The sequence below is a fragment of the Nonomuraea deserti genome, from assembly GCF_004348685.1.
Classification (GTDB): domain Bacteria; phylum Actinomycetota; class Actinomycetes; order Streptosporangiales; family Streptosporangiaceae; genus Nonomuraea; species Nonomuraea deserti.
Map to the genome: position 1 here is coordinate 1 of NZ_SMKO01000035.1, position 56,302 is coordinate 56,302.

The 56,302-nt window shown below is 71.1% G+C and carries 50 protein-coding genes and 1 pseudogene; 22 read left to right on the forward strand and 29 right to left on the reverse strand.

Going from position 1 to position 56,302, the window contains the following annotated elements; translation table 11 throughout:
- Positions 1–132: 132 nt before the first annotated feature.
- The 3 genes from E1292_RS15920 to E1292_RS15930 all read left to right on the forward strand — a co-directional run bounded on the left by E1292_RS15920 (position 133) and on the right by E1292_RS15930 (position 2,396).
- Entirely contained in the window at positions 133–471 is a 339-nt protein-coding gene (locus tag E1292_RS15920; protein WP_132595959.1) for a hypothetical protein, read from the forward strand.
- 90 nt (positions 472–561) lie between these two features.
- On the forward strand, positions 562–1,563 hold the full coding sequence (locus E1292_RS15925) for an ATP-binding cassette domain-containing protein (protein ID WP_132595961.1): 1,002 nt from the start codon (positions 562–564) through the stop codon (positions 1,561–1,563).
- Positions 1,560–2,396, forward strand: coding sequence for an ABC transporter permease (locus E1292_RS15930; RefSeq protein ID WP_132595963.1), 837 nt, complete (start codon positions 1,560–1,562; stop codon positions 2,394–2,396). The genes E1292_RS15925 and E1292_RS15930 overlap by 4 nt, the downstream gene beginning before the upstream one ends.
- Here the strand turns inward: E1292_RS15930 and E1292_RS15935 are convergent.
- Entirely contained in the window at positions 2,378–5,539 is a 3,162-nt protein-coding gene (locus tag E1292_RS15935) for an ATP-binding protein (RefSeq protein ID WP_132595965.1), read from the reverse strand. The two genes, E1292_RS15930 and E1292_RS15935, sit on opposite strands and share 19 nt — an antisense overlap.
- 99 nt (positions 5,540–5,638) lie before the next feature.
- Here E1292_RS15935 and asnB point away from each other — a divergent pair, with 99 nt between their 5' ends.
- Entirely contained in the window at positions 5,639–7,171 is a 1,533-nt protein-coding gene (asnB, locus tag E1292_RS15940; protein ID WP_132595967.1) for an asparagine synthase (glutamine-hydrolyzing), read from the forward strand.
- 22 nt (positions 7,172–7,193) lie between these two features.
- Here the strand turns inward: asnB and E1292_RS15945 are convergent, their stop codons facing one another.
- From E1292_RS15945 to E1292_RS15955, 3 genes are read right to left on the reverse strand one after another with little or no spacing between them, the layout of a single operon-like run.
- The gene (locus tag E1292_RS15945; protein ID WP_132595969.1) at positions 7,194–7,544 is read right to left on the reverse strand and encodes a RidA family protein; all 351 of its coding nucleotides are present in this window, start codon (positions 7,542–7,544) and stop codon (positions 7,194–7,196) included.
- A complete protein-coding gene (locus tag E1292_RS15950) occupies positions 7,534–8,514 on the reverse strand; it encodes a threonine ammonia-lyase (RefSeq protein ID WP_132595971.1) in 981 nt (326 codons plus the stop codon). The genes E1292_RS15945 and E1292_RS15950 overlap by 11 nt, the downstream gene beginning before the upstream one ends.
- Complete coding sequence (locus tag E1292_RS15955; RefSeq protein WP_132595973.1) at positions 8,511–9,983, reverse strand: amidohydrolase family protein; 1,473 nt, start codon at positions 9,981–9,983, stop codon at positions 8,511–8,513. Before E1292_RS15955 ends, E1292_RS15950 begins: the two co-directional genes overlap by 4 nt.
- A 73-nt stretch (positions 9,984–10,056) precedes the next feature.
- On the opposite strand from E1292_RS15955, the gene E1292_RS15960 reads away from it, so the two are divergent.
- Entirely contained in the window at positions 10,057–11,106 is a 1,050-nt protein-coding gene (locus tag E1292_RS15960; RefSeq protein WP_132595975.1) for an Lrp/AsnC family transcriptional regulator, read from the forward strand.
- Between the two features lie 130 nt (positions 11,107–11,236).
- A complete protein-coding gene (locus E1292_RS15965; protein WP_132595977.1) occupies positions 11,237–12,766 on the forward strand; it encodes an AbgT family transporter in 1,530 nt (509 codons plus the stop codon).
- A 2-nt stretch (positions 12,767–12,768) separates the two neighbouring features.
- Here E1292_RS15965 and E1292_RS51115 read toward each other — a convergent pair whose 3' ends face one another.
- The 3 genes from E1292_RS51115 to E1292_RS15975 all read right to left on the reverse strand — a co-directional run bounded on the left by E1292_RS51115 (position 12,769) and on the right by E1292_RS15975 (position 14,949).
- A complete protein-coding gene (locus E1292_RS51115; RefSeq protein ID WP_165974567.1) occupies positions 12,769–12,912 on the reverse strand; it encodes a hypothetical protein in 144 nt (47 codons plus the stop codon).
- Entirely contained in the window at positions 12,909–13,649 is a 741-nt protein-coding gene (locus tag E1292_RS15970; RefSeq protein ID WP_132595979.1) for a phosphotransferase family protein, read from the reverse strand. Before E1292_RS15970 ends, E1292_RS51115 begins: the two co-directional genes overlap by 4 nt.
- A gap of 157 nt (positions 13,650–13,806) precedes the next feature.
- Positions 13,807–14,949: an NADAR family protein gene (locus E1292_RS15975; RefSeq protein ID WP_132595981.1), complete on the reverse strand. Its 1,143-nt coding sequence runs from the start codon at positions 14,947–14,949 to the stop codon at positions 13,807–13,809.
- Positions 14,950–15,247: 298 nt separating this feature from the next.
- On the opposite strand from E1292_RS15975, the gene E1292_RS54935 reads away from it, so the two are divergent.
- Positions 15,248–15,382: a hypothetical protein gene (locus E1292_RS54935; protein WP_281284040.1), complete on the forward strand. Its 135-nt coding sequence runs from the start codon at positions 15,248–15,250 to the stop codon at positions 15,380–15,382.
- A gap of 28 nt (positions 15,383–15,410) precedes the next feature.
- Here E1292_RS54935 and E1292_RS53760 read toward each other — a convergent pair whose 3' ends face one another.
- Positions 15,411–15,575, reverse strand: coding sequence for a hypothetical protein (locus tag E1292_RS53760; protein ID WP_246090146.1), 165 nt, complete (start codon positions 15,573–15,575; stop codon positions 15,411–15,413).
- On the opposite strand from E1292_RS53760, the pseudogene E1292_RS15980 reads away from it, so the two are divergent.
- Positions 15,525–15,671: pseudogene (locus tag E1292_RS15980) on the forward strand (transposase); the annotation flags it as partial. The gene E1292_RS53760 and the pseudogene E1292_RS15980 sit on opposite strands and share 51 nt — an antisense overlap.
- Before the next feature lie 380 nt (positions 15,672–16,051).
- Here E1292_RS15980 and E1292_RS15985 read toward each other — a convergent pair.
- The 5 genes from E1292_RS15985 to E1292_RS16005 all read right to left on the reverse strand — a co-directional run bounded on the left by E1292_RS15985 (position 16,052) and on the right by E1292_RS16005 (position 22,350).
- Entirely contained in the window at positions 16,052–16,270 is a 219-nt protein-coding gene (locus E1292_RS15985; protein WP_132595983.1) for a hypothetical protein, read from the reverse strand.
- On the reverse strand, positions 16,267–16,557 hold the full coding sequence (locus E1292_RS15990; RefSeq protein WP_132595985.1) for a hypothetical protein: 291 nt from the start codon (positions 16,555–16,557) through the stop codon (positions 16,267–16,269). Before E1292_RS15990 ends, E1292_RS15985 begins: the two co-directional genes overlap by 4 nt.
- Positions 16,554–18,962 (reverse strand): RHS repeat-associated core domain-containing protein, encoded by a 2,409-nt coding sequence (locus tag E1292_RS15995; RefSeq protein WP_132595987.1) that lies wholly within the window; start codon positions 18,960–18,962, stop codon positions 16,554–16,556. The genes E1292_RS15990 and E1292_RS15995 overlap by 4 nt, the downstream gene beginning before the upstream one ends.
- Positions 18,963–19,074: 112 nt before the next feature.
- Positions 19,075–21,936 carry a DNRLRE domain-containing protein gene (locus E1292_RS16000; protein ID WP_132595989.1) on the reverse strand — a complete coding sequence of 954 codons (2,862 nt, stop codon included), beginning with the start codon at positions 21,934–21,936 and terminating at the stop codon, positions 19,075–19,077.
- Positions 21,937–21,942: 6 nt separating this feature from the next.
- Entirely contained in the window at positions 21,943–22,350 is a 408-nt protein-coding gene (locus E1292_RS16005; protein ID WP_132595991.1) for a hypothetical protein, read from the reverse strand.
- 526 nt (positions 22,351–22,876) lie between these two features.
- On the opposite strand from E1292_RS16005, the gene E1292_RS16010 reads away from it, so the two are divergent.
- A complete protein-coding gene (locus E1292_RS16010) occupies positions 22,877–23,932 on the forward strand; it encodes a tyrosine-type recombinase/integrase (protein ID WP_165974568.1) in 1,056 nt (351 codons plus the stop codon).
- 167 nt (positions 23,933–24,099) lie between these two features.
- On the opposite strand, the gene E1292_RS16015 is transcribed toward E1292_RS16010, so the two are convergent.
- Both E1292_RS16015 and E1292_RS16020 read right to left on the reverse strand, forming a co-directional pair.
- Complete coding sequence (locus tag E1292_RS16015; RefSeq protein WP_132595995.1) at positions 24,100–25,239, reverse strand: acyl-CoA dehydrogenase family protein; 1,140 nt, start codon at positions 25,237–25,239, stop codon at positions 24,100–24,102.
- A gap of 2 nt (positions 25,240–25,241) precedes the next feature.
- Positions 25,242–28,697: an indolepyruvate ferredoxin oxidoreductase family protein gene (locus E1292_RS16020; protein WP_132595997.1), complete on the reverse strand. Its 3,456-nt coding sequence runs from the start codon at positions 28,695–28,697 to the stop codon at positions 25,242–25,244.
- Positions 28,698–28,850: 153 nt separating this feature from the next.
- Here E1292_RS16020 and E1292_RS16025 point away from each other — a divergent pair, with 153 nt between their 5' ends.
- Positions 28,851–29,351 carry an Lrp/AsnC family transcriptional regulator gene (locus tag E1292_RS16025; RefSeq protein ID WP_132508840.1) on the forward strand — a complete coding sequence of 167 codons (501 nt, stop codon included), beginning with the start codon at positions 28,851–28,853 and terminating at the stop codon, positions 29,349–29,351.
- Here the strand turns inward: E1292_RS16025 and E1292_RS16030 are convergent.
- Positions 29,312–30,571, reverse strand: coding sequence for a COG1361 family protein (locus E1292_RS16030; protein ID WP_132595998.1), 1,260 nt, complete (start codon positions 30,569–30,571; stop codon positions 29,312–29,314). The two genes, E1292_RS16025 and E1292_RS16030, sit on opposite strands and share 40 nt — an antisense overlap.
- A 194-nt stretch (positions 30,572–30,765) precedes the next feature.
- Between E1292_RS16030 and E1292_RS16035 the strand changes: the two genes are divergently transcribed.
- On the forward strand, positions 30,766–31,491 hold the full coding sequence (locus tag E1292_RS16035) for a class I SAM-dependent methyltransferase (RefSeq protein WP_132596000.1): 726 nt from the start codon (positions 30,766–30,768) through the stop codon (positions 31,489–31,491).
- A gap of 83 nt (positions 31,492–31,574) precedes the next feature.
- Here E1292_RS16035 and E1292_RS52675 read toward each other — a convergent pair whose 3' ends face one another.
- Complete coding sequence (locus E1292_RS52675) at positions 31,575–31,862, reverse strand: hypothetical protein (RefSeq protein ID WP_220446865.1); 288 nt, start codon at positions 31,860–31,862, stop codon at positions 31,575–31,577.
- Positions 31,863–31,880: 18 nt separating this feature from the next.
- Between E1292_RS52675 and E1292_RS51120 the strand changes: the two genes are divergently transcribed.
- Positions 31,881–32,129, forward strand: a complete 249-nt coding sequence (locus E1292_RS51120) for a hypothetical protein (RefSeq protein ID WP_165974566.1) — start codon at positions 31,881–31,883, stop codon at positions 32,127–32,129.
- A gap of 177 nt (positions 32,130–32,306) precedes the next feature.
- Entirely contained in the window at positions 32,307–33,218 is a 912-nt protein-coding gene (locus tag E1292_RS16045; RefSeq protein WP_246090144.1) for a CPBP family intramembrane glutamic endopeptidase, read from the forward strand.
- Between the two features lie 400 nt (positions 33,219–33,618).
- On the opposite strand, the gene E1292_RS54940 is transcribed toward E1292_RS16045, so the two are convergent.
- The 9 genes from E1292_RS54940 to E1292_RS16085 form a co-directional block, all read right to left on the reverse strand.
- Entirely contained in the window at positions 33,619–33,750 is a 132-nt protein-coding gene (locus tag E1292_RS54940; protein ID WP_281284039.1) for a hypothetical protein, read from the reverse strand.
- Positions 33,751–33,760: 10 nt separating this feature from the next.
- On the reverse strand, positions 33,761–34,651 hold the full coding sequence (locus tag E1292_RS16050) for an alpha/beta hydrolase family protein (protein ID WP_439331892.1): 891 nt from the start codon (positions 34,649–34,651) through the stop codon (positions 33,761–33,763).
- A 98-nt stretch (positions 34,652–34,749) separates the two neighbouring features.
- Positions 34,750–37,524 (reverse strand): helix-turn-helix transcriptional regulator, encoded by a 2,775-nt coding sequence (locus tag E1292_RS16055; RefSeq protein ID WP_132596002.1) that lies wholly within the window; start codon positions 37,522–37,524, stop codon positions 34,750–34,752.
- Between the two features lie 39 nt (positions 37,525–37,563).
- Complete coding sequence (locus E1292_RS16060) at positions 37,564–38,004, reverse strand: VOC family protein (RefSeq protein WP_132596004.1); 441 nt, start codon at positions 38,002–38,004, stop codon at positions 37,564–37,566.
- Positions 38,005–38,068: 64 nt separating this feature from the next.
- Positions 38,069–39,046 (reverse strand): branched-chain amino acid ABC transporter permease, encoded by a 978-nt coding sequence (locus E1292_RS16065; protein WP_132596006.1) that lies wholly within the window; start codon positions 39,044–39,046, stop codon positions 38,069–38,071.
- The gene (locus tag E1292_RS16070; RefSeq protein WP_132596008.1) at positions 39,043–39,903 is read right to left on the reverse strand and encodes a branched-chain amino acid ABC transporter permease; all 861 of its coding nucleotides are present in this window, start codon (positions 39,901–39,903) and stop codon (positions 39,043–39,045) included. The genes E1292_RS16065 and E1292_RS16070 overlap by 4 nt, the downstream gene beginning before the upstream one ends.
- 25 nt (positions 39,904–39,928) lie before the next feature.
- Positions 39,929–40,588: an ABC transporter ATP-binding protein gene (locus E1292_RS16075; RefSeq protein WP_132596010.1), complete on the reverse strand. Its 660-nt coding sequence runs from the start codon at positions 40,586–40,588 to the stop codon at positions 39,929–39,931.
- Positions 40,585–41,340: an ABC transporter ATP-binding protein gene (locus E1292_RS16080; protein ID WP_132596012.1), complete on the reverse strand. Its 756-nt coding sequence runs from the start codon at positions 41,338–41,340 to the stop codon at positions 40,585–40,587. Before E1292_RS16080 ends, E1292_RS16075 begins: the two co-directional genes overlap by 4 nt.
- Before the next feature lie 3 nt (positions 41,341–41,343).
- On the reverse strand, positions 41,344–42,540 hold the full coding sequence (locus E1292_RS16085; protein WP_132596014.1) for an ABC transporter substrate-binding protein: 1,197 nt from the start codon (positions 42,538–42,540) through the stop codon (positions 41,344–41,346).
- A 122-nt stretch (positions 42,541–42,662) separates the two neighbouring features.
- Between E1292_RS16085 and E1292_RS16090 the strand changes: the two genes are divergently transcribed.
- From E1292_RS16090 to E1292_RS16100, 3 genes are read left to right on the forward strand one after another with little or no spacing between them, the layout of a single operon-like run.
- Positions 42,663–43,469, forward strand: coding sequence for a PaaX family transcriptional regulator (locus E1292_RS16090; RefSeq protein ID WP_132596016.1), 807 nt, complete (start codon positions 42,663–42,665; stop codon positions 43,467–43,469).
- Between the two features lie 51 nt (positions 43,470–43,520).
- Entirely contained in the window at positions 43,521–45,026 is a 1,506-nt protein-coding gene (locus E1292_RS16095; protein ID WP_132596018.1) for an acyl-CoA synthetase, read from the forward strand.
- Positions 45,027–45,032: 6 nt separating this feature from the next.
- Entirely contained in the window at positions 45,033–46,145 is a 1,113-nt protein-coding gene (locus E1292_RS16100) for a 5-methyltetrahydropteroyltriglutamate--homocysteine S-methyltransferase (protein WP_132596020.1), read from the forward strand.
- 3 nt (positions 46,146–46,148) lie between these two features.
- Here the strand turns inward: E1292_RS16100 and E1292_RS16105 are convergent, their stop codons facing one another.
- Positions 46,149–47,405: a Gfo/Idh/MocA family protein gene (locus E1292_RS16105; protein WP_132596022.1), complete on the reverse strand. Its 1,257-nt coding sequence runs from the start codon at positions 47,403–47,405 to the stop codon at positions 46,149–46,151.
- 73 nt (positions 47,406–47,478) lie between these two features.
- Between E1292_RS16105 and E1292_RS16110 the strand changes: the two genes are divergently transcribed.
- The 4 genes from E1292_RS16110 (at position 47,479) to E1292_RS16125 (ending at position 51,688) form a co-directional block, all read left to right on the forward strand.
- A complete protein-coding gene (locus E1292_RS16110; RefSeq protein ID WP_132596023.1) occupies positions 47,479–48,606 on the forward strand; it encodes an ROK family transcriptional regulator in 1,128 nt (375 codons plus the stop codon).
- 68 nt (positions 48,607–48,674) lie between these two features.
- Entirely contained in the window at positions 48,675–49,928 is a 1,254-nt protein-coding gene (locus E1292_RS16115) for an ABC transporter substrate-binding protein (RefSeq protein ID WP_220446866.1), read from the forward strand.
- A 1-nt stretch (position 49,929) separates the two neighbouring features.
- Positions 49,930–50,880: a carbohydrate ABC transporter permease gene (locus E1292_RS16120; RefSeq protein WP_165974569.1), complete on the forward strand. Its 951-nt coding sequence runs from the start codon at positions 49,930–49,932 to the stop codon at positions 50,878–50,880.
- Positions 50,873–51,688, forward strand: coding sequence for a carbohydrate ABC transporter permease (locus tag E1292_RS16125; RefSeq protein ID WP_132596024.1), 816 nt, complete (start codon positions 50,873–50,875; stop codon positions 51,686–51,688). The genes E1292_RS16120 and E1292_RS16125 overlap by 8 nt, the downstream gene beginning before the upstream one ends.
- A 27-nt stretch (positions 51,689–51,715) precedes the next feature.
- Here E1292_RS16125 and E1292_RS16130 read toward each other — a convergent pair whose 3' ends face one another.
- Complete coding sequence (locus tag E1292_RS16130; RefSeq protein WP_132596025.1) at positions 51,716–53,047, reverse strand: glycoside hydrolase family 30 protein; 1,332 nt, start codon at positions 53,045–53,047, stop codon at positions 51,716–51,718.
- A gap of 137 nt (positions 53,048–53,184) precedes the next feature.
- The gene (locus E1292_RS16135; RefSeq protein ID WP_132596026.1) at positions 53,185–53,850 is read right to left on the reverse strand and encodes a hypothetical protein; all 666 of its coding nucleotides are present in this window, start codon (positions 53,848–53,850) and stop codon (positions 53,185–53,187) included.
- Between the two features lie 316 nt (positions 53,851–54,166).
- On the opposite strand from E1292_RS16135, the gene E1292_RS16140 reads away from it, so the two are divergent.
- Complete coding sequence (locus E1292_RS16140) at positions 54,167–55,924, forward strand: AbeC-like domain-containing protein (RefSeq protein WP_132596027.1); 1,758 nt, start codon at positions 54,167–54,169, stop codon at positions 55,922–55,924.
- 17 nt (positions 55,925–55,941) lie between these two features.
- Positions 55,942–56,286 carry a hypothetical protein gene (locus E1292_RS16145; protein ID WP_132596028.1) on the forward strand — a complete coding sequence of 115 codons (345 nt, stop codon included), beginning with the start codon at positions 55,942–55,944 and terminating at the stop codon, positions 56,284–56,286.
- The last annotated feature ends 16 nt before the right edge of the window (positions 56,287–56,302 follow it).

The window sequence follows — 56,302 nt, forward strand, 5'->3', positions numbered from 1 at the left end:
CCACACCCCGTCCCGCCCCGGTGAGACCGCGTAACCGAACCTCCCGGCGCGCGCCATATCTGTGACAAGTGCGGTCGTGGTTCCTGGAGGGCCCGCCGGCCCGTGACGAAACTGAGCGCCATGAGATCGACGATGAGAGCACTACTCGCAGGGACGGCGCTGACCTGCTTGACGGGCACGGTCGCGATGAGCCCGGCGCACGCGGCCACCGGGCGTGTGGAGTCCGACGGAGGTGGCGAGACCTTCAGGTACGCCTACGCCGCGTGCCAGCCCGAGAGGGAGTACGAGCCGTCGCGGAGGATCGCCACGTTCGACAACCAGCCACTCGACGGCTGCCAGGTGGTCCTGACCAACCAGGCGGGCGAGAGCACGGTGTTGTGCGAGGGCCGGGGAAGGGTGCCGGCCGGATTCCGTAGATCGCCGCAGGTGAGCGTCCAGCCCGGCACTGCCCCGGAGTGTGTTGGGTCGTAGCTTTCGGCCAGGCCTTCCCGGCTGAGCTTCCTGCAACCGGTGAAACCCGGTCGAGGGTGCCGTGAAACCGCCGCCGCCGAGAGTGAGGTCATGAGCATCACAGAACTCGGACGCACCGACGGCGGCCCGGCCCCCGGCGTGGGCACCGATCCGGCCGTACGCACGGAAGGGCTGGTCAAGACGTTCGGCGAGCACCGTGCCGTCGACGGGATCGACCTGAACGTACGCGCCGGTGAGATCTTCGGCGTCCTCGGCCCGAACGGCGCGGGCAAGACCACCACGCTACGGATGCTGGCCACCCTGTTGAAGATCGACGCGGGCCGAGCCGAGATCTTCGGCGTCGACGTGGCTGGCAACCCGCACGTGATCCGCCAGCTGGTCGGCGTCACCGGACAGTACGCGTCGGTCGACGAGAACCTGACGGCCCGCGAGAACCTCTGGCTCTTCAGCCGCCTGCAGGGCATCGCGGCGCCGCGCGCCCGGCGCATCGCCGCCGAGCTGCTGGGCCGATTCGGCCTGGAGGAGGCCGCCGACAAGGCCATCGCGCAGTTCTCCGGCGGCATGCGCCGGCGCCTCGACCTGGCGGCCAGCCTGATCACCAGGCCACCGCTGATCTTCCTCGACGAGCCGACCACAGGTCTCGATCCGCGTACGCGCGGCCAGATGTGGGACACCATCCGGGGCCTGGTCGCCCAAGGGTGCACGGTGCTGCTGACCACGCAATATCTGGACGAGGCCGACCAGCTGGCCGATCGCGTCGCCGTCATCGACCACGGCCGCAAGGTCGCCGAGGGCACTCCCGACGAGCTGAAGACCGCGGTGGGCAACTCCGCCCTCCAGCTGCTGCTCGCCGATCCGGACGAGGTGCCCGCCGCCGTGGAGGTCGTGCGGCGCGTCCTCGGCTCCGAGCCGGTGCTCAGCCCGGAGCGGGGCCGCCTCAACGTCGCCCTCGACCAGGCCGACCTGGCCGGCGAGGTACTGATCGCGCTGCGTACCGCCGGGGTGTCGATCTCCTCGGTGAGCGTGGCCAAGCCCAGCCTGGACGAGGTGTTCCTCGCCCTCACCGGCCATGGAACGGAGGAGGGCCGATGACCACCACGATGGCACCCGCCCGCGAGGTGGTCAGGGCCGCCGACCGCGTGGCGGCCGCCCGGCGGCGCGTCACCGTGGGGGAGACGCTCGGCCAGACCATGACGATGGCGTGGCGGGCGCTCAAGAAGATGCTCCGCAACCCTGAGCAGTTCTTCGACGTGGCGCTGCAGCCGATCCTGTTCACCGCGATGTTCGCCTTCATCTTCGGCGGCGCCATCTCCGGCGACGTGGAGAGCTACCTTCCCCTCATGGTCCCCGGCATCCTCGCCCAGACCGTGCTGACGACGTGCATGGCCACCGGCACGCAACTCCGCGAGGACATGGAGAAGGGCGTCTTCGACCGGTTCAAGTCGCTGCCGATCGCCAGGATCGCGCCGCTCGCCGGGCCGATGGTGGCCGACCTCCTGCGCTACACGATCGCGGCCACGCTGACGTTCGGCATGGGCCTGGTGATGGGCTACCGGCCGGGCGGCGGAGCGGGCGGCGTGCTCGCCGCGATCCTGCTGGCGATCTTCACGGGCTGGTCGCTGGCGTGGGTCTTCACCTGGGTCGGCACGATCGCCAGGAGCGCCCAGGCCGTGCAGGGCATCTCCATGATGATCTTGTTCCCGCTGACCTTCCTGTCGAACGCGTTCGTCCCCGTCGAGACCCTGCCCGGCTGGCTGGCCGCGTTCGTCCGGGTCAACCCGGTCTCACACCTGGTCACGGCCGCCCGCGACCTCGCCAACGGCGCCCTCGTCAGCGGAGAGGTGGCCTGGACGCTCCTGGCGTGCCTGATCGTCATCGCGATCTTCGCGCCGCTGTCGGTGCGCAGCTACAAGCGGCACATGTGACCGCCGCCGTCACGGCCGCAGACCTGTCCGACCTGCCTGCGGGCCTCGTCGAGCAGGTCGGAGCCGCGCCGGCCGCCGTACTCGGCCCGCACGGCGGCGAGCATGCCGGGCGCGGCCCGCTCCGCGTGCGGTTCGATCCGCTCGAAGGCCATGCTCGGCATGCTGCTGTTGTACGCGAACCGCTCGGCCAGCACCAGCAACCCGATCGCCTCGCGGGGGGCCGTCGCCTCCCGCAGCAGCCCCCAGGCGCCGAGCGAGAACAGCATCGAGCCGCACAGCGGGAAGTCGAGCACGGGGGTGGACACGGCCAGCATGTCGTGGCCCCGCACGGCGGTAAACAGCTCGTCGCCGTAGCGGACGTCCTCCGGCTGGGCATGGTACGCGTACGCCGTCAGGGTGACCGATTCCGCCATGATCGTCCATGGCGTGATGTCCGCGCGCGTCACCCCGGGCAGCCGCAGGTCGCGCGCCCGCTGGACGGCCCGGCGGTATTCCGCGAGCGCGGCGGCCGTCTCGCCGCGGGCGAGGGCGAGCTCGGCCGCGCACAACGAGACGAGCGCCGCCCCGCCGAGCACCGCCTCGTTGTCGTTGATCCGGACGATTCTGGCGAGCTCGGCCTCCGCGGTGCCGAAATCGCCGTCGGCGAGCGCGGAGGTCAGCAGCACCGCGCGGAGCTGGGTCTCGTCGTCGGTGGCGCCGACCCGGCTCAGCGCCGGGATGGCGGTGCGCGCGTGCCCGACCGCCCGCCGGTGGTCGCCGAGGTGCATGGCCAGGTGAGCCAGCACGGCATGCGTGGTCGCGGCGATCCATGGTCCTTCGTCGTCGTGGAGCATCGACAGGGTCTGCTCGGCGGCCTCGGTCGCCCCGGTCAGGTCTCCCGCGTTCTCCAGGACGTGGACGCTCGCCTGCGCCGCCGCCACGGCCACGTCACGATCGGCGCTCCTGCGCAACTCCTCCAACCGGCGGTGTACGTCGCCGTCGGCGCACGCCAGCACCACCGTGGCCGTCGCCGCCACGCGGGGATCCGTCGTGTCGCTGGTGGGCAGCGTACGCAGGAGGCCGCGCAGCGGGTCGCTGCGGCGGTCGGTGATGACCATGGTGTTCATGAGCGTGATCAGAATGGCGACCCTGGTGGCCTCGACGAGGTCCGGCGGCGGCGTCCAGCCGCTGACCACTTCGGTGATCGCGTCCAGGTGCACGAGGATCCTGACGTGGTCGCCGCGGATCGACCACAGCGCGCCGACACCGACCAGCAACTGGACCGCCGTGCCGGGAGCCGGCTCGCCGAGGGCCTGCCTGAGCAGATCGGCGAGGTTGCTCTCCTCGGCCCGCAACGCGTCCGCCGCCGCGAACTGCGCCGGGCCGAACAGGGCGGAGGCGTGTTCCTCGGCGTACGCCGTCGCCCAGGACAGCTGCGCCGCCCGGGCGGGCGCCTCCTCGCCGGTTTCCTCCAGCCGCATCCGCCCGAACTCCCTGACGGTCTCCAGCATCCGGTAGCGCAGGCCGTACGCCGTCTCGCGGACGCTCAGCATCGACTGCTGGGTCAGCGCGTCCACGGCGCCCAGGGCGTCCTGGCCGAGGACGTGCTCGGCCGCGGCCAGCGTGAAACCGTCGCCGAACAGCGACAGCCATCGCAACGCCCGCCGTTCCGGCTCGCCCAGCAGGTTCCACGACCAGTCGATGACCGCGAGCAACGTCTGGTGCCGGTCGGGGGCCGTACGGTTCCCGCCACGCAGCAGGGCGAACCGGTCGGCCAGGCGGCGCGCGATCTCCTCCACCGACATCACCCGTACCTTGGCCGCGGCCAGCTCGATCGCGAGCGGCAGCCCGTCGAGGCGGGCGACGACCTTCTCGACCACGCCCTCCTCGATCCGCACACCCGGGCGGGCGGCCGTGGCGCGCTGGCGGAACAGCTCGACCGCGTCGCCCGTGGGCAGCTCGCCGAGGAGGTAGACGCGTTCCGCGGGGATCGACAAGGGGGCGCGCGAGGTGATGAGCACCCGCAGGTCGCGGGTCGTCACGGTCAGGAACGCCACCAGGTCGGCGACGGCCTCGATCACGTGCTCGCAGTTGTCCAGGATCAGCAGCGCGGGAGCCTGGTCGAGGTGCTGGGCGATCCGGGCGCGGACGTCGGAGCGCTGCTCGGCGGTCAGGGCACGACGACCGCTGACCGAGTCGCGGACCCCGAGCGCCGAGCCCACCTCGCCCACCACGCCCTCCGGCGAGGAGACGCCGACGAGCTCGACGAAGTGCGCGACGGGCTGCGCGGCGTTCCTGCCCGCGACGTGAGCCAGCCGCGTCTTGCCCAGCCCGCCGGGGCCGACGATGGAGACCACCCGATGGGCCTGCAACAGGGCGTGCACCGCGCTGATGTCGTCGTCACGGCCGAGCAGCGAGGAACCGTCGAACTGGATGCCCGTGCGCACCGGCCGGTCCGCGGCGAGGAGTTCGGCGTGCACGCGGGCGAGCTCGGGCCCTGGCCCGGTACCGAGCCGGGCGGCCAGGCCCGCGCGATACCGTTCGTAGCGTTCCAGAGCGGCGGCGGCACCGCGTACGGCGGCCTCGCTGCGCAGCAGGCAGGCGAGCAGCTCCTCGTCGTGCGGCCGGTCGGCCGCGGCCTCCTCCAGCAGCGGCAGCGCGCGCTCGTGAGCGCCGCTCCTGCCCCGCGCGATCGCCGCCACCCGACGCGCCTCGGCCACCTGCGTCGCCGCGACGTCCTTCAGCTCGGCGAGCGCGCCCACGGCGCCGTCCACGCCGCCCGCCACGAGACCCATGGCCTCCTCCGCGCGGCGGACCGCGAGCGCCATGTCGTCCTGACCCAGCGCGGCCCGCGCCTGCTCCACCAGCGCGCCGAGCAGCAGCGCGTCCACCTGATCGGCGGCCAGCCCGAGCCGGTAACCGCGCTGGACCCGCACCACGACGTCGGCGCGGGTCGCCGCCCTGGTGCGCGAGACGACCACCTGCAGCGCCTTCGTCGGGTTGGCCGGCGCCTCGTCGGGCCACAACTCCTCGACCAGGCGCTCGTCACTGGCTCCTGCCCGCCCGTGCAGGGCGAGCACGGCCAGCAGGGTGTGCGCGCGATCACCGACCACGCGCGCACCCCGCCAGCGGACGCCGTCGAGCAGGATCAGTACGGGGGACACCCCCTCAGCTTACGGAAGGCGGGGCCGCGGGGAGCTCGTCGCCTTTCCGCCGCGGGATGGTTTGGCGATGCCCGCCGGCCGGGACTACGTTCGAATGCCATGTGCGGCATTGCGGCTCTCTACAGCGAACCGACCGGAACCGACCCCCTCCATACCCGCGCCGCGGGCGAGTGGATGCTCTCACGCATCACGCACTGCGGCCCGGACGACAGCGACCACCGGCTCGTCGGCGAGCGCGCGTGGCTCGGGCACACCCGGCTGTCCATCGTCGACCTCGCAGGAGGAAGGCAGCCGATGGCCGCGCCCGACGGCTGGTCGCTGGTCTGCAACGGGGAGATCTACAACCACACCGACATCCGCAAGAGCCTCGGGCAGGAGTGGTTCGCCACCGCCTCCGACAGCGAGTCGGCGCTCGTGCTGCTGCGGAGGTGCGGGCCGGACGCGCTGCACCGGCTCCAGGGGATGTGGGCGCTGTGCGCCGCCGCGCCCGACGGCCGGTTCGTCGCCGCCCGTGACCCGCTCGGCATCAAGCCGCTGTACTGGGCGCGCACCGCGGACGGCGTGCACTTCGCCTCCGAGCTGCGGGCCTTCCCGCCCGAGGCGCAGGCCGCCGCCGAGGCGTTCCCGCCCGGGTGCTACTGGACGCCCGAGACCGGGCTGGTGCGTTTCGCCGAGGCCGTACCACCGGGCCGCACGCGGCGGTGGGACGGCGTCCCGGCCGCCGACGCCGAGTCGGCCACCCGCGAGGTGCTGGCCGACTCGGTCGTCCGGCACCTGATGGCGGACGTGGACGTCGGCGTGTTCCTCTCCGGCGGCCTCGACTCCAGCATCGTCGCGGCCGTCGCCGCCGCCGAGTACGGCTCGAGGGGCGAACGGCTGAAGACGTTCGCCGTCGGCAGCCCCGGCTCGCCCGACCTGCTGGCGGCCCGCGAGGTGGCGGAGTTCCTCGGCACCGAGCACCACGAGACCCTTCTCGACGCCGACCGGGCCATCTCGGTGGTGGACCGGGTGGTGGCCTCGGTGGAGTCGTTCGACGCCAGCCTGATCCGCAGCGCCGTACCCAACTGGTTCCTGTCCGAGCTGGCTTCCCAGCACGTCAAGGCGGTGCTGACCGGGGAAGGGGCCGACGAGCTGTTCGCCGGCTACGGCTACTACCACCGCGGCCACGCGGCACCCGGCCGGCTGGAGCTCGAGCTGAAGCGCACCCTCGGCCGGCTGCACGGGCTGAACCTCCAGCGCTGCGACCGCGTCACGATGGCACACGGGCTGGAGGCCCGCGTCCCCTTCCTCGACGCGGACGTCATCGCGCACGCCATGTCCCTGCCGCCCGAGCTCAAGTCGCTGGAGCCCGACGGCATCGAGAAGGGACACCTGCGCCGCGCTTTCACCGGCTGGCTGCCCGAGCGGCTGCTGTGGCGGCGAAAGGTGCAGTTCGGCACCGGCAGCGGCGCCCAGGACCTGCTGACGCCGCACTTCGAGGCACGTGTGGGCGACGGCGAACTGGCCGCGGCGGTCCAGGAGTCCGGCACCGAGCTGCGTACCAAGGAGGAACTCGCCTACTACCGGATCTTCCGGCAGGCGCTGCCCTCCGTCCGTCCCGAGGCGGTGCTCACCCGCTTCGCCACCGCCTGAACCGCCACGGCGTGGGCGCGGGTCAGGGCGCCTTCACCACCGCGTCGATCTCCACCGGGCTGCCATAGGGCAGCTCGGACACCCCGACGACGGTGCGGGCGGGCCTCGGCTCCGGCCAGAGGTCGAGGAACTGCTGGTTGGCCACCTCGCGCAGGGTGATGTCGGTGACGAAGTAGGTCAGCTTCACGACGTCCTCCAGCCGCGCTCCCACCGTGGACATCCGCCGCCGCATGGTGTCCACCGCCGCGTCCAGCGCCGCCCGGCCGCCGGCCACCACGGTGCCGTCCTCCCGCAGTGGCAGCGAGCCGGAGACGAAGACCAGCCCGCAGGCGACCGTGGCCGGGCTGTACGGGTGGTGCGGATCAGCGGTCATGCGGAGCCTCCTGGAGGTCGGGCCGGGTCAGTACGCGCGCGAGCAGTTCGGGATTCACCGAACCGCCACTGAGGATGGCCACGTGCTTGCCGGTCGTCTCCCCGGCGAGGTAGGCGGCGAAGGTCACCGCGCCGCTCGGTTCGGCGACGAGCCGGGCGTCCAGGGCCAGGCGCCGGACGGCGTCCAGGATCTGCTCCTCGCCGACGGTCACGATCTCGTCCAGATGGCGGCGGATCTGCTCCCACGGCACCACGCCGAGGCCGGTGGTGCGCAGGCCGTCGGCCACGGTCCGGTACGTCCGCTCGGGTTCCCACGCGACGCGCCGGCCCTCGCGCAGGCTCTGCGCCGCATCCGAGGCCAGGTCCGGCTCCACCCCGATGACCAGGGTCGTCGGCCGCAGCGCCTTGACGGCGGTCGCCACCCCGGCAGCCAGCCCGCCCCCGCTGACCGGCACCAGCACCACGTCCGCGTCGGGAAGGTCTTCCATGATCTCCAGGCCCACCGTGCCCTGGCCGGCCACGACCGCAGGATCGTCGAACGGCGGCACCGGCAGGTAGCCGTACTTCTCGGCGAGCACGAACCCATGGGTGTCCCGCTCGCTCGGCGGCACCAGCACGACCTCGGCGCCCAGCGCCCGTACCGCGTCCACCTTGTTCGCGGGCGCGGTGTCCGGCATCACGATCACCGCGCGGAGCCGGAGCCGCTGCGCCAGCCAGGCCACCGAGCGCGCGTGGTTGCCGCTGGAATGCGCCACCACGCCGCGCTCGCGGGCCTCGGGCAGCAACTGCTTGATCTTGTTGTAGGCGCCGCGCAGTTTGAAGGCCGCCGTCGGCTGCAGGGACTCTGGCTTGATCCACAGTGGTCGTCCGGGATCCGCCGGGGCGAACGGCACCAGCGGGGTGCGCACTGCCGTGTCGGAAATCCGTTCGGCGGCGGCGCGGATGTCCGCCAGCGTCACCGGCCCCGTCATGCCAGCCTTCCCTTCACGGCCTTGCCGGGCATCGCGTCCAGCAGCAGTTCGCCGTCGCGTACGACGAACTCGCCGCTGACAAGCAGGTGGTCGACCCCGGTCGATGGGCGCCCCGGCTCGGCGTAGGTCGACTGGTCGGACACCCCGTCCAGGTCGAACACCACGAGGTCGGCGTCCGCGCCCGCCTGCACCCGGCCCTTGTGCCGGAACTGCGGCGCCACCGAGGTCAGCACCTCGGCCGGCTGCAGGGTGCAGCGCCGTACCGCCTCGATCAGGGACAGGTGGCCGGTGCCCCGGACCATCGTCGCGAGGAACCGGGAGAACGTCCCGCTCGTGCGCGGGTGCCCGGTCGCTCCGGCGGGCAACGGCCACGTGTCGATGATCAGCCGGCCGTCGGGGGCGGCGAACGGGATCGCGTCGGAGGCGATCGCGGTGTCGGGCAGCAGCAGCGCGCGCTCCAGCACCGACCAGTCCGCCGGGTCGTCCTCGTTCAGGTAGTGGATGACGGCCATCGCGCCCGGGTCGGTGCGCTGGATCTCGCGCAGGCGCTCGGCGTCCCTCGGCCGCTCGCCGGTGGCGGCGACGACGAGATCGCTCGGCGTGATGCCGAGCCTGGGCAGATTCTCCGGGTACAGGAACGGCACGCCGATGGTGGTCATCCCCGCGCCGTAGGGGTACGCCTCGGTGGACACCTTCAGCCCGTGCCGGCGCGCCCCGGAGACCACCGCACCGATCTCGTCGATGGCGCGCAGCGAGGTGCTGTTGATGTGGCACAGATGCATGTGCGCGCCCGTACCGGCCGCCGCGGCGACCACCTCGGCGATTCCCTCCAGCGCGGTTCCCGGGTCGTCCGGGTTCTTGAACCGGGCGTGGGTGAACGTCGGCACGCCGTAGCGCTCGGCCAGGCGCGCGACGTGGACGTATTCCATCCGTCCGGTCTGAGGGGCGTAGCCCAGCAGCACCCCGATGCCCAGCGCGCCTTCGTGCAACTGCCCTTCCAGCTCGGCCAGCGTCAGGTCGATCTGGGCGGTGGTGGCCCGGTCGCGCCAGTGCGGGCCCGCGCACAGGGCGGCGAAGCTTTCCCACCCGCCGTCCGGCTCGGCGCCGTCGAACACCTTCATCCTCGCCATGGCCCAGGAGGCGGAGTAGCCGAAGTTGATGGGGCGGCCCTCGTCGCTCGCGCGCTGGTAGACCGTCCGTACCGGTGCCGCGCCCGACTCCAGTTCGAGGGCCGTGGTCACCCCGTCCAGGGCCTGCATCCGCAACGAGCCCACGGTCTGGGCATGGCTGTGCAGGTCGATGAAGCCCGGCGCGAGCACGCGGCCGGATACGTCGAGCTCGCGCCGGGCGGGCACCGGCGCCTCGGATACTGACGTGATCTTGTCACCCGTTATGGCGACGTGGCGGACCGCGTCCAGCCCGGTCTCCGGATCCACCACGCGAGCGCTGCGCAACAGTAGGTCATTCACACAGCAATCATCGCGATCCGGCTTGACCTCGGCCTACACTGCATGAATCCGACATTCAGGGAGCATTACCATCATGCAATCCGCCATGCTCCGGGAGAACGATCTGGAGTTGATAGATTCGCTCCAGGTCAATCCCCGAGCGCCCTGGGCCGAAGTCGGGGCCGTGCTGGGCATGGACCCTGCCACCGCGGCCCGGCGCTGGAAACGGCTGGTGGACGATCGGCTCGCGTGGTGCACTGTCGCCCTCGGCCAGCGCCAGCTGCACACCATGAGCGTGGCCTTCCTGGAGCTGACCTGCGAGGCGGGCGCGGCCGGCGAGGTCGCCGCGGAGCTGGCGCGGCAACCGCACATGATCACCGTTCAGCACATCGCCGGTTCCTACGACCTGTGGACGATCGCGATCGCGCCCGATCTGGTCAGCCTGTCCGACTACCTCCTGCACCGGCTGCCCCAGCAGTCCGGGGTGACGAGGGTGCGCACCCACATCGCGACCCGTGCGTTCGACCTGAGCAGGCGATGGCGGCTGCGCGTGCTGAACCCGCACCAGGCCGATCGGCTGCGACCGCCGAAGAGCACGCCTGCGGTGACGCGGCCGATGGACGAGATCGACCGCCGCCTGTTCGTCGCGCTCAGCACGGACGGACGGCGCAGTTTCGCCGAGCTGGAAGCCGAACTCGGGCTGTCCGCCCGTACGGTGCAACGCCGGATCAACCGGCTGGTCGCGGTCGGCGACATCACCTTCCGCTGCGACCTGGCCAGGCGGCTGGCGGGCTGGCACAACTCGGCGGTGCTCTGGCTCGCGATGCCGGACGACCACCTGGAGCGCACCGGCGAGCAGCTCCTGCGCTGGCCGGAGACACGCACCTGCGCGGCGATCGCCGGGCCCAACAACCTGATGCTCACCGTGGGCCTGCACAGCGTGGCCGACCTGCACGGGCTGGTCACCCGGCTGCGCCACGACTTCCCGCACGTAACGATCGTGGACCGGCAGATGGTGCTCCGTCAGGTCAAGCTGTACGGGCGCGTCCTCGACCCGGTCGGCCGCTGGTCGTCGACGACCCCGCTGGACCTGTGGGCGCTGGGGGAGCGCGATTCCCGCGGGGGCTCGCTCACCGGGACCTGACCGATACCTGCATATTTGCCGCACCCTACGACGGTTTCCGGCCATCAACCGGTCTATATGACTGTGCTGGCCATACTTTCGCAAATCGCACTGCGAAGAGAGCCACCCCTGGCCGACGAAGGATCCCCTCATGCTGAAGACCGGGCACCCCACGGCCCTTGACCGGATACTGGGCGGAGTCGAACGGCTCGGCAACAGGCTGCCCAACCCGTTCGTCATGTTCCTCGGGCTGTTCGTCCTGATCGCGATCGCCTCGTCGGTCGCGGCCGCCCTCGGCGCCACGGTGCGGCTGCCCGGCGCGGCCGAGGTGACGCCGGTCAAGAGCGTGCTCTCCGGCGAGGGCCTGGTGCAGCTGCTCGACTCAGCGGTGGACAACTTCGTCGAGTTCCCGGCTCTCGGCCCCGTGCTGACCGTGGTGCTCGGAGTGGGGGTGGCGCAGGGCACCGGCGCGCTGGAAGCCGCCGTGCGCCTGGCGTTCTACCGTGTGCCACGCTCCCTGGTGCCCTACGTGGTGGCCTTCGTCGCCTGCCAGGGACACGTCATGTCTGACGCGTCGTTCCTGGTCATCCCGCCGCTGGCGGCACTGGTGTTCCGCGCCGTCGGACGGCATCCGCTCGCCGGCCTCATCGGCGCCTACGCCTGCCTCGGCACCGGATACGCCGGCGGCCTCCTGATGGGCACGCTGGACGCGAGCCTGGCGGGCATCACCGAGAAGGCCGCCGCCCTGCTGCCGGGATCCGGCGGCTACACCACCAACATCGCGATGAACTACTACTTCGGCGCCGCGGCCGGGCTGATCCTGCCGATCGTCGGCGGGCTGGTGATCTCGCGCGTGCTCGAACCGCGGCTGCCGGCGAGGACCGTCGACGCGGGCCAGGACGGCGCCAGCGTCGAGGTGACGCCGCGGGAACGGCGAGCGCTGCTGGCCAGCGGGCTCGTGGTGGCCGGCTTCCTGGCGCTGGTCGTGCTGGCATGGCTCATCCCTGGCAGCCCGCTGCGCGGCCCTGACGGCTCGCTGATCCCCTCCCCGCTGCTGAGCAACCTGGTGCCGATCGTCGCGCTCGTGTTCTTCCTGTTCGGCTACACGTACGGCCGGGTGGTCGGGCTGGCCAAGGAAGACCGCAACCTGTACACCATGATGACCACCGCGATCAAGGAGATGGGCGGGTTCATCACGCTCATCTTCATCGTGGCTCAGACGCTCAGCGTGCTCTCCTGGAGCGGGCTGGCCACGTTCCTCGCGGTGGAGCTGGCGAACACCGCGCAGGCCGTCGGGCTCGTCGGATTCCCCGCGCTGGTCTTCCTGATGTTGCTGTCCACGGTGCTGAACCTGGTGATCACCTCCGGCTCGGGCCTGTGGTCGCTGGAGTCGACGGTGATGGTGCCGGCGTTGATGCTGCTCGGACTGTCACCGGCGATCATCCAGGCCACCCACCGCATCGGTGACTCGATCACCCAGGCGATCTCCCCGATGCACATCTTCCTGTACTTCATCCTCGCCGCGTCGCAGAAGTACGAGCCCGACCTCAAACTCGGCACGCTGGTGTCCCGGCTGCTGCCGTTCGTGCCCGCGTTCGGCCTGGTGTGGGCCGGCGTGCTGGCCGTCTTCTACTTCGCCGGCCTGCCGGTGGGCCCGGGCGCGTCGATCCACCTGCCCTGATCTCAGCCGGCACGTTGCCGGGCCTTCCGCTCCGCGATGTTCGTGTCGACGCCTATGGCCTCGTAGGACCCGCCGACATCGTGCCTGTAGCGGCGGCCGTCCCGTTCCTGGATGCGCAGCGGCATCGTGTTGTCGGTCCGGCTCACATCCGGGATCTCAGCACGTCGACCTCGCAGCCTGGTGCGGACGGGTCAAAGCCGTGCTCGACCAGCCAGCGGACCGCCAGCAGGCTTCGCACCGACCACCACGCGCGGATCACGTCGAGGTCGACGTGGGTGCCGTAGCCGGCGACGACGTCACCGAGGCGCTCCTCGTGTCCGAGCGTCAAGGTGGCCAGGTCGTACAGGGCGTCGCCCTGGGCCGCCTCGGACCAGTCGATCACGCCGGTGATCTCGTCACCGTCGACGAACACGTGGGCGACCTGCAGGTCGCCGTGCGCGAACACCGGTCTCCACGGCCGGAGCGCGGCCTCGGCGACCTGGCGGTTGCGCGTGACCAGGTCGGTGGGAAGGACGCCGTTCGTGACGAGCCACTCACATTCGCCGTCGAGGCGCGATACGAGGTCGTCGAGGCTCCGACCCGGCCACGGCGGCAGCGGCGCGTCGTGCAACATCCGTGCGGCGGCACCCGCCGCGGCCCACGCCGCCGCCGACGATGCGGTCGACGGCTCGCCGAGGCGGCCGAGCGCCGTGCCCGGGAGGGCGGCGAGCGCGAGCACGGGCGGCTTGCGCCACAGGACCTCCGGGGTCGGGATCGGCGCCAGAGCCATCGCCTCGACCTCGACGTCGGTGCGCGTCTGATCGGCGTCGATCTTCAGGAACACGTCGCCGACGCGCAGGGTCGCGCACTCGTGATGGGCGACGACGACCTCGACTTCCTTCACGCCGGCCATTATCACGGGAGATCATCAACGTCGCCACGGGTTATCCGTGCGACCCGTGCGGCCGGCCGCGTCCAGCCGCCCGACGGCCTCGTTCACGACACCGGCCGCTCACGGGTCGAGCGCTGCCTCGGCCCGCCGGGCCCCGGCTTCGGACGTGTCAGAGTCGAAAGCCCAGTCGGTCGGCCACGAGCTCGGCACGAACCAGTTCGAGAAGCCGGCCCATCCAGTTGCGCCCGGCAGAGTCGCGGACGTCCCAGAACGGCGAGTTGGCGAAGCTGTAATGGATGCGCCCGTCGCCTGTGGCCAGGAGCACCTCGCCCAAGTCCGGATGCTGCACGAACTTCGCGCGCAGCAGGTCGGCCATGACCGTGAGACGCACCTCCGCCCACCGCGGCCGCCGCTCGGCCCCGACCGCGATGTCACGCGCCGCCTGGGAGGTCGGTGCTGTACGGATGCGCTGGCGCGAAGACTCGTCGCCGGTGGACAGAACCCAGTAGGCATGCTCGACCGTTGGATAGAGGGCATCGGCGACCTTGATCGGGGCCGGGAACTCGTTCCGCAACCCGTGCGCACGCGGATCCATGGGACGGCCGTAGTTGAGGTGCACGGTCGGCGATCGCGCCTCGGCGGGCCCGTCGGCTTCCCGCTGCGCCTCTGCGGCCGGATACGGCGCCCGCCAGTCCGCGAAGTACCGGAACGCCCCGCGCCGGCCCTCCTCGGTGACGACGCCGTCCTCGTCCAACGCCTCGCTGCCGTCCTCGAACTCGAAGAACACGTACTCGTCCCAAATCTCGCCGGCCTGCGAGATGAGCAGGCGCAGCGGAATGTCGCGGGCGTCCATGTCGCCGAGCGCGTAGATCCGGTGATGCGCCGGGATCGCCAGGTAGGCATCGCGCAGCGCGATCCGGTCGCTCTCCGAGCGCGAGTCGACGTAGCGCAGCGCCGCCGTGGCGCACCGGTCCGTGGAATCCGGACGCCCGTTCAGACGGTCGATCGCATCGACGACCTCCCCGAGCAGTTCCTCGGCCGTGGTCCAGGTGACGACCTCGCCGAACCGCCAGCGCGCCAGATCATGCGCGCTCGCCCAGGCGCCCTCCTCGAGAGTCGTCGCCACCCAACCGGTTTCCAGCTTCGCGCGGAGCCCGTCGAGGTCGCCCCACTCCCAGAAGAAGATCGCACCGTCCGCGAAGACCCGCAGATCGGTCAGGTAGTAGTCGCTGCCGTTCCGAATGAAGATCGGCCGCAAGTATCCCTCGATCCGCTCCCCATCGACGATGCGATAGGTCCGATTCCCCATCATCTGAGCCAGCGTAGGCCCTGCGCCCGAACAGGGCTCAACGCCCGGTTCCCCTCACCACCAGGAATCCACAACGGTCAGCGGCTACTTGGCCAGGTGCCTGCTGATCACGAGCCGCTGGATCTGGTTCGTCCCCTCGAAGATCTGCATGGTCTCTGACCCGTGACCTGGCCAGCTGCGAAAATAGCTCGATCATGCCGGTGAGCAGTAGTTACGCTTGTGGACGTCTCGCATCACTTACCGCTGCTTCCGGGGGTTCCCACGGAACAGCGACGGAACAGAGGGGAGCTTGAAGGCGACTGTGGCGATCCCGAAGAAGGGCTCGCGGCTCATCACCGTCGATGGCGCCGTCTTCCGCTGGCGTATCCGCCACAAGCCGACCTATTGTCAGGGCGATGGCTGGACCCCGCTCCGCTTCGCCGTCGAGCGAGCATGAGGTCGTACGACCACCGTCATGCGAGGTCCTACGCGTACACCACCACCCACAGCACGTCCGCAGCGACCGCGGTGAACGTCCGCCTCACAAAATCCGGCGCCGCCGGCCGCTTGCCCTGCCGGGTCAGCGAGCGCAACCTTTTCGGCGGGCCGCGCTTGGTCGATCCCGAGGCGGACTGAGCAGCAAGATCCATGCCGCGGTCGATGAGTCCGGGCTGCCTCTGGTCTTCGTGCTCACGCCCGCGCAGGCCGCCGACTGCCCGCGATTCATCACCGCCCTGGACAAGATCCTACTCCTCCAAGGCGAACCGTGCCTATCTGCGGCGCCGTGGGATCGGCGCGGTCATCCCCGAGAAGAGTGACCAGCAGGCCAACCGGAAGAAGAAGGGTCGAGCTGCCATCACAGGCCACGCTCTACCGAGCCGTCGGTAAGTCAGCTCGGCGCGTTTGGCGAAGGGCATGTGTAAGAGCGGAGAAGGGCGCCGTGGACAGCAGGGCGCGCGCCAGGGTTCGTGATGGTCGGCGAAATGCGGCCCGAAGAGCGCGGCGGCCAGGTGGGATGACGTGGCGGACAATTCACAACTCCACATGTAATCCTTGTGTAAAGTCGCCATAGTGCTACTTTCAGTCACCGACCTGTCCGTCCGCGCTCAACGCGCGAGCCGTCCGATCACTTAGAGCGCATTGCCCGTTTAATCACGAGGATCCCGACCAGCCAGATAGCTGCGTATGCCAGGGGCCGCATCGTCAAGTAGATCACCGTGATTTGTCCTGGATCCTCGAAAAAGTAGTCGATGGCCAGATTGGCTAGAAAGGAACCCGCGACGACGCAGATCCAGGCCAGCCAGGCCACCCGTGCCTCACGGCTCCATCCCTTGGGGCCAATCATTGGCTAATGTAGATCTTGGCGGTTTGCCTCCAGGCCGTGTATGAGACGGAGATAGTGGCGCGCTCCACCTTCCATCCAGTGTCGCGGGCGATCCTGCTCCCCCAGCGGAACACGTAGTAGGTGACCTCCCTGATCCAGTGGGTGCGCTCGGTTTCAACGCGATTCCGCTTCCACACGATAAGGTAGGTACGCCCCTTGCGCTTTTCGTAGAGTTTTCTCCCCCAACACGGATTGAAGATTTTCTGCTTTGTCTGTACATAAGTTCTGATTCGGGTGACATCCTTCACGTACTGACGTACCTCCGTTCCTTGAAGGCGAGCATGCATGCAACAGAGGCGTAACCTAGACAGGCGACGTTGACGGCGATGTCGTTGGCGTTCTCCAACCACGTCGATGTGTACATGCCATGGTCGACCACGTGCTCCGTATAGCCGGTCTGCTCTTCCGGATAGGTTCCCGCCAGATCGAGTTTGCCGATCGGATCGGCGTCGCAGTAGTCGTAGGCGTTGGAGCTGCCTCCCACGACCGGGTCCTCCTGCAGGAAACGCCCAGGGATGGGATTGTAGAGCCGCACGCCCATTAGCACGAGGCCGCTCTGGGCGTCTCCGGCGCGCTGTTTGCTGCCGAGCCAGCCGTAGCGCGGGTTCGTGTCGGCGGTGTCCCGGGAGACGCCGTACTCGGTGGTTTCGGTGTAACTGTCGACGCCGACGGCGGCACCGCTGACCGTTGAGACGATGTCGCCGTCCAGGTCGATGAGTTGGAGCGTGACGGCGCCGCTACTGCTTTGGATGGCGCCGAGCCCTTCCAGGCTCGCGACGTTCCTGCTCCACGTTCCATCGGCCTCGCTGATCCAGGCGGGGGAGTCCTCCAGCCCGGAATAGTGGTGGGTGACCGTACCCGGGTTTGCGCCACCCGTGGTGGTCGCGCTCTTGACCCTGCCGGCCGGGTCGCGAGTGTAGGTGGTCGTCGTGCCGTTCTGTGTGATGGAGGCCACGGTGTCGTGCACGAAGTAGCCGATGGACAGGGCGGCGCCGCCGAGCACGTCCGATGCGGGCACGGACGTCGTCCTGCCGCAGGTGTCGTACGCGTAGCCCTGGCGGGTCAGCCGGTCGGCTTGGTCGTAGGTGTAGTTCACTGTCGTCGGATCGGTGCTCGTGGTGCACTGCCCCGAGTCGTCGGCGGGATGGGTGATGAGGCTGGTGCGGTTGGTGTTCTGGTCGAACGCGTAGCTGCGGGTGACGCATTCTCCCTGGTACGCGTCCTGAACGCGCTCCAGCCGCCCCGCGAAGTCGTAGCCGTAGTCCTGGCGGCTGCCAGGACTGTGCTGCGTGACGGTCCGCCCCTGGAAATCGGGCACCGCGGAGAACGACAGCCAAACCTGGTCATCCTTGGTGTAGGCGAGCCTGGTCCGCTTACCGTTGCTGGCATAGTTGCTTGCCGCGACTATGCCGTTCGGGTAGACCTGTTCGATCAGCTTTCCCGCCTGGTCGTAGGCGCCGCGGAACGTGCCGGCCCCGCCAGTCTCCACCTGCGTGATCATGCCACGGCGCTCGGCCTTGCCGTTTGCGTCCGTGCCGTTGTAGGTGAAGGTGACGGTGCCCTTGCCGTCGTTGGTGGTGGCGATGCGGCCGTCCAGGTCGTAGGTGACAGTGGCGAGGTTTCCCGTGGCGTCGGTGGTTTTCCACGGGCGGCCGAAGCTGTCGTAGGTGACGACGACCGTATCGTTCCCGGCCTCCTTCCTGGTCTGCAGACCGGTCGCCTCGTCGTAGACGTAGCTCATCTCCGGGAACGGCGCACCGCCGGCGGTCTCCGGAGAGACCTCGGCCTTGGCTTTGATCGAACGACCCGCGACGTCGTAGGTGGTCGTCGCTGTGCGGATCACGTCCTGCACGGTCTCGGTCTTGGTCGTGATCGCGCCGTAGATGTTGTAGCCGGTGGTGTGCTCGACAGCGAGTGGCTTGCCCGTCGCCGGCTGAGTCACAGGCGTGACCTTGCACGTCCAGCCTGCCCAGGCGGGGCGGTTCCCGCACTCGGCCGCCACTGGGTGCGCTTCGGCGGCGTAGGTGTTGGTGGCGATGCTGCCCGCGTCGCGGCCGGACGAGGCGGGCTGTCTGCGCTCGACCTCGCGCCCCGCCACGTCGTAGCGGATCCGGCTGACAATGTCGTCGCCGTCCGGGCTGACCGTGGTAGTGCTCGTCGGCTTGCGCAGGCTCCAGCCGGACGCGTCACCCGAGGCGATCGGGTCGTAGCCGATCTTCTGCGTGCTGACGTCGTCGTCTGTGGGGACCGCCGTACCGTCCACCACCACGGGCACGGTCTTGGACTCGGTCACCAGGTGGTAAGCGAGGTCGGAGACGGGCTTGCCCACGTCGTACTGCTGGGTCGTGCGCTGCCTGGCGGTGACTAGTTGCCCGTCACCGAGCGCGATAGTGGACGCGGGGCCGTCGGTTGACACGAGGTCCCCATCGGCGTTGTACTCCGAGATCGTCGCTAGCAGGTTCGCTCGCTCCGCAGAGTCGGCCCGCGCGGCCGTGTAAGGATCGGTGTCGGCCGTCGGCGTCACTGCCCGCGCCCGGTTCTCCCTGGTGAGTTGCCAGACCGCGTTGTTCTCCTTGTCGTAGCGTGTGGCATCGATCTGCCACTCGCCCGCGGCGAATGCGGCCGTGTTCACGGCCCGGCCGAGGCCGTCCATGTAGGTGAGTGATCCGTGCTCCCAGTCGGCGGCCTGAGGGTGGTACGCGCCGTCCGCGCCTCGGGCCGGGACGTGCGAGGCGGGAAAGACTGCGGCTCCGACCACGGGCAGGTTATCGGTCTCCCCCCCACGTCGCGGTGCGCGCGAGCGTGAGGTCGTTAGGCGCGGACGCCCCGCCGACGGGAACGTCGTAGGCCACCGCCCAGGTGGGGTCCTGGTCGCCGTTCTCACGCTGGGCGTGGGCCAAGCGGCCCGCGGCGTCGTACTCCAGCCGCCACGGCGCGAGCCCGGGGGGCGTCACCTGTGAGATGCGGCCCTCGCCTGTGTAGTAGTAGAGCGTGGCCACGTTCGAACGGGGATCCGTCACCTGACGTAGCCGCCCTGTGGAGTCGTAGGCGTATGCCGCGAGAGTAACGGTCTTCATGGCGTTGGACTCGGGGTCGAAGGCGGTCAGCGACAGGCTCTTGACGTTGCCCTTGTAGTCGCCCCACCCGGAGGGCACACCCGTCGCGGTTGTCTCGGCGGCGTACTGCAGTTCGAGCGCCCGGCATCCGGGCACCAGCGTCGTCCCGCACTGCACGCCACTGGCGGCGGGCGTCAGGACGCGCGTGATCCTGGCCTGGTCGTCGCGGAGGTAGGTCACAGCCGACTCGGCCGCAGGCCTTTCCGTACGCGCGACCACCCAGGTCCCGTTGACCTTCACGAAGGTGGTCTTGGCGCCGGTCTTGTCGGTGACCGTCAACTGCTCGTCGGTGACAGAGATGAAGGTGCCGTCAGCCGCGTCGCCGGTCCCGGTGTAGACGTCGCCGTTCTTCGTGTAGGTAAACGTGGAACCGTCCGGGCCGATGAGCTGCATCCAGCCCTTGTTGGAGCCGTCCACGGGGACGTACGCAGCCACCCACGACGGAACCGCCGGAAAGGCCACTTGCCAGCCAGGGCCGAACACCTTGTACTCGTCCGGCACGGTCGAGTCGAACTCGGTGCTCAGCGTCCTGTGCACGCGAGCGACCTTGACCCCGAAGACCTCGGCGTCCGTGGCCTGCAGCGCGAAGTCGCCGTTGACCAGCGCCACAGAGCCGGGTCCCATCTCGCTGCTGGCATGGTGGTCACCGGTCGCAGCCTTGGTGAGCGAGACCTCGATCGGGTTGGAGCACTCGAAGCCGACCGAGCCGCCCTCGAAACAGGCCCGCAACTGGACGAAGCCCTCCGCCTCCTGGCTCGCCTTCAGGGTCGCGGCGAGGTCCCACGACAGGGCGCCGAAGTCCTTCGTGGTGTCGGTGCGGGTCTGCGGCCAGGAGGCGATCGGGGTGCCACTGCCCGCCGCGAAGACGTGCTTGGTCGGAACAGGGCTCCATTCGGCCCACGGCATCGTGCTCGTCGTGTACTCGTACGTCACCTCGTCGCGGGCCGGAGGCGCGGACGCGTCGAGGGTAACAGTGCGGTAGGTGCGGGGCTGCCTGCGCGCGGTCACGATGCCGCCGGGGCCGACGCCCAGGGTGTAGGCAGCGACATCGGAGGTGTTGTGCGCCTTGTCCCGCGTCCTGACGTAGAGCGTGTGCCAGCCGTCGCCGAGCGTCTCCTTGATCTCACGCGTCTCACCGAGGGAGTCCTCCCAGACGCCCGCCTCTTCGATGGTCGAGGGGACGGGGTTGTCGAAATCCCAGAGGTACTCCGTGACGTCCTTCGAGGCCGATGCGACGGAGCAGGTGATTTCCCCTCGCGGCCTCCACGCGCCTTCAGGGACCGTGCCGTTGCAGTGCACCGTCGGCTCCTGCGGTCTGGACGCGTCGATGCTCACCGGCTGCCACTGCGACCAGGCCGATTCGACGTCGCCATCCACAGCCCTGCTGCGCCAGCGGACGCGCCAACCGTCTTGGAGCGTTCCTTCAGGAACGGTCAGCTTCGCCACCTCGCCGGCGGGCGCTTCGGCGCTGCCCGACCAGATGAACCCGCTCCCCTGGCCAGTGGCGGCGGGATCGTGCTCGATCTCGAAGTCCGCACGTAGGGTGGCGCCCGTCCCTCGGAGCCCGCTCTGCAGCGTGGGACGTGTGGTCGTGGTGAACAGGCGCCCGGAGATCTGCGGCTGCTCGCCCACCGGGGGTTCGAGCATGCGGGTCGGGCTGGACACCGGCACTGTGCGCAGGTGCTCGACCCAGGGCGCGGCGCCGTACGTGACCACGAGCTTGGGGGCGTCGTCCACGGTGTCGTGGAAGTCGAAGCTGAACATCGGCCGCGACTTGTCCTCGATGGTGGCCCGCAGCATGAGGCCGCGCCCGCTCGATCCAGTCGCCCAGGACTTGGCGATGTCGGTGATGGCGATGCTCCACGGCACGTTGGCGGCCGGCTCCGACGCCGGGTTGCAAATCGCCGGAGGAGGCGAGGTGACCGCCCCGGCGTCCGTAACGGCGGGCTGGTTGTCCCAGAAGACGTCGTTCGGGTACCACGCGCCGGTGATGCGCTGGACCATGAGCTGCTGCCCCGTCGGGCACGTCCACAGGTCGCCGACGAGGTCGAGGCGCGCGTTGACGACCTCCTGCCCAGCCAGCGAGGTGGTGTCGAAGTCGAGCAGAGCCCGCGAGAAGATCTTGGCCGACCAGTTAGAGGAGCAGTTGTTGTCGCTCAGACCGACGTGGACCGCCCAGTCCGTCGTCAGGTCGCCGTCGGGACACGGCGAGTTGATGCTGCGGCCCTCCCTTATAGGGAGGGTGAAGGCGGGATCGACAGTGACGGGGTAAGTGGTCGCAGGGTCCTCGAGGAACTCCGGATCGGGCCGCAGGACCAGTTCGGAGCCAGTGATCTGCACGTCGATGTCACCGACCTCCGGAGCGGAGGCGTCGTCGAGCCGCTCGGCCTGCGTGACAAGGGCGTCCAACATGTACGGCCGGGGCGCCGCCGCGAGCACTTCGCCCTTGTCCGTGGTGAGCTTGAGCCCGCCCTGCTTCGTTTTGGACAGCGAAAGGTTCTTGGTCCTCATGGGGAATCAGAACTCGAGGGGACCCTCCGGCCGCTGCCGCAGGAGCACGTCGTGCCGTACCCCCGTCGGCAGCGCCGTCACTACGATGTCCGCGCCGGGGCCCGCCGCATCGGTGTAGACCGCCTTGTTCCCCTGCACCACCGGGGCCGGCAGCTTCACCGGCGCGGAAAGCGCGTACTCCTTGCCTTCGCCGGGGACGAGCTTCACCAGCGGCTTGTCGTCACCGCCCCCGGAAATCTCCAGCCCGCCGAACGCGGCACGCGGTTTGAGCACGCCCTCGGCCTCCACGAGGGTGGTGTCGATGTTGAACCAGGTGTCGCCCTGCCTGATCCTGGAGGGTCCGCTGGACGCCTCCAGGGTGACGGTCCCGTCGGGATTGACGTACGTGGTGGTGCTCTCGGTCAGCTCATCCATGACCAAGACTCGGCTGCCCTGGAGCCGGGCCGACAGCGCCGCGGAGACACGGTCCGGCCGTTCCGCGACAGGCTTCGGCGCGGTTTCCACCCGCGCCGCGGGGTCGGCGAGCGCACTCACCCCAGCTTCCGCCGCGTGGGCAGTGCCCAGGAACAGCGTGGCCGAGGTGCCGACGGCCAGCACCGCCCGCGCGCGGGCCGAGCCGCGCCGACGCAGCGGTGGGCTGTCCGATAAGAAACGGCGGCGGTCACGTTCAGGCCCCGATGAGAAGAAGCGCACCCAATCCTCCATAGATGTCGGTGCTCACTGACCTGAGGGATTAGCTCCGATCAAGAAGGAAGCTGTAAGTTTGAAAGACGGCTCTGTGGAGATTCTCCGGCGATTGTCACGATCTTGTAATTCCGAATGGTGCAGAACGTGAGACGCGAGTACTCGATCATGGATGGCACGGTGCGGTTTCGGGTGCTGGGGCCGGTGTAGACCGGACACGCGGTACGGCAAGGGCAAGCGTTGGCTCGCCGTCTGGGTGGACCCCGACGGTAAGGAGTGCTCGACTGCGTACGACCGCAAGGCCGACGCCGAGCGCAAGATCGCGGCCATGGGCGCCGACATCGCCCGTGGCGACTACATCGACCCGAACGCCGGCAAGGTGCTCTTCGGAGACTTCGCCGAACGCTGGCTTGCTTCCCGTCTCGTCGACCCGTCGACCAAGATCCGATACGAGTACATCCACCGCCTTCACGTCGCGCCGGTTTTCGCCAAACGCCAGGTGAAGGCCATCAAGCCGTCGCACGTACAGGCGTGGATCAGCGACCTGAGCAGCCGCTTCGGCACCTCGACCGTCCAGACCGCGTTTCTCGTCCTCCAAGGCGTCTTCAGCCTCGCCGTCGCCGACGAGGTCATCAAGCGCAGCCCCGCCAAGTCGCCGGTAGTCCAGGTGCCCAAGCGCGCTGCCGAAGAGATCACCGCGTGGTCGGACGAGAGAGTCAGCGCGGTGATCGACGCGCACCCTGACCTGTTCCGCCTGCTCCCCATGATCGGGGCCGCCTGCGGGCTGCGGCAGGGGGAGCTGTTCGGTCTCGCCCTGGAGGACTTCGACATCGACGAACGCGTCCTCCGGGTACGTCGGCAGATCAAGAAGCTGGGCGGCGATCACGTGTATGCCCTGCCGAAGAACGACCGGGAGCGGGTCGTTCCGCTGCCTGACTGGGCGGCCGGGGCAGTCAAGCGGCACGTCTCGGTCTACCGCCCGCTGCTCTGCTCCCTGCCCTGGGAGAAGCTGGATGGCAAGCCGCGCACCCACAACCTGCTCTTCCGCTGGACGGACGATCGCCACATCAGGTCCCGCACCTACAGCGAGATCGTCTGGAAGCCCGCACTCGTCCAAGCGGGCGTGATCGCGCCACCGGGCAAGGACTCCCGCCAGCGCAGGCGCTACACCACATCCCGCAAGGAGGGGCTGCACCAGCTCCGCCACTACTACGCGAGCGTGATGTTGGCCGGCGGCGTCTCGGTCAGGGAACTCGCGGAGTACCTCGGCCACGCCGACCCTGGGTTCACTCTCGCGTCTACGCCCACCTGATGCCCGGCTCGCACGACCGCGCCCGCAAGGCCATCGACGACCGCCTGTTCCGTCCACGCGAGGTCTCTCACGGAACAGGGACGGAACAGTGATCGTCTAAGGCCTGACCCCGACACAAAGAACCCCGCCTCCCAGCACAGGGAAGAGGGGTTCTCGCAGGTCAGGGGCTACTTGGCCAGGTGACGGCTGATGACCAGGCGCTGGATCTGGTTCGTCCCCTCGAAGATCTGCATGATCTTGGCCTCGCGCATGTACCGCTCGACCCGGAACTCCCGCGTGTACCCGTACCCGCCGAACACCTGCACCGCGTCCGTCGTCACCTTCATCGCCGCGTCCGTGGCGACCAGCTTGGCGACGCTCGCCTGCCTGCCGTACGGCAGCCCCGCGTCGCGGCGGCGGGCCGCGTCGAGGTACGTCGCCCGCGCGCTGTCCACCCCCGCCGCCATGTCGGCGAGCAGGAACCCGAGCCCCTGGTGGTCGATGATGCGCTTGCCGAACGTCTGCCGCTCCTTGGCGTAGGCGACGGCCTCGTCGAGCGCGGCCTGGGCGAGGCCGGTGGCGCAGGCGGCGATGCCGAGCCGGCCGGAGTCGAGGGCGCTGAAGGCGATCTGCAGCCCCTGCCCCTCCTCGCCGATGAGCCGGTCGCCGGCCAGGACGGCGCCGTCCCAGTGGGCGCTGGTCGTGGGGACGGCGTGCAGGCCCATCTTCTCCTCCGGGCGTCCGAAGGAGAGCCCTTCGGCGGTCCCGGGGGCGAGGAAGCAGGAGACGCCGCGAGATCCTTCACCGGTGCGGGCGAACAGGGCGTAGAAGTCGGCGATGCCGCCATGGGTGATCCACGCCTTGTTGCCGGTGATCCGGTAGCCCGTCTCGACCCGCTCCGCCTTGCAGGTGAGGGCGCCGGCGTCGGATCCTGCCTGCGGCTCCGACAGGCTGTAGCCGCCGATGAGGCGTCCTGCCAGCATGTCGGGCAGCCACCGCTCGCGCTGCTCGGGCGTGCCGTAGGCGTGGACGGGGAAGCAGGCGAGAGTGTGCACGCTGGTCGCGACCGCGACGGCCGCCCACCGCATCGCCAGTTCCTCGATCACCTGCAGGTAGACCTCGTACGGCTGCCCGCCGCCGCCCAGTTCCTCCGGGTACGGCAGCCCGAGCAGCCCCGCGCCGCCCAGCGTGGCGAACAGCCCGTCAGGGTAGGTCTCGGCGCGTTCGTGCTCGTCCACCCGGCGTGCGAGCTCCTTGTCGGCGATCTCGCGCGTCAGGTCGATGAGGTCCTTGGCGTCCTGGTCGGGAAGCAGTCGGTCGACGGTCACGGTCACTCCTGGGTCGGGGCGGCGGGCTCGTCCAGCCGCGCCAGGGCGGTCCTGGCGCGCTCGCGGAAGTCGGCGACCCGGGCGAGCTTGATGTCCTCGTACCCGCGGATCAGGTCGGGCAGGCCCGCGATCTCGGCGACGACGGTGGTGGTGCCGGGGGTGAGCCGGGACACGGCGGCGCGCACCAGATCACGATATTCGGTGACGAGTTCGCGTTCGACGCGGCGTACCTTGGCCTGGCCGAACACGTCGAGCGCCGTCCCGCGCAGCACTCGCGCGGCCCGCAGCCCGCGGAACAGCACGGGGGCCGAGCGGCGCAGCCTGATCTTGCGCTTCATGCCCATCGCGCGCAGCAGCGGCGGGTGCAGCAGCACGGACACGGCCGCGTCGGCGCCGAACTCGCGCTCGCGCCGCTCCTGCTCGGCCGGGTCGAGGTGCAGGCGGGCGACCTCGTACTCGTCCTTGTAGGCCATGAGCTTGTGCAGGCCGCGGGCGTAGGCGAGGGCGATCTCGGTGCCCGCCTGCTCGCCGGCGCGCTGGACCGCGGCGGCGCGCACCCGGCGCACGTCCTCCGTGTACGAGCGGGCGTACGTCGCGTTCTGGTAGCCGGTCAGGTCGGCGGCGCGCGCGGCCACCACCTCGTCGAACCCTTCCGGCACGGGCGCGGGCGCCATGATCTCGCGCACCGCGGCGGGGTCGGACACGGTGGTGCGGCCCCAGCGGAAGGCGGCGAGGTTCTGCTCGACGGAGGCCCTGTTGAGGGTGATGGCCCGCTCGATGGACGCGGCCGTGACCGGCAGGCAGCCGAGCTGGTAGGCGGCGCCGAGCAGCAGCAGGTTCGCCGGCATGTGGTCACCGAACAGGACGTCGGCCAGCTCGTGGGCGGCCACGCACTCGACGGCCTTGACGGCCGGCTCGACGCGGGCGACCGCGCCGGCGTGCCCCGGCACCGGCGCGCGGCCGGTCACCATGGCGGCGGTGGGCACGACGGAGGTGTTCAGCACGGCGATGGTGCGTTCGGGTGCGGCCACGGCCAGGTTGGCGTCGGCCGCCGCGCCGAGCAGGTCGAACCCGATGAGCACGTCGGCCATGCGGTGCGAGGCGCGTACGGAGCCCGCGAGCGGGCGCGGCGAGATCCGCACGTCGCTGACCACGGGCCCGCCCTTCTGCGCCAGCCCGGTCTGCTCGAGCCCGGCCGTGTGCAGGCCGTCGAGGTGCGCCGCCATCTGCAGGATCTGCGAGACGGTGACGACGCCGGTGCCGCCGATGCCTGGCATCCTGATGAGCACGTCGTCGCCCACCCGGACGGCGGGCTCCGGCGGCTCGGCGGGCAGCGGCGGGGCCTGGTGTGGCCGCTTGGTGCCCGGCTCGACCAGCAGGAACGACGGGCAGTCGCCCTTGAGGCAGCTCAGGTCGGTGTTGCAGGACGCCTGGTGGATGCGGGTCTTGCGGCCGTACTCGGTCTCGACCGGCTGCACGGACAGGCACGTCGAGACGTCGCCGCAGTCGCCGCAGCCCTCGCAGACCCGCTCGTTGATCACGACCTTCTCGGTGGGCGTGGGCAGCTTGCCGCGCTTGCGCAGCCGCCGCTCCTCGGCGGCGCACCGGTCGTCGTGGATGAGCACGGTCACGCCGTCGAGCGCGGCCAGCTCCTTCTCGACCTCGGGCAGGTCGTCGCGGTGTCGTACGGACGCGATCGGCGCCAGCCGCACCCCGCGGTACGTCTCCGGCTCCGGCGTGGTGACCACGACGCGGCGCACGCCCTCCAGCGCCAGCTCCCGCGTCAGCGTGGGCACGTCGAGCCGGCCCTCCGCGCGCTGCCCGCCGGTCATCGCCACGGCGTCGTTGTAGAGCAGCTTGTACGTCATCGTCACCCCGGCGGCCACCGCGGCCCTGATCGCCAGCGAGCCGGAGTGGTGGAAGGTGCCGTCGCCGAGGTTCTGCACGAAGTGCCGGTCGTCGGTGAACGGCGCCAGCCCGATCCACTGCGCGCCCTCGCCGCCCATCTGGGTGATGCCGACCTGGGTGCCGCGCCCGTGCCCGTCCAGCGCGATCATGGCGTGGCAGCCGATGCCGACGCCGACGAGCGTCCCGTCGGAGGTGCGGGTGGAGGTGTTGTGCGGGCAGCCCGAGCAGAAGTACGGGGTGCGCGCGGCGACCAGCGGGAGCAGGGGCCGCGGCTTCTTCGCCACGCCCTCGGCCCGGTCGCGGGCGGGGTCGAGGGCCCGGTCGGCGGCAGGGTCGGCGGCGGGGCCGGCGGTGACGGTGGACCGGGGCAGCCGGTCGGGATCCAGGCAGGCGACCAGGGCCTTGGCGACGTCCTCGGCGCTCAGGGTGCCGCGGGCGCTCAGCAGCTCCCTGCCCAGCACGGCGGGCACCCGGTCGCGGCCGTACAGGGCCTGCTTGAGCTGCCCCTCCAGGAACGGCACCTTGTCCTCGACCACGAGCACGCGGTCGAGGTCGCACGTCATGGCGGCCAGCTCGGCGTGGTCGAGCGGGAACGGCATCGCGAGCCGGATCAGCCGCAGCCCGGCGTCGTCCAGGGCGGACCGGTCGAGGCCCAGGTCGGCCAGCGCGCGCAGGACCACCGCGTACGTCGTGCCGGACGCGACGATCCCCAGCGCGGTGTTGCCCTCGCCGGACATCACCCGGTTCAGGCGGTGTTCGCGGGCGTACGCGCGGGCCAGGTCGAGGCGGCGGGTCAGCAGGTCGTGCTCGGCGTCCAGCGCCGCCGCGCCCAGCAGGATCCGGGACGGCGCGCGGGTGGCGCGGTCCGGGACCGGGATGTGCTCGCGCAGCGGGGCGAGGTCGACGGTGGCGGACGCGTCGGCGATGTCGGCCACGATCTTCAGCCCGGCCCAGAGCCCGGTCGCGCGCGACAGGGCCACCGCGTGCAGCCCGAACTCGATGATCTCGGCTATCGAGCCGGGCGCGAGCAGCGGCATGGCCAGGCTCTGGCACATCGGCTCGCACGAGCTGGGCAGCGTGGACGACTTGCAGCCGGGGTCGTCACCGATCCAGGCCACCGCGCCGCCGAGCGGGGCCGTGCCCGCCGTGTTGGCGTGCCTGATGGCGTCGGCGGCCCGGTCGAGGCCGGGGTTCTTGCCGTACCAGAAGCCCGTCACGCCCTCGTGGCGGCGGCCCGGCACCTGGTCGAGCAGCTGGGTGCCGGCCACCGCCGTGGCCGCCAGCTCCTCGTTCAGGCCCGGCTTGAACACCACGCCCATCTCGTCCAGGAACCGCGACGCCCGTCCCATCTCCAGGTCGACACCGCCCAGCGGGGACCCTTGGTAACCGGACACGAACGCCCGCGTGTCCAGCCCGCGCGCCCGGTCGAGCCTGCGCTGCTCCAGCGTCAGGCGGACCAGGGCCTGAACGCCCGAGATGAGCACGCGGCCGTCGAGCGCCGCATACTTGTCGTCGAGTGACACGGGGGCGGGAGTCTCGCTGGGGTTCATGCGGACCTCCTGGCTTCGTACGTGGGATCCAAGCACAGCAATGCGGGCACACTATGCGCAAGTATGAGATGAGAAAGCGCTCGTAAGACGCAAACAATGTACGGTGGCGCGCCTGATGGCCGAAGTTGTTTGCGCCCAAGGGAAGGTTCTCGCATGCCGGACGTCGACGACATCGACCACCAGGTGCTGCGCCTGCTACGGGAGGACGGGCGCAGGACGTTCTCCGAAATGGCCGAGCGGGTCGGCCTGTCGGTGGCCGCCGTCAAGCGGCGCGTCGACCGGCTCAGGGACCTGGGCGTGATCACCGGGTTCACCGTGCAGATCGACTACGCCAAGCTCGGATGGGGCATCGAGGCATTCACCGAGCTGCGCTACCCCGGCACCACCCCGGTCAGCGAGATCGTCCGCACGGCCACCGACGTGCCCGAGGTGCAGGAGGTCTTCACCATCGCCGGCGACCCAGACGCGCTGATCCACGTACGGGTGCGCGACCTCGGGCACCTCCAGCAGGTCATCGACCGGCTGCGCAGGGCCGGCGACGTCACAGGCACGAAGACGCTGCTGGTGCTCGGGACGTGGACGCGCGACGCGCTGGCGCCGCGCAGCGGCTGGAATCAGGGGATCCCGCTGGCCCGGTCGCGGCGGGAGAAATAGCGTACGAGCAGGCCGATCGCCAGCAGTACCGCCGTCCCGAGACCGAGCATCCAGATCGACACTCCGGTCATGGGGAGCGGCCGCCGGCCTTCGAGCTGTTCCGCGCGCGGCGCCCGGTCGTGCGCCGCGGAACGGGGCTCGTGCCGGCCCGCCCGCTCGCCGGGGGCGGCGTCGCGCGGCTCGTGTCGCGGCTCCGAGCGGGCCGCGCCCTTCTCCTCCGAGGGCTCGGCGGCAGGGGCCGGCTCGTCGGGGGCGGGCGTGGCGTCCGGTGCGGCCGCCCGCGCGCGCTGGACGGCGGTGGACGTGCAGGAGCGGTTGTTCGCGGTGTTCGCCTCGTCGCCGTCGGCGCTGACCGTGGCGCAGTTCCTGACCAGACCGGGCTCGTCGGGCGCGAGGGTGAACATGAACGTCCTGCGTTCCGACGGAGCGAGCGTGCCGAGGGGGCAGACGAGGGCAGGACCGGCTCCGGGACACTCCGGCGGGCGGTCGGCGATCGTCGCCCCGCCGGCGGCCGGATGGCGCACCGTGACGCCGGTCGCCGGCGTGCGCCCCTCGTTGACGACCGTCACCGCGTAGGCGATGGCGCCGCCGGCGGTGAGCGTCGCCGCCTTGGTGATCGTGACGTCGGCCATGGCGGCCCTGGCCTCGGTGACCAGCTGCGCGGAGTCGCCCTGCGCGCCCGCGGCGGAGACCTCGGCCCGGCTGGTGAGCGCCGTGCCGTCGGAGAGCCCGGGGTCGATCACGACGGGGAACGAACGGGTCACGCTCCGGCCCGCCGGGATCGTCAGGGCCGGTCCACCGCAGGTGATGGTCCGGCCGTCGAGGTCGCAGCCGTCGGGGAGCGGGCCGGGGGCCACGTGCTCGTCGAGGGTGCCGGTGATGGTCACGGCCTCGGCTGCCGTGGCGCCCGCGTTCGTGACGGTCACCGTGTAGACGGCCTGACCGCCGATGACCAGCGGGTCGGGAACGGCGGCCTGGCCGATGCGCAGGCTCGCGGACGGCGGCCCGCTCCTGAACGGTGGCTCACTCACCGACGGTGGTCTGGGTGGTCCTCCCGCCTCCGGTCGGCTCACCGCCGCCGGTGCGCCCGCCGCTGATCCGCCCGCCTCCGGTCGGCTCGCCGCCGCCGGTGCGCCCGCCGCTGATCCGCCCGCCACGGCCGGAGCGGCCCCGCCGCCGCCCAGCGCGGCCAGCGCGATGACCGCCGCGACCCGGGCCATGCCCATCTCCTACCCCCGCGTTGACCGCCGTGCCTGCTCGACCCCGGAGCCGATCCTTCTACCGGCCGGTGAGGCGGCGACGGGGTGCCCACCGGAATCATGCGCCGCCGTGGCGGATTCTTTGCCCGGGAGGCCGTTCCGCGCTCGACGAACAGCCCTCTGTCCGCGCCGCGTTGACGCGTAAGGTCGGTGTCATGCCGAACGCCGCACGTTACGACGACGTCGCCGGCTTCTACGCGGCCGGCTGGTCCGACGACGTCGACGACCCCGCGTCCGTGCGCCTGCTCGACCTGCTGGGGCCGCTCGAGGGCCGTCGGGTGCTGGACGTCGCCTGCGGTCACGGCCGGATCAGTCGCGCGCTCGCCCGCCGCGGTGCCGCGGTCGTGGGCGTCGACCTCTCGTCGGCGCTGATCGAGAAGGCATGGGCGGCCGAGCGCGAAACCCCGGTCGGCATCCGCTACGTCCACGCCGACGCGACCGAGTTCGGCCCGTCGGACGCGACCGGGCCCGACGGGGTGGGCGTGTTCGATGCCGTGGTGTGCGCGTTCGGCCTGTCCGACATCGACGACCTCGAAGGCGCGGTCGCGACCGTCGCCCGCACGCTCAGTCCCGGGGGCGTGTTCGCCTGCTCCATCCTGCACCCGTGCTTCCCCGGCGGGCAGGGCGTCTCCGGCTCCTGGCCGGGCGACGCCCGCTATCACGGGGAGGGCTGGTGGCGGGCCGACGGCGAACGTTCGACCCTGCGCCGCCAGGTGGGCGCCAACCACCGCACGCTCTCGACGTACGTCAACACGTTGCGCCGCCACGGCCTGTGGCTGGACGAGATGGACGAGCCCGAGCCCGCCCAGGAGTGGGCGGCGACGCGCCCGGACGCCGCCCGGTTCCCCGTGTTCCTCGTCATGAGGTGTGTCCGCCGTTGAGGCGGAGCGCGTGCCGGCCTGGTGAGCGCCCGAGCGGAAGGCGACAGCTCCTGATCGCCGAGTTCTCGCCGTCCGCGTGTGCCTCACTCGCCGTTGTCCGCGCCGCCCTGGTTCTCGAACCCGCTCATGTACGTGGATGGGAGTGCGGATTTCCACGGCGTGAGGATCGGGCGGGCGTCCGCTTGCGGGCCTCGACGCGGTAGCGGGCCCGGCGTGGCGGCGGGGCTCTGCCCGATGGCCGCGGGGAAGCGCCGCGAGAGCGTCGCGCGTGACACCGCGAGCGCGGATGCGAGCGTCGCGGTCGTCCAGGGCCGGGCGGGATCCTGGTGGATCCGCTCCAGAGCCTGGCGGACGATCGGATCTCCAAGCATGCCCAGCCAGGTGCCGCGGTGCTCGGCCGGGAAGTCGCCCTGAGCGTGAACGTCCTCGACGGTGACCTCGACAAGATCCGGCTGACCCTCGACACCCACTTCTACGGCACCCTCGCCATGATCCGGGCCTTTGCCCCCGTCCTCGACGCCAACGGGGGAGAGGCCGGGAAGATCGAGATTCTCGCCGACGGCTCCGGCGCCGCGGCGAAGGCCTCCCTCTTCGGTGGTCCTCGCCCCTTCGTCCTGGAGACGTCTTCCGCCGGGTGACACACACGATGGCGGGCGGCCTGTGCGCGCTTCAAGCGGTGGAGTTTCTGGCCGGTGATCCCTCGTGAGAGCTACCGCGAATGTTCGTTCCAGGGGGATGGCAGGCCCCGCTCCGATCTCTAATCTCCCTTGGACCGCGGAAAACACTGCGGAAACCTGACCGAGAGGATCGCGATCGTGGCGTCCACGGAGCACCAGGACACGGAGCACCAGGAGAACACCTTCCCGCAGGCCGGCCTCTCCACGGGCAGGCGCCGGTTGCGCAAGATCCGCTTTCCGGTCCTGCTGGTCGCGTTGTTCGGCGTGATGACGGCGAGCGTTGGGATCAACCAGCTCGTCTCGCCCGTACCGATCCTCGCCCTGCCGGTGGGAATCGGCCTGGCCATCGCCGCCGTGACCTCTTACCGCCGGCTCTGCCGGACCGTCGAGCTCCGCCCGAGCATCCCCGAACTCGAGAAGACGGGCAGATGGTCCCTGTTGCGACGCGGGACGCTGCTCGGGTCCGGCCTGTTCACCGTGCTGATGGCGCTGATCGCGGTGTTCGGTGGCTGGCAGGAGGTGTCCTGGGGTTCCTTCGGCGGTTTCCTCGGCACCGCGGGCATGATGGCGAGCGTCGCCGTCGCCGAAGAACTCGTGTTCCGCGGGGTCGTGTTCCGCATCATGGAGGAACGTACCGGCACCGTGATCGCCCTGGTCGTGTCCACGCTGCTGTTCGGTGCGACACACCTGGTCAACGTCAACGCCACGTTGTGGGGCGCTCTCGCGATCGCCCTGACGGGCGGGATCATGACGACCGCCGCCTACGTCGCCACCCGCTCGCTGTGGCTGCCCATCGGCCTGCACTTCGCCTGGAACTTCACCCACGCCGGGATCTTCGGCGTCATGCTCTCCGGATCGGACGTGCCGCCCCACAGCCTGCTGAACGTCACGCTGTCCGGCCCGTCCTGGCTGACCGGCGGCACCTTCGGACCCGAGGCCGGCCTGCTCGCCCTGCTGGTCTGCCTGGCGCCCACGATCGTCCTGCTGCGGCGGGCGGCACGTGCTGGCCAGATCCGGCGCCGCCCCCACCGCACCAGGCTCTCCGCCTGACGCTTCAGCAGGTGGCCCCCGCGGTTGCGAAGGTCCTTCCGTCGTTGATCTGGAGTGCTCCGATCCGTTTGCGGTCACACGGATAGCCGACGTTCCAGGTCCTGGTTATGCGGAGCAGGCGATCACGGAGCCGGCAACGGCTACGGCGGCCGCCAGCGAGGCAGGTCGGTATCGCCTTCACTTTCCTTTCGATCGGGCGGTCCCGGCTGACATGCCAGGAGAACCGGTCGGCGCCGGCAGGGGCTCCGGCGCATCCCCCTCAATGGCGACATGTGTGGTCCTCGAGCTGTTTCCTTGGTGTCTCGAGGCGAGCCGCGCAGGAACGGGGCCGGCTCGCCGCGGTGACGGACCTGCTCGACGACGGCGGGATCACCCGGCGCTGATCGGCCCGCCGCCGTGCTCACGATCCGGTCGTACGCCGTCCGGAAGCCGCGATGGCGTCGATGAGCTCGTGCCTGGCCCACTGACGGAAAGCCAGGATCACGCCGTCGTGCATGCCGGTGGCGGCCGCCCCGTCGCAGGCGGCCGCCACCGGGTGCAGGTCAGGAGCTGGGGCAGGTGTCGCGGTACTCCTCGATGGCCGACCCGCTGGGCGGCGGGCACAGGAACTGCTCGTAGCGGGTGTCGTCGTCGACGAACCGCTTGAGCCAGGCCACCATCGACTTGGCCATCGTGGTGTTGGGGGTCTGCGGGAAGAAGTGGCTCGCGCCGTTGAGTTCGAGGTACGCCTTCTCCGACGACGACGGGATGCTCTCGTAGAACCGCTCGGAGTGGCTGGAGACCGGGGCGATGCTGTCGCTCTCACCGCCGATGATCATGGTCGGGACGCGAACGCCCGACCAGCTCTTCGTCAGGTTCCACGGCGCGATCGGCACGGCCGCCTGGAGCGAGGACCGGTCGTCGGCGGCTTCGAGCGAGCCTCCGCCGCCCATCGAGTGGCCGGCCACGGCCAGCCTGGACGGGTCGATGCGGCTGCGGACCGTCGACGGGCTGTCCTCCACCAGGTAGTCGAGGGCCGCGAGGAGCTGGCGGCCCCGGCTGTCGGGCTGGTCGTAGATCGTGTTGGTCTCGATGCCGATCACCACGAAGCCGTGCGAGGCGATCCTCGGGCCGAGCCAGGCGAGGCTGGACCACCTGGCGGTGTAGCCGGGCGAGATGGCGATCGCCCCGAACGTGCCCTGGCTGGTGTCGTCCGGGTAGTAGATCTCTCCGCCGCCGAAGCCGCCGACCAGCGAGGAGACGCTCCGCTGGGACGTCGAGAACGGCCCGCGGCTCGCCTCGAGTAAGGCGTCCGTGGGGTCCGGGCCGCGCTCGTACGGGCCGGCCGCCGCCTGGGCGGCGGGAGCGGCGGCGAGGCCGCCGCCGAGGAGTGCGAGGGTGAGGGCGAGCTTGGTCAACGTTCGCGCGCCGCGGTGGGGGGTGGTGAGCTGCACGTCGTCTTACTCCCTGCTCGAAGTGGGGGTGACTGCTGTCTGTCGCCATTGTTCGGATGCGCAGTCAGCCGTGCATCGGTGAAATCACCGGTCTCCGATCAGGACATGAGGCGTACCAGTTCGACGCGGGAGCGGACGCCGAGCCGGTCGAAGATGTTCCTGAGGTGGTGCTCGACGGTGCGCCTGCTCAGGAAGAGCCGCTCGGCCACCTCCTTGTTGGTGGCGCCCTCGGCGACCATGCGCGCGATCCGCAACTGCTGCGCCGTGAGCTGCCGCGTGGTGGCCGGCCGGGTGAGGCGTACCGGGTCGCCGGACGCGCGCAGCTCGGTCCTGGCCTGTTCGGTCCACAGGCGGGCGCCGTGACGTTCGAACGTCTCCAGCGCCGCGTGCAGGTGGTTCCTGGCGGCGCCGGGGCGGCGGTCGCGGCGCAGCGCGCTGCCGTACAGCAGCCGGGTGCGTGCCGACTCGAACTCGCACACCCCTTGCCCGTGCAGGTCGAGCGCCTCGCGGAACAGCTCGTCCGCCTCGCCGGGCGCGGCGAGCAGCGCGCGGCAGCGGGCCACGAGCGCGCGCAGGTCGGGGCTGCGGGTGCTGCCGACCCAGCGTTCGAGCACGCGCAGCGCGGCGGCGGCCCGTTCGCGGTCGCCGGTACGCGCGGACGCCTCGATGAAGTGCGGCGTGGCCATGACGCGGATCACCACGTGGTTGTTGCGCCGCTCGGCGCGCAGCCGGGCGGCGGCGTCGGCGGGGCGGCCGGCGGCCAGGTCGAGGCAGGCCAGCGCCCAGGTGCCGATGGCGCCCGCGATGCCCAGCTCGTGGGCGTCGGCCATCTCGATCGCGGCGTCGGCGCGCACCCGGCAGGTCTCCCCGTCGCCTTCGACGGCCGCCGTCATCGCCAGCCAGGCCAGGTGCTGGGCCGCCGTGTTGAGCTGGCCGGTGTCCTGGGCGAGGCGGAGCCCTTCGGCCGCGGTCGCCGCGACGGAGGCGTACCTGCCCATCCAGATCTCGGGGTAGATCATGTACTCGAGCAGCTGCGGCACGGCGGAGGCGGCGCCGCGCACCCGGGCGGCCTCGACGGCGCGGGCCGACAGGCGGTGGGCGGTGGCGTCCTCGCCGAGCAGCAGGCTGGCCACGCACGCCCACACGAGCACCGCGGGGTCGCGGACGGAACCGGCCAGGTCGACCACGCGCCGCAGCGGCCCGGCGGCCTCCTGGTGCGAGCCGCTGAACGTGGAGGCCATGCCCGCCAGATACTCGAACATGAGCTGGGCCGGGGCGGCCTCGTCCGGGCGGCGCAGCGCGGCGGCCTGGCGGGCGATCGCGATGAACGCCCGGTTGTCGCCCGCCCGGTAGCTGGCGTCGGCGGCTCTGACGAGCGCGCGCACCCCCAGCGTGCGGTGGCTGGTCAGCAGGCGGGCCGCCGCGGCCAGCAGCTCCTCGCGGGCGCTGCCGGTCTCGCCGCGCAGCAGTTCGAGGCTGCCGTGCAGCAGTTGTACGCGGCCACGCACCTCGTCGGGGGCGGTGAGCGAGCGGAGCCTGGCCAGCAGCGCGCGGGCGACCTGGGGCCGTCCCGCGATCCACGCGTGCCTGGCGGCGGCGGCGAGCCGCTCGGCCTTGGCCGGACCGTGCTCGGTGAGCTCGGCGGCGCGTTCGAGCGCGAGGTACGGTTCCGGCCCGCCGGGACGGCCGTCACCGGGCGGCCGGGCCTCCAGCGCCGCCGCGGCCAGCTCGCCGGCCAGCTGCTCCGCGTGCCGTCCCGCCGGGTCGTCGAGCGCGCAGGCCCGGTGCCAGGCCCGCCGCAGCCGGCGCGCGGGGGTTTCCGTGTGCCGGTCCGTGTGCCGGTCCTCCAGGAGCGCCGCCAGGACGCGGTGGGCCTGGCGGCGGCGGGAGAGAGGGGCGTCGTGGTACGCGACCCCGCGCACGGCCGGATCGTGGAAGTCGTAGCGGTCTCCGGCGGTGTGCAGGATGCCCGCGCTTTCGGCCGGTTCGAGCGCGGTGAGCGCGCAGGCGGGGCGGGCGGCGCGGATCAGGGTCGCCACGTCCAGGCCGGGATCGGCGGCGATCAGCAGCAGGAGCCGCCGGGTGTCCTCGGGCAGGGCGGCGAGGCGGCTCGCGTGCTCCTGCCACAGCCGCCCGCCGCGGTGGAGCGTGGCAGGCGGGGCGGCCAGGCCCGCGAACTGGTCGGGGGTGAGGCCGCCGATCAGCTCGGCCAGCGCAAGGGGGTTGCCGCGGGCGATCTGGTCGAGCGCCGCCAGCAGGTCGCCGGCGATCCTGCCGGGCGCCAGGTCGTCGGCCAGCTCGCGTACCGCGGCCTCGTCCAGCCCGCCCAGCACCCGGACCGGCACACCGTCCACCTTTTCCGCTCGTGCGGTGAACAGCAGCGCCACCGCCTCGTGCGACACCCGCCTCGCCACGAAGGCGAGCACCTCCCGGCTGGGCGGGTCCAGCTGGTGCGCGTCGTCCACGCAGGCCAGGACCGGCTGCTGCGCCGCCACCGCCGACAGCAGGCAGAGGACGGCGGCGGGCAGGGCGAGCCCGGCGGCCCGCGTACCGGACTCCATGGCCTCCGTCAGGGCTCGCGCCGGCGCCGCCGGCAGCGCCGCGGCGTGCGCGGCGACCGGGCGCAACAAACCGTGCAGCCCCGCGTACGGGAGGCGCGACTCCGACTCGACGCCCGAGACCCGCAGCACGCGGAAGTCCCGGGCGGCATGCGCGGCGGCGAGGTCGAGCAGCGCCGTCTTCCCCGTCCCCGGCGCGCCCGCCAGCAGTAACGCCCCGCCGGAACCCGAGCGGGCGCCGTCCAGTAACCGGAGCAGGACGCGCTCCTCCTCGCCGCGGCCGCGCAGCACGGGAGCGGGTGCGATATTGGACATGCCGTCCAGTGTCGCCCGGGGACGGCATGAGAGAAAGTCTCAGGTGACGGTGGGCACCGGGTCCTGGCCGAAGACCCAGGGCGCGAAGACGATCATCCACCCGTCAGGGTCGGCGAACGCGACGGCGCCCCGTTCGGCCCAGTAGGGGTTGTCCAGCGGGGCGGGACGGTGCCCCAGGCCGGCCAGCCGCTCGACGACGGTCGCCACCGCCTCGGGGCCGGACAGGTAGAGCACGAGCTGGTTCTCCGTGGACGGGGCGGGGATCTCGGGGCTCTCGCCGTGCTGCGTGAGCTCGAGGTGGACCGGCGTCCCCGGCAGGCCGAAGACGGCTCCGTCGTAACCGGTGTGCCCGCGCCACGAGGCGATCATCGGGAGTGCCAGCACGTCCCGGTAGAAGACCAGGCAGTCGTCGAAGCGGGCGGTCGGCCGGGCGAAGCGGATCGCCCCCACCGGCAGGAACTCCGGCCAATGCTGCGCCATGCCACACACCTTTCCCCGATATGTCGCGGCACGGGCCACCTTATCGAGGGCCGGGTCTGTGGCGTCAGCGGGTCTCCACGGGAGTGCTCCGCCGCTTCCTGGACAGCCGGTCGGTGACGGCGGGCAGGAGGCCCTGGGGCAGGAAGAGCACGACCACGATGAGGACGAGGGCGTAGACGGCGTACGAGAGCACGCTCGGCGCGTACGTCGGCATGCCGGGCAGCGCGCTCAGGGTGTTCAGCGCCTGAAGAAGCAGCGTGATCGCGCTCGCCCCGACGACGGCGCCCCAGATCGTGCCGAGCCCGCCGACGACGGCCATGACGATGTACTGGATGGAGATGAGCACGGGGAACGAACCCGGCGCCACGTAGCCGGTGTAGAAGCAGTAGATGCCGCCCGCCAGCCCGGCGAAGGCCGCCGACAGCGCGAACACGACCAGCTTGTAGCGCCCGACCGGGATCCCCGAGGAGGCGGCCGCGGTCTCGCTGGTGGCCAGGGCGCGCAGGGCGCGGCCCGGCCGTGAAGTGATGACGTTGCGCGTCACCAGCATCACCAGGGCCAGCCCTGCCCAGGTCAGGTACGCGTACGTGGCCGCTCCCGCCGCCTCGAACGACCCGATGGAGAACTGCGGGATGGCCTGCAACCCGATGTCGCCGCCGGTGAACTCGAGCTGGCCGGCCAGCGAGAGCAGGATGAGCTGCATGGCCAGCGTCGCGAAGGCCAGGTGGTGCCCGCGCAGCCGCAGCAGCGGCGTGCCGATCACGAGCGCCGACAGGGCGGCGACCACGGGCGCGGCGACGAGCCCGGCGAGGGGCGGCACGCCGTTCAGCGCGAGCAGCGCGGCGGTGTAGGCGCCGATGGCGTAGAAGGCGCCCTGGCCGAGCGAGACCTGCCCGGCGTACCCCATGAGCAGCGACACCCCGACCGTGACCATGGCGGCCAGGCCGAGCAGGATGTACACGGCCAGCGCGCTGTCGTCGAGCACCGCCGGGAGGGCGAGCGTGACGGCGGCGATCAGCAGCCCGGCCACCAGCCTGATCATGTGGACTCCAGGGAAATGGCCGAGCGGCGGCTCGCTTGGACGATCATGACGACGAGCATGAGCCCCAGCGCCACCTCCAGCTGGTGGGAGCCGTAGCCGTAGCCGGCGGCCATGGTCTCGGCCACGCCGAGCAGCAGCGCGCCGATGAGCGTGATGACGGGCCGGGTGAGCGCGCCGAAGACGGCGGCGGCGAAGCCGTTCACGATGAGCGTGACGTCGGTGTCGAACGAGATGGGCCGCAGCGGCGTCACCAGCACCCCGGCGATGCCGCCGAGCAGCCCGCCGAGCGCGAACGCCAGCAGCCCCATCTTCCTGACGTCGATGCCGACCACGCGCGCCGCGTAGGGGTTGGAGGCGCAGGCCGTCAGCGCCTTGCCCAGGTAGGTGCGGCCGAAGAAGAGCGCGAGCAGCACGAACGTGGCCGCCGTCACGCCGATGACGAGCAGGTGCTGGGTCTGGATGCGCGCGCCGGCCACCGTCACCGAGCCGGCCAGGCCGGGCGCCGAGCGCGGCTGGTCGCCCCACAGGACGATCTCGACGGCGTACGCGAGCACGCCCGCGCCCAGCGTGACGATCAGCGCCGACAGCGGCGTGGTGCCGCGCCTGCCGATGGCGGCCAGGCCGGTCAGCAGGCCCGCGACCGCCGCGGCCAGCACGGCGGCCAGCTCGCTCAGCCCGTGCGGGAACCCGAGCCCGAGCAGCGAGGACGTGCACAGCCCCGCGACGACGGCGAACGTGCCCTGAGCGAAGTTGACCACGCCGGTGACCCGGTGGATGGCGACCAGGCCGCTGGCGATGAGCGCGATCGCGCACCCGACCGCCAGGCCGTTCAGGAGATAGGTGAGGAAGGCGCTCATACGGCCGCCCCTCCCCGGTGCGCCCTCATGTGATCGCCCCTCCCAGGTACGCGCTGGCCACGCGCGGGTCGTCGGCCAGCACCGCGCACTCGCCCTCGGTCACCAGCCGCCCGGACTCCAGCACGTACGCCCGCCGGCACAGCTCGAACGCCAGCCGCGCGTTCTGCTCGATGAGCAGCACGGTTAGCCCCTGCTCGGCGTTGAGCGCGGCGAGGTGGGCGGCCAGGTCGGCGGTCACGGTGGGCGCGAGGCCCAGGGAGAGCTCGTCCACCACGAGCACGTCGGGCCGCGACATCATGGCCCGCCCGAACGCCACCATCTGCTGCTCGCCGCCGGACAGCACGCCGGCCCGCCGGCCGGCGAGCTCGGCGAGCCGGGGCAGCAGGTCGTAGACGAGGGCCGGGTCGCGCTGCCCCGAGCGCCAGCCGCCGAGCGCGAGGTTGTCGGCCACGGTCAGGTCGGGGAAGAGCTGGCGGCCCTCGGGGATGAGCGCGACCCGGCCGTCCGCGTGCACGGTGCCGGAGGAGGGTTTGAGCAGGCCGGCGAGGGTGTTGGCGAGCGTCGACTTGCCGGCGCCGTTCGGGCCGAGCAGGGCCACCATCTCGCCGCGCCGCACGGTGAGGGTGACGTGTTCGAGCGCGGTCGCGGTGCCGTACGAGACCACCAGGTCCTTGACGTCGATCATGAGGCCTGTCCGAGATAGGCGGCGAGCACCAGCGGGTCGGCCCGCACCTCGGCGGGGGTGCCGTCGGCGATGACCTGCCCCAGGTCGAGCACCACGACGCGGTCGGCGAGCCGGGTCACGAACGCCACGTCGTGCTCGATGAGCAGGATCGTCAGGCCGCCCGCCCGCAGCTCCTCGATCAGCTCCGCGAGGCGTTCGCGCTCGTTGCCGCGCAGGCCTGATGCGGGCTCGTCGAGCAGCAGCAGCCTGGGCCGCGCGCACAGGGCGCGGGCGAGCTGCAGCGCCCGCTGCTGGCCGATGGGCAGCAGGTCGGCGGGCCGGTCGGCCCATTCGGCCAGGCCCACGCGTTCGAGGGCGCGCGAGGCCTCGGCGGCGATCTCCAGCTCGTCGCGCCGGTGCCGCGGCAGCCGCAGCGCGGCAGAGACGAACCCCGCCCGGGTGCGCCCGTGCAGCCCCACCATGACGTTCTCCCTGACCGTCATGCCGCGGAAGACCCGGGCCGCCTGGAAGACGATGGACATGCCGAGCCTGGCCCGCCGGTGCGCCGCGAGCCGCTCGACGCGGTGCCCGAGGAAGGAGATCCGGCCGTGCTCGGCCGCCAGATGGCCGGTGATCAGGTTGAACAGCGTGGACTTGCCGGCCCCGTTCGGGCCGATGACGCCGCAGACTTCGCCGTCCGCGACGCTCAGCGAGACGTCGCGGACGGCGTAGACGCCCCCGAAGGATCGGGACACCCCGGTGACCTCCAGCACGCGCTACCCCGCCGCGGCGACGGTCTTGGCGAGCTGTTCGCCGGCCCATTCGGTGGGGACGAACTCGCCGTTCTTCACCGTGTTGATCGAGATGAACTCGGGGGAGAGCCCGGAATGATCGGTGGGGGAATAGCGGAAACGGCCGTTCGGCGTGATCAGGTCCATGGTCTCCAAAGCCTGCTGGATCTTGGTCTTGTCGGTGCTGTTCGCCTTCCTGATCGCCTCGAACAGCAGCAGGCTCGCGCTGTACCCGTCCTGCGCGAACTGCGGCGGCGGGTAACCGTGCTTCTGCTCGTACGGCGTGGCCATCTGCTCGATGACCTGTTTCTGCTTGCCGTCGGGCAGGTGCTCGCCGACCACGCCGATGGCGCTCTGCACGATCATGCCCTCGGCGGCGTCGCCCATCGGCTCCAGCCACAGCTTGCTGGCCTGCGACCCGGTGAGGAACAGCGGCGTCTTGAGCCCGGAGGCCACGTACTGCTTGGCGGCGGTCACGCCGGGCGCGCCCGAGCCCCAGAACACGAGCGCCTCGGCCGGCGAGTCGCGCACGTGCTGGAACAGCGGGCTGAAGTCGGAGGTCGTGGTCTCGTACGACTCGTCGACGGCGATCCGCACGCCGTACTTGGGGGCGAGCTCGACCATCGACGCGTGCCCCGAGACCGAATAGGCGCTCTTGGAGTCCCAGGCGACGGCGACCGTCCTGATGCCCTCGGCCTGGATGTACTGCAGGTAGCGCTCGGCGTACATGCTGGACAGGGCCGGGGTGACGAAGATGTACGGCTTGATCGGCTCGACCTGCTCCTGCGTGGGCGCCAGCGACAGGTACGGCATCTTGTCGCGCTGCGCGAGCGGCTCGACCGCGAGCGCCGAGTTGGAGAACACCGGGCCGATCAGGGCGTCGATCTCGCCCTTGATCTGGTTGTAGGCCACGATGCCCTGGTCGGGGGCGGTCTTGTCGTCGCGGGTGACCAGCTCGACCGTGCGGCCGAGCAGCCCGCCCTGCGCGTTGACCTGCTCGACCGCCAGCTCGACGGCCTTCTTGTCCTCGCTGCCGAGCGGGGTGTAGTTGCCGGTCAGGGAGACGATGAGGCCCACCTTGATCGGGTCCTGCGCGCCGGACCCGTCACCGCCGCCGCCGCTGCCGCCGCACGCGGCGACGGCGAGCACGAGAACGGCCAGGGACGGGAGCAACCTGCGCATCAGGACCTCCGTGCTCACTGCGTGAGGCGGCTCGGTCGCTAGGGAGCCGTCGCGTGTGGCCTGAATGTAGGCAGGTACATTACGGCTGTCAATAGATTGCCGAATATCTGGGGAGGGCTGCCATGCGGCCTCAATCGGTGATTCTCACCTTTCTCGGAGATCACGTATACGGCCGCGGGGTCTGCGTCGCGTCGAAAAGTTTCATCGAGGCGTTCGCCAGGGTGGGGATCTCGGAGGAGGCCACGCGCTCGACGCTGACCCGGATGGTCCGCCGCGGCCTGCTGCGCCGGCGCCGCTCGGGCCGCCGCATGTATTTCGGCCTCACCCCGACCAGCGCCGAGGTGCTCAGGGACGGCGAGCGGCGCATCTGGCACAGCGGCGTGGTCAACGACGCGGGCGACGACCGCTGGACGCTGATCGGCTTCTCGCTGCCCGAGTCGTGGCAGCGGCAGCGGCACGAGCTGCGGTCACGGCTGATCTGGGCCGGGTTCGGGCCGCTGCAGAACGGGCTCTGGATCGCTCCCGGCGAGGTGGACCCCGCTCAGGTGGTCGAGGATCTCGGCGCGAACGTGAAGGTCTTCTCCGCCGAGCCCCGACGCCCGACCGACATGCACACCCTGGTGCGCGACGCGTACGACCTGGAGGGCCTGGGCGACCGTTACCGGGAGTTCCTGAGCCGCTGGGACCGGGCCGACCCCGCGCCGGAGGCGCCCGACGACCTGGCCCGCTCGCTGATGCTGCTCACCGGCTGGCTGCAGATCATCAGGGCCGATCCGCGGCTCCCGCTGCGCTACCTGCCGCACGACTGGCCCGCGGAGAAGGCCCAGCGGGTCTGCCACGCGCTGCACGAGCGGTTCAGGGCGGAGGCGGTGACGGTCGCGGACGGGCTCCTCGACACCGTCCCTGACGAAAGTTGGGCAGAACGGTGACAGCGATCGCGATGTGGCCTAACTTGAGGGCTTGAGCGTCAAGGAGTGCCGATGCGGAATCAGGGGACGGGATCGTGGCCGGCACGCAGGGCGCGCATGACGCCCGAGCGGGTGGCGCTGACCTACCGCGGGCGCGACCACACCTACCGGGACCTGCGCGATCGCGCGTACCGGCTGGCTTCGGCGCTCTCCCGTCTCGACGTGCGGCACGGCGACCGGGTGGCCTTCCTGGGGGCCAACCAGCCCGCGATGGTGGAGACGTTCTTCGCCGCGGGGCTGCTGGGCGCGGTGTTCGTCCCGCTCAACACCCGGCTGGCCACGCCCGAGCTGCGCTACATCGTCGAGGACGCCGGCGCGCGGATCGTCGTGCTGGGCGAGGGGCAGGACGGCGCGGACCTCCCTGGCCGGCACATCCGGCCGGACGCGTACGAGGACCTCCTGCGCAGCGGCTCGCCCGAACCCGTCGACGAGCCCGTGGGCCAGGACGACGTGTGCCTGATCATGTACACGTCGGGCACGACCGGCCGCCCCAAGGGAGCCATGCTCACCCACGGCAACCTGACGTGGAACACCGTCAACCTGCTGGTCGACGTGCCGCTCGCGCACGACGAGGTGACGCTGGTCAGCGCTCCCCTGTTCCACATCGCGGCGCTGGCCCAGACGCTGATCCCGACCGTGCTCAAGGGCGGCAGGGCGATCTTGGAGCCGTCGTTCGACGTGGAGCGCACGTTCGACCTGATCGAGTCGGAGCGGGTCACGGTGATGTTCGGGGTGCCGTCGATGTTCGGCTTCCTCGCGCGGTCGCCGCGCTGGGCGGGGGCCGACCTGTCGAGCCTGCGCCACCTGCTGTGCGGCGGCGCGCCGGTGCCCGAGCCGCTGATCAGGACCTACCAGGAGCGGGGTCTGACGTTCCTGCAGGGGTACGGCATGACCGAGACGGCGCCGGGCGCCCTCTTCCTGGGGGCCGAGCACTCGATCGACAAGGCGGGCACGGCCGGGGTGCCGTGCTTCTTCTCGGACGTCCGCCTGGTCGCGCCCGACGGTTCCGCGGCGGGCCCCGGCGAGCCGGGCGAGGTGTACGTCCAGGGTCCGAACGTGATGCCCGGCTACTGGGGGCGGCCCGAGGAGAGCGCGAAAGTGCTCTCGCCCGACGGCTGGTTCCGCTCCGGAGACGTCGGCGTCGCGGACGAGGACGGCTACGTGCGCATCTCCGACCGGCTCAACGACGTGATCATCTCCGGCGGCGAGAACGTCTACCCCGCCGAGGTGGAGAGCGTCCTGTACGGCCACGAGGCGATCGCCGAGTGCGCGGTGATCGGCGTGCCCGACGACAGGTGGGGCGAGGTCGGCAAGGCCCTGGTCGTGACGCGGCCGGGCGCGAAGGCCGACCCCGCGGAGCTGCTGGCGCACCTGGACGGGCGGCTGGCCCGCTTCAAAATCCCGAAATATCTGGAAATCGTCCCCGAACTGCCCAAGAACGCGGCGGGCAAGCTGCTCAAAGCCCCGCTCCGCACGCTCTACGGAGGCCCCGACCACGGCCCCCATCCGAGGAGATGATCAGCAGTGCGCACCACACCCCCTTTCCGCGCTGACCACGTCGGCAGCCTCCTGCGCCCGCCCGCGCTGCTCCGCGCCCGCGAGAGCCTCACCGGCGACGCGCTGCGCGAGGTCGAGGACGAGGCCATCCGAGAGGTGGTACGCCGCCAGCAGGAGACCGGGCTGCAGAGCGCGACGGACGGTGAGTTCAGGCGGGCCTCCTGGCACATGGACTTCATCTACCAGCTCGGCGGCATCGGCCAGGCCTCCGACGAGCACATCACGGTCCGCTTCCACAACGAGCAGGGCGACATCGAGTTCACCCCCGCGGCGCTGCGCGTCCACGACCGGATCAGGCTGAACGAGCCCGTCTTCGCCGACGACTTCACCTTCCTGCGCGACACGCTCGCCGTCCGCGGCTCCGGCGTCGTGCCCAAGCTGACCATCCCCTCGCCCAGCATGGTCCACTACCGGGGCGGGCCCGCGGCCATCGACCCCGCGGTCTATCCGGACGTGGAGGAGTTCTGGAGCGACCTCAGCGCCGCCTACGCCGAGCAGGTGCGCAGGATCGGCGCGCTGGGCTGCACCTACCTGCAGTTCGACGACACCAGCCTGGCCTACCTCAACGACCCGGCCCAGCGGGCCGAGCTGGCCTCGCGCGGCGACGACGCCGACCACATGCACCTGCGCTACATCCGGCAGATCAACGCCGCGCTCGCCGCCAAGCCCGGCGGCATGACGATCACGACGCACATGTGCCGCGGAAACTTCCGTTCCTCCTGGGCGGCGGAAGGGGGGTACGACTTCGTCGCCGAGGCGCTGTTCAGCGAGCTGAAGGTGGACGGGTTCTTCCTGGAGTACGACGACGAGCGGTCGGGCGGGTTCGAGCCGCTGCGGTTCGTGCCGCCGGGCAAGATGGTGGTGCTCGGGCTCGTCACCACCAAGTCGGGCGAGCTGGAGTCGAAGGACACGCTCAAGCGGCGCATCGACGAGGCCGCGAAGTTCGTCGACCTCGACCAGCTCTGCCTGTCGCCGCAGTGCGGGTTCTCCTCCACCGTCGAGGGCAACCAGCTCACCGCAGACCAGCAGTTCGCCAAGCTCGCCCTGATCGTGGAGACCGCCCAGGAGATCTGGGGCTGAGCGTCAGGGTTCCTGGAGGGTCACGACCGCGCCCGTGAGGCGGGACTGCTCCGCGGCCCACACCACGCGGTGCGTCATCAGGCTCTCGGCCGCGTCCGACCGCAGCAGGGTGGCGTCACCCGAGGCCACGGCCGAGAGGAAGGCGTCGGTGAGCCCTTCGTCGCCGCCCCCGTGCCCGTCGCCCGCCGACGGCCCCTCCGCGCCGCCGGCGGCGACGAATTCCTCGGCGCCCGTACGGAAGTCGACCACGCGCAGCACGCCGCCGTCGCCGTCGATGTATCCGTGGGTGCCGAACAACCGCGTGCGCCGGTGCTCCATGGGGGTGAACGCGCTCATCGTGAACGAGCACGTCGCCCCGTCGCCGAACTCCATCACGACCTCCTGGTGGTCCACGACGTCGTTGTCGCACGCGTACACGCAGCGTCCGTACGGGCCGGTGCGCAGCGCCTCCAGCACGTCCTCCTCCGTGCGTCCCGGGGTGACGGCCGACAGCGGCCAGAACTCGCTCGACGGATCGCCGAGGCAGCCCAGGTAGAGCCGGGGCGCCGAGTACGGGCACGACGGCTCCAGAGGGCAGTCGAGGCACCGGTCGGCCGCCCCGGCGGGCCGGTCCCCGGCGTGGAAGTGTGACAGGGAGCCGAACGACGAGACCCGGGCAGGCGGCCGTCCGAAGAGGTGTACCAGCCAGTCGATGTCGTGGCACGCCTTGGCCAGCAGCATCGGCGCCGAGGTGTCCTGCCGCCGCCAGTGACCGCGGACGAACGAGTGAGCCTGGTGCCACCAGCCCACGGGCTCCAGGTGCTGGACGCTGACGAGCCGCCCGATCCTGCCCTCGTCCACCAGCTCCTTCACCAGGCGCGTGTACGGCGTGTACCGCAGCACGTGGCAGACGGCGAGCAGGATGCCGTTGCGCCGGGCCGCGTCGGCGATCCTGGCCGCCTCCGGCTCGTTCGTGGCCATCGGCTTCTCCAGGAGAATGTGGTAACCGAGGTCGGCCAGCGTCACCGCGGGTTCGGTGTGCAGCTGGTCGTGGGTGGCGATGACGGCCGCGTCGGCGACCCGCCCGCCCGCCGCGAGCTCCTTCCAGCCGGCGTGCGCCCGCTCCGGCGCGATGCCGAACTCCTCGACGAAGAGGGCGCGCCGGAGCGGGTCGGGATCCGCCACCGCCACCACCCGCCCGGCGCCCGTGGCGTGCGCGCGGCGCGCGTAGGTCAGCCCTCGCAGGCCGCCGCCGACGACGGCTAGAGTCACCTCAGTCATGGAACCTTCCCCGAAGAAATATCATGGAGAGCATCATTATTCGGTCTGGGAAAGCTGACAGCAAGGGGGACCGATGGCCGGCGAACTGAGCGGTGGTGACCTGTCGCGGCTCAGACAGCTCAACGCGCTCGCCGTGATCAAGGCGCTGCAGGGCGGGCCGTCGCTCACGCTCACCGAGGTCGCCAAGCGCACGGGCCTGTCGCGCGCGTCCACCGAGGACGTCGTCCGCGAGCTGCTGGACAAGGGCTGGGTCGCCGAGGCGGGCGCCACCGCGGGCGGCGTGGGCCGCCCGGCCAGGCGCTACCGCTTCCGGGCCGAGGCGGGGCGGGTGCTCGGCATCGACATCGGCGATCACAAGATCCGCGCGGTCGTCGCCGACCTGGACGGCGCCGTGCTGCACAGCGCCCGCATGCCCGTCACGCCCGAGATGGGGCGGGTCGAGCGGCTGGAGGCGGTCGACCGGGCCGCGGCGGAATGCCTGGAAGGGGCGAACCTGTCCGGCGGCGACGTGTGGGCCTCGGGCGTCGGGACGACCGGCCTGGTCGACGGAGCGGGCCGGGTGATGCTCTCGGAGGCGCTGCCCGAGTGGACCGGCGTCGACCTGGCCGCGCACGTGCGCCGGCTGGCCCCGGGCCCCGTGCTGGTCGAGAACGACAGCAAGCTCGCCGCGCTGGCCGAGTGCTGGCGCGGCGTGGCCCGCTACGCCAAGGACATGGTGTTCCTGCTGGCCGGGCTCCGCACCGGCGCGGGCCTGGTCATCGACGGGAAGCTGCACAGGGGGTTCGCCAACGCCTCGGGCGAGATCGGCGCGCTGCCGGTGCTCGGCTGGATCCGCGCCCAGGAGCATCTGAGCGCCGCCAGCGGCGAGGCGGGCGACGTGTTCGCCGCCGCGCGGGCCGGCGACAAGGCCGCCGCCAACGCCGTCCGCCGCTACGTCAAGGATCTGGCGCTCGGCGCCTCCGCGCTGGTGCTGGCGCTCGACCCGCAGATGGTCGTGGTCGGCGGGGGCTTCTCGCGCTCGGCCGACGTGCTCATCGAGCCGCTCAGGCGCGAGCTCGACCGCTGGTGCATCCGCACGCCCGAGGTGCGCATGTCGGCGCTGGGCGACGAGGGCGTGGTGCTCGGCGCCGTACGCCTGGCGCTCGACGACGTCGAGGATCGCGTGCTCGACGGCCGCTCCCCGCTCGTGAGCCATCTGTAACACACCGACTCTTGAAAGAAGTTTCACTGGACTCCATCATTACTCCCACGTTCTAGGGAAGGACCGGGATGATGTGGAAGTCGGCACGAGGCGGTGCCGCGCTCCTCTGCGCGGCGCTGCTCGCCTCCGCGTGCGGGGGCGGTGAGCAGGCCAGCACGGGCGCGCAGGCGGGCAAGGTGACGCTGTCCTACGGCGTCTGGGACGCCACCCAGCAGGCGGTGATGCAGGAGCTGGCCGCGGAGTTCACCAGGACCCACCCGAACATCGCCGTCAACGTCCAGCTCACCCCGTGGGCCGACTACTGGACGAAGCTCAAGGCCGCGGTCAGCGGCGGCTCGGCGCCCGACGTCTTCTGGATGAACGGCCCCAACTTCCAGCTCTACGCCTCCAACGGCGTCATCAAGCCGATCGAGGAGCAGGTCGACACGTCGGTCTACCCCAAGCAGCTCGTCGACCTCTACACCTACGAGGGCAAGCTGTACGGCCTGCCGAAAGACATGGACACGGTCGGCGTCTGGTACAACAAGACGCTCTTCGACGCCGCGAAGGTGAAATATCCGGCCGACGACTGGACCTGGGCCGACTTCAAGAAGACCGCCGCCGAGCTCACCGACCCCGCCAAGGGCGTCTACGCCGTCGGCGCCCAGCTCACCAGCTTCCAGGAATACCAGTACAACACCATCTACCAGGCCGGCGGCCACGTCATCTCCCCGGACGGCAGGAAGTCCGGCTACGACGACCCCAAGACGATCGAGGGCCTGAAGTTCTGGACCGACCTCATCGCCGCCAAGCAGTCGCCCGACCTCAAGACCATGACCGACACCGCCCCGCTCCAGCTCTTCGAAGCCGGCAAGCTGGCGATGTACTGGGGCGGGTCGTGGGACGTCGCCGAGTTCACCGGGAACGACTACACCAAGGACAAGGTCGACGTCGCCCCGCTGCCGAAGGGCGAGAAGCAGGCCACGATCATCCACGGCGTCGCCAACGTCATGTCGGCCAGGACCGAGCACCCCGCCGAGGCGTGGGAGTTCGTCAAGTTCCTCGGCTCCGAGCCGGCCGCCGACCTGCTCGGCAAGAAGGGCCCGACCCCGGCCTACGACGGCACCCAGAGCGACTGGGTGGCCGCCCATCCCGAGCTGAAGCTGCAGGTCTTCCTCGACGCCGTCGCGTACGCGGTGCCGTACCCGGTCTCCAAGAACACCGCCGCCTGGCAGGAGGCGGAGCTCACGCACCTCACCAGGGCGTGGACCGGCGAGGTGCCGATCGAGCAGGCGGCCGCGGACCTGGCGGCCGGGATGAACGACCTGCTGGCCAAGGAGTGACGTGACCACCACCGCCCGATCGCGGCCCGTCCGGGCGGCCCACGCGGCGAAGGGGCGTCGCCGGCCGCGGACCGAGGCCCTGTGGGGGTACGCCTTCATCGCCCCCACCGGGCTCGGGCTGGCCATCTTCTACCTGTGGCCCGTCCTGCAGACCGCGTACTTCTCCTTCACCGAGTGGGGCGCGTTCGGCGGGCACACCTGGACCGGGCTGGACAACTACACCCGGCTGCTCGGCGATCCCGAGGTGGGCCGGGCGGTGCTCAACACGCTGACGTACACCGCGCTCGGCCTCGTCGGCATCCCGCTCGCGATCGTGTTCGCGGCGCTGCTCAACCGGCAGGGGCTGCGCGGCGTGGGGGTCTACCGGACGGCGTTCTTCCTGCCCGTGGTCACCATGCCGGTCGCGGTGGCGATGCTCTGGCGCTGGCTCTACAACGGCGACTACGGGCTGGTCAACCAGCTGCTCGCCGCCGTCGGCGTGGACGGCCCCAACTGGATCGCCGACCCGGCCACCGCGCTGTACGCGCTGGTCGTGGTGGGCGTCTGGAGCAGCATCGGCTACAACCTGATCATCTTCCTGGCCGGCATGCAGGCCATCCCGAAGGAGCTGTACGAGGCCGCCGCCATGGACGGCGCCTCCCGGGTCACGCAGTTCTTCAGGATCACGCTGCCGATGTTGTCGCCGACCGCGTTCTTCATCTCCATCGTCTCGGTGATCGGCTCGCTGCAGCTGTTCGACCTGGTCTTCGTGATGACCGGGTCGGGCCAGTCGGCGCGGGCCAACCCGGCGTACGCGCGGCTGCAGACCGTGGTGCAGCTCTTCTACGAGCGGGCCTTCGTCACCGACGACCGCGGCTACGCGGCGGCCATCGTGATCGCGCTGCTGGTGCTCATCGCGGTGCTGACGATGGTGCAGTTCCGGCTCCAGCGGAAGTGGGTGCACTATGTCTGAGCGTCGCGCCTACGGCGTGCACGCGGTGCTCGCGGCGGCGTCGCTGGCGATGGTGGCCCCGTTCGTGTGGCAGGTCATCACCTCGCTCAAGACGCTGAGCGGCGCCACCCGGGTGCCGCCCACGCTGCTGCCCGAGGGCCGGTGGGACAACTACGCGAAGGTCTTCGACCTGCTGCCGTTCGGCGACCAGTTCCTCAACACCGTGATCATGGCGGCCGGGCGCGTGGCCGGCCAGGTGCTGTTCTGCTCGATGGCCGCCTACGCCTTCGCCCGGCTCCGCTTCCCCGGCAGGAACGTGTTGTTCGGCGTGTTCCTGTCGGTGCTCATGGTCCCGCCGCAGCTGTTCGTGATCCCGCAGTACCAGATCATGTCGTCGCTCGGCTGGCTCAACAGCCTCCAGGCGATCATCGTGCCGGGGCTGTTCAGCGCGTTCGGGGTGTTCCTGCTGCGGCAGTTCTTCCTCGGGCTGCCGCGCGAGCTCGAGGAGGCGGCCAGGCTCGACGGCGCGGGCCCCGTCCGGATCTACTGGTCGGTCATGTTGCCGCTGGCCAGGCCGGGGCTGGTGGCGCTGGCCATCCTCACCCTGCTCTGGGCGTGGAACGACCTGTTCTGGCCGCTGGTGGTCAACACCGACCCCGAGAAGATGACGTTGTCGGCCGGGCTGGCCGCGCTCCAGGGCCAGTACCAGACCGACTACCCCGTCCTCATGGCCGGCTCGCTGATCGCCTCGCTCCCGGTGATCGCCGTCTTCGTGTTCCTGCAGCGGCAGTTCATCCAGGGCATCGCGCACACGGGCACCAAGGGCTGAGGAGGGCCCGGCCCGGGCCCTCCTCAGCTACCGCATGACGATCGTGGTGAGCGCCCTCGGCTGCAGCGTCACCGTACGGCCGCGCACCGGCGACGGCGCGAGCGAGTGGGCGCCGTCGGTGAGGTGGGCGGTCGCCCTGCCGCGCACGCCCTTCCACGTGACGGGGGCGGTTCCCGTGTTGAGCGCCACGACGACGCGGGAGCCGTCGCGGTTGCGGAACGCCGAGACCTTCAGCGCCGGATCGGCCGCCGACGCCTCCAGCCGCACCGCGCCGGGCCTGATGAACCTGCTGTACGCGGCCAGCGCCCACAGCCGCTTCGACACGTGGTACGTCCCCGCCGCGTCGTCGATCTGCAGCAGCGCCCGCGTCGCCCCGCGCGAGCCGCCCAGCCAGTAGACGTAGGCGCTGACGCCGCCCAGGGTGAGGGCGTCGTGCACGGCCTCGGCGATGGCGAAGCCGTCGTAGCCGCTGCCGTCGTCCCAGTTCTCGTTCCAGGTGTCGCCGCCGGGGTTCCACTCCGACATCCAGGTCTTCCTGTCCGTCGGCAGCGGGCCGTCCACGGGGCTGGCGTAGGTGTGCCCGGTGTGGGTCTTCACCCAGCGGCGGGCCTCGGGGTCGGCCTCGATCGCGGCGGTGTACGCCTTGGCCTCCGTCCAGCCGAACGAGTCGCAGCAGGCCACCTTCACGCCCCTGGCGACCGGCCCCAGCACCTTGACGAACTCGGCGGCCTGCTCGGGGGTGAAGCGCATGGAGGCGTACGTGGCCGTGTAGTCGGGTTCGTTCGTGAAGCCCAGGTCGGTGATCCTGATGCCCTCCTTGGCGTAGAACCGCGTGTAGGCCACCAGGTAGTTCGCATATGCCCGGTGCCACTCGGGCTTGAGGGTGCCGCCGTTCTTGTCGTCGCCGTTGTCCTTCATGTAGCCGGGCGCGCTCCATGCGTCGGCGAAGAACCGCCGCACGCCGTACGCCCTGGCCTCCTTGGCCACCCACACCTGGCTGTTGTCGTCGCCGTCCCAGACGTACTCGGGCGGCGCGTCGGGGCCGCCCGGATCCTCGGGCTGGATTGACACCATGTGGTCGTACGGGCTGCCTGCGGGGGAGGAGCCGATGCCGAGCCGCAGGATGCTGAGACCGGCGCCCTTGCCCTGGTGGAACCACAGGTCGAGGATCTCCCGCTGCCGGGTCCGCGGCAGGGCCTTGAGCAGCTCGTTGCGCCGGAACGCCTGGGAGATGCCGAAGCCGTCGATCTCCTGGTGCCGGACGCGCTCGTTGACGGTGATGGCGGGCGGGCCGGCGGGGTGCGCCGGGTGCACGGCGGGGAGGCCGAGCAAGGTGACCGCGACGACTGCTCGTAACATGGCACCCTTTCCCGAAACTTTCGGATGAAGCTCGATAGATTTCGTGCTCGCCGTGACCGTAAGCGCCCGGAGGGGGCCACGTCAACGGGTGATCGGGTGGGCGTTTCTCTGGATTCAACGGCGAATCGTGGTTGATGTCAGATTTGATCCGGCTTCCATGGCGTCAAATCATATTCCTTCGCTATTGAGCGCCACATCTCGGAAAAGCGAACTTTTGCCGCCTGTGCGTCGCCGGATCTGTCGATGCCGCGGCGGAAGTCGCCGTCGCCCGCGGTGGATCCCGTGCAATTCCCGCCGCTCTGCCGCCGCGCCCAGGCGAGGAACGCGGCGTCGGCCTCGTACGAGGCGCTGAGCGCGTCGACGAGGGCGTCCTTGAGCTCCGCGCCGCCCGCGAGCGCCGCCACGTCGAGGGCGCGGGCGTCGGTGAGCTGCTCGCGCCGGCGGTCGGTGATGTCCTGGATGGCGTCGCGGCCGTGCCGCTCACACCTCCGCGCGCGCTCGATGGCGTCGGAGAGGCTGGAACGGGCGGAACTGCTGCTGGACAGCAGGTCGTTGACGGCCTCGGCCTGCCGCTCCGCCGACGGATCCGGCGAGGTCGCGCCCGAAGACGGGGTGGGCTCGCCCGGCGACGAGGCGGGTGCGGTACCTCCGGTGGCCGATGGCGGCGCGTCGCCCGCGGGCGCGGACGCCCCGGCCTCTCCCGCGCCCGCGGTCTCGGCGGGCGCCGGGGCGCGGCCGGCGACGGCCCACCAGGTCGCGGCGGTCACCAGTACGGCGGCGGCCAGGCCGGTGAGCAGGGGCATCCGGCGCCAGAGCGGGGCGCGCCGCCGCGGACGGAAAGGCCCGGGGCGGTGCGTGGCCGGCGAGGTCGTACCGGGAGAGGAGAGCCGGGCCCGGCAGCGCGGGCACCGGAGCAGGCCGCCGACGTCGGACCCGCATCGTCCGCACAGACGGCTGGAGCCGGGGTCGTGGGTCAACGCGTCCTCCCGCATATTTCATAAACTCTGACGAAATGCTGCATTTGTCCTGCACCTTTTTGCGTGCGCTTTGCTGACGCCGAGACTATTTGAATAAGCTCACCTAAGGTCGGTTCCGAACGTAAAAGGAAGGGCGGAACACATGGCCGTCGACAGCTCGTCCGCGAGATCCCGGCGCACCGCGGATTCATCATCGGGCCCGCCGCCCGTCAGCAACGCCACGCGCTACCTTTGCGCCGCCGCCTACCTCGACCACGGCTTCCGTGACCGGGTGCTCGACGAGCTGCTGTTCGACCCCTATCGCGCGGTCCCGCCCTCCTACGGCGGGTTCGACCTCATGCCGGTGCTCCACCACTGCCGGCGCGCCCGCGCGATCCTCACCGTCCGCGACGCGCTGATCACCCTGCTCTTCGCCGCCGGCCTGCTGCTCACCCCGCTCACCACGATCATGTGGATGCTCGTCCTCGTCCCCTTCGTCCTGCTCACGGTCGACAGCGTCCGCCGCGCGCCGCTGCGCGTGCGCGTGACGATCCTGCTCGTGGGGGCCCTGCTCACCCTGTGGCCCTTCACGTACGGGCTGGCCCCGATGCTGGCCGATCTGACCGGCTCGGGGTCGTCCTACGACAGCGCCTACGAGCCGGAGTCCTCTCCCGGCGACAGCGGCGGGAGCACGCTGGTCGAGATCCTGTTCATCCCGGCCGCCACGCTCACCATCGTCGTGGTCTACCGCGTGGCGATCTACCTCACGCTCGCCGGCACGCTCAGGCCGGGCACGCCCGAGCCGGTCACCGGGGTCACCCACCCCAAGACGTCACGCCGCCTCGACTACATCCGCAGGGCCCAGTGGGGCAACGTGACGATGTACGCCAACGAGGACGCGTTCATGGGCGCCGGGTCCATCGAGCGCAGCTGGTCGATCGCCGTCGAGCTCGACCGCGTCCGCCACGACCACGTGAGCAGGCGGCGCAACGAACCCGTCGACATCGACCCGGTGGAGCTGCACACGTTCGTCCGCGAGCGCCTCAAGGACATGCGCGACCGCGTCCTGCGGCCCAACGAGGGCATCCAGCGCCTCGACATCGGCGACCACGTGGTGACCAGGGGCATCTTCACGGTCAGCGACTGGCACGGTGACCGCGCCAGGACCGCGCACCCGATGATCGGGCAGCACGGCCTGCCGAAATGCGAGGTCACGCCGGAGGAGATCGAGGCCATCATCCGCCACCCCCAGGGCGGCGTGCGCTACTACCAGCGGCTCACCATCAACAACGACGGCCAGGAGATCCGCGACCCCAGCGGCAACCTCGTCGCCCCCGCGGAAGACCAGGAGGCGCTGACGTCCGCCTTCATCTACCTCGCGGTCGAAGGACGGATGCTCTACACCCAGTTCGTGGTCACCGTGCTGCCGCCGGCCCTCGGCGCCTACCACGTGGTCGATCAGCTGCCGACGATGACCGGCGTGCGGATCGCGTGGGAGGCGGTCAAGATGTTCAAGCTGCGGTTGCTGCGCGACGTGCTGGCCGCTCCCACGCGGGTCGCCCGCACCGCGGTGCAGGCCGTGCGCCAGAGCCTGATGGCGCCCGACCCGCGCAAGCACATCGTCTACCCGTACGGCGCCCGCTTCAGCGTCCGCGAGCTCGGGGCGAGCGAGGACCTGCAGACCCACATCCAGGTGCTCGACGTCGCGAAATACACCCGGATGATCGAGCAGCGGCTCACCGAGGCCGTCCTCGACTACCTGGAGGATCACGAGGTCGACACGGGGGCCTACCGGTTGCAGGCGGCCAGCGTGACCATGAACACCGTGTCCGTGGGCGCGGGCGGCTCGGTCAGCGGCCCCGTCGCCTTCGGCCGCCAGGCGTCGGCGACCGTCCACAACAGCGCGCGGCCGGGCGCGTGACGAGCGAGGAGGAGCGCATGGGCGACGAATACGGCGTGCACGTCAGCGGCGGCGGCCGGATCAGCGGGCCGATCGCGATGGGCGCCCACGCCCGCGCGGTCGTCGTCAACGGCGGCGATCCGGCGGGCAGCGAGGCGGAGGCGCTCCTGGAGCGGCTGGAGCGCCTGCTCGCGGCGCACGAGCCCGACCTCGCCGAGCCCGCGCGGGCGCGCAGGGACGCGGGCGACATCCGGGAGGAGCTGGCGGAGACCGAGCCCGACCGTTCGCGCATCCTCGACGCGCTCAGCCGGCTCTCCGCCCGCGCCGCCGAGGTGGCCCCCATCGTCGAGGTCGTCTCGCAACTCCGCGCCCTCTTCCCCTGACGCCCGCGCATCGACC

Coding starts and splice junctions, on each gene's coding strand:
- E1292_RS15920 (WP_132595959.1), top strand. CDS start 133: ATGAGAGCACTACTCGCAGGGACGGCGCTGACCTGCTTGACGGGCACG.
- E1292_RS15925 (WP_132595961.1), top strand. CDS start 562: ATGAGCATCACAGAACTCGGACGCACCGACGGCGGCCCGGCCCCCGGC.
- E1292_RS15930 (WP_132595963.1), top strand. CDS start 1,560: ATGACCACCACGATGGCACCCGCCCGCGAGGTGGTCAGGGCCGCCGAC.
- asnB (WP_132595967.1), top strand. CDS start 5,639: ATGTGCGGCATTGCGGCTCTCTACAGCGAACCGACCGGAACCGACCCC.
- E1292_RS15945 (WP_132595969.1), bottom strand. CDS start 7,544: ATGACCGCTGATCCGCACCACCCGTACAGCCCGGCCACGGTCGCCTGC.
- E1292_RS15950 (WP_132595971.1), bottom strand. CDS start 8,514: ATGACGGGGCCGGTGACGCTGGCGGACATCCGCGCCGCCGCCGAACGG.
- E1292_RS15960 (WP_132595975.1), top strand. CDS start 10,057: ATGCAATCCGCCATGCTCCGGGAGAACGATCTGGAGTTGATAGATTCG.
- E1292_RS15965 (WP_132595977.1), top strand. CDS start 11,237: ATGCTGAAGACCGGGCACCCCACGGCCCTTGACCGGATACTGGGCGGA.
- E1292_RS15975 (WP_132595981.1), bottom strand. CDS start 14,949: ATGATGGGGAATCGGACCTATCGCATCGTCGATGGGGAGCGGATCGAG.
- E1292_RS53760 (WP_246090146.1), bottom strand. CDS start 15,575: ATGGATCTTGCTGCTCAGTCCGCCTCGGGATCGACCAAGCGCGGCCCG.
- E1292_RS15985 (WP_132595983.1), bottom strand. CDS start 16,270: ATGATTGGCCCCAAGGGATGGAGCCGTGAGGCACGGGTGGCCTGGCTG.
- E1292_RS15995 (WP_132595987.1), bottom strand. CDS start 18,962: ATGGACGGCCTCGGCCGGGCCGTGAACACGGCCGCATTCGCCGCGGGC.
- E1292_RS16000 (WP_132595989.1), bottom strand. CDS start 21,936: ATGAGGACCAAGAACCTTTCGCTGTCCAAAACGAAGCAGGGCGGGCTC.
- E1292_RS16005 (WP_132595991.1), bottom strand. CDS start 22,350: ATGGATGAGCTGACCGAGAGCACCACCACGTACGTCAATCCCGACGGG.
- E1292_RS16020 (WP_132595997.1), bottom strand. CDS start 28,697: ATGAACCCCAGCGAGACTCCCGCCCCCGTGTCACTCGACGACAAGTAT.
- E1292_RS16025 (WP_132508840.1), top strand. CDS start 28,851: ATGCCGGACGTCGACGACATCGACCACCAGGTGCTGCGCCTGCTACGG.
- E1292_RS16030 (WP_132595998.1), bottom strand. CDS start 30,571: ATGGCCCGGGTCGCGGCGGTCATCGCGCTGGCCGCGCTGGGCGGCGGC.
- E1292_RS16035 (WP_132596000.1), top strand. CDS start 30,766: ATGCCGAACGCCGCACGTTACGACGACGTCGCCGGCTTCTACGCGGCC.
- E1292_RS52675 (WP_220446865.1), bottom strand. CDS start 31,862: ATGCTTGGAGATCCGATCGTCCGCCAGGCTCTGGAGCGGATCCACCAG.
- E1292_RS16055 (WP_132596002.1), bottom strand. CDS start 37,524: ATGTCCAATATCGCACCCGCTCCCGTGCTGCGCGGCCGCGGCGAGGAG.
- E1292_RS16060 (WP_132596004.1), bottom strand. CDS start 38,004: ATGGCGCAGCATTGGCCGGAGTTCCTGCCGGTGGGGGCGATCCGCTTC.
- E1292_RS16065 (WP_132596006.1), bottom strand. CDS start 39,046: ATGATCAGGCTGGTGGCCGGGCTGCTGATCGCCGCCGTCACGCTCGCC.
- E1292_RS16070 (WP_132596008.1), bottom strand. CDS start 39,903: ATGAGCGCCTTCCTCACCTATCTCCTGAACGGCCTGGCGGTCGGGTGC.
- E1292_RS16075 (WP_132596010.1), bottom strand. CDS start 40,588: ATGATCGACGTCAAGGACCTGGTGGTCTCGTACGGCACCGCGACCGCG.
- E1292_RS16085 (WP_132596014.1), bottom strand. CDS start 42,540: ATGCGCAGGTTGCTCCCGTCCCTGGCCGTTCTCGTGCTCGCCGTCGCC.
- E1292_RS16090 (WP_132596016.1), top strand. CDS start 42,663: ATGCGGCCTCAATCGGTGATTCTCACCTTTCTCGGAGATCACGTATAC.
- E1292_RS16095 (WP_132596018.1), top strand. CDS start 43,521: ATGCGGAATCAGGGGACGGGATCGTGGCCGGCACGCAGGGCGCGCATG.
- E1292_RS16105 (WP_132596022.1), bottom strand. CDS start 47,405: ATGACTGAGGTGACTCTAGCCGTCGTCGGCGGCGGCCTGCGAGGGCTG.
- E1292_RS16110 (WP_132596023.1), top strand. CDS start 47,479: ATGGCCGGCGAACTGAGCGGTGGTGACCTGTCGCGGCTCAGACAGCTC.
- E1292_RS16115 (WP_220446866.1), top strand. CDS start 48,675: ATGATGTGGAAGTCGGCACGAGGCGGTGCCGCGCTCCTCTGCGCGGCG.
- E1292_RS16125 (WP_132596024.1), top strand. CDS start 50,873: ATGTCTGAGCGTCGCGCCTACGGCGTGCACGCGGTGCTCGCGGCGGCG.
- E1292_RS16130 (WP_132596025.1), bottom strand. CDS start 53,047: ATGTTACGAGCAGTCGTCGCGGTCACCTTGCTCGGCCTCCCCGCCGTG.
- E1292_RS16135 (WP_132596026.1), bottom strand. CDS start 53,850: ATGCCCCTGCTCACCGGCCTGGCCGCCGCCGTACTGGTGACCGCCGCG.
- E1292_RS16140 (WP_132596027.1), top strand. CDS start 54,167: ATGGCCGTCGACAGCTCGTCCGCGAGATCCCGGCGCACCGCGGATTCA.
- E1292_RS16145 (WP_132596028.1), top strand. CDS start 55,942: ATGGGCGACGAATACGGCGTGCACGTCAGCGGCGGCGGCCGGATCAGC.